At 64.5% G+C, this 52963-nt stretch carries 64 protein-coding genes and 2 tRNA genes; 28 read left to right on the top strand and 38 right to left on the bottom strand.

All coding sequences use genetic code 11. The features are described 5' to 3' along the window. Positions 1-80: 80 nt before the first annotated feature. From ACFPMG_RS24400 to ACFPMG_RS24380, 5 genes are all read right to left on the bottom strand, one after another. Entirely contained in the window at positions 81-338 is a 258-nt protein-coding gene (locus ACFPMG_RS24400) for a hypothetical protein (protein ID WP_376997829.1), read from the bottom strand. Between the two features lie 23 nt (positions 339-361). Continuing rightward, positions 362-649, bottom strand: a complete 288-nt coding sequence (locus ACFPMG_RS24395; protein WP_376997827.1) for a hypothetical protein — start codon at positions 647-649, stop codon at positions 362-364. 86 nt (positions 650-735) lie between these two features. Further along, a complete protein-coding gene (locus tag ACFPMG_RS24390; protein ID WP_376997826.1) occupies positions 736-972 on the bottom strand; it encodes a hypothetical protein in 237 nt (78 codons plus the stop codon). A 75-nt stretch (positions 973-1047) separates the two neighbouring features. Further along, positions 1048-1386, bottom strand: a complete 339-nt coding sequence (locus tag ACFPMG_RS24385) for a hypothetical protein (protein WP_376997825.1) — start codon at positions 1384-1386, stop codon at positions 1048-1050. 3 nt (positions 1387-1389) lie between these two features. Next, positions 1390-1578 carry a hypothetical protein gene (locus ACFPMG_RS24380; protein WP_376997824.1) on the bottom strand — a complete coding sequence of 63 codons (189 nt, stop codon included), beginning with the start codon at positions 1576-1578 and terminating at the stop codon, positions 1390-1392. Positions 1579-1773: 195 nt separating this feature from the next. Here ACFPMG_RS24380 and ACFPMG_RS24375 point away from each other — a divergent pair, with 195 nt between their 5' ends. Next, positions 1774-2067 carry a hypothetical protein gene (locus tag ACFPMG_RS24375; RefSeq protein WP_376997823.1) on the top strand — a complete coding sequence of 98 codons (294 nt, stop codon included), beginning with the start codon at positions 1774-1776 and terminating at the stop codon, positions 2065-2067. 5 nt (positions 2068-2072) lie between these two features. Then, positions 2073-2825 carry an alpha/beta hydrolase family protein gene (locus ACFPMG_RS24370; protein ID WP_376997822.1) on the top strand — a complete coding sequence of 251 codons (753 nt, stop codon included), beginning with the start codon at positions 2073-2075 and terminating at the stop codon, positions 2823-2825. Here the strand turns inward: ACFPMG_RS24370 and ACFPMG_RS24365 are convergent. From ACFPMG_RS24365 to ACFPMG_RS24305, 13 genes are read right to left on the bottom strand one after another with little or no spacing between them, the layout of a single operon-like run. Continuing rightward, on the bottom strand, positions 2737-3663 hold the full coding sequence (locus ACFPMG_RS24365; protein ID WP_376997821.1) for an Nmad3 family putative nucleotide modification protein: 927 nt from the start codon (positions 3661-3663) through the stop codon (positions 2737-2739). The genes ACFPMG_RS24370 and ACFPMG_RS24365 overlap by 89 nt on opposite strands. 11 nt (positions 3664-3674) lie before the next feature. Then, a complete protein-coding gene (locus ACFPMG_RS24360) occupies positions 3675-3869 on the bottom strand; it encodes a hypothetical protein (protein ID WP_376997820.1) in 195 nt (64 codons plus the stop codon). Positions 3870-3873: 4 nt separating this feature from the next. Next, positions 3874-4164, bottom strand: coding sequence for a hypothetical protein (locus ACFPMG_RS24355; RefSeq protein ID WP_376997819.1), 291 nt, complete (start codon positions 4162-4164; stop codon positions 3874-3876). Next, the gene (locus tag ACFPMG_RS24350; RefSeq protein ID WP_376997818.1) at positions 4157-4384 is read right to left on the bottom strand and encodes a hypothetical protein; all 228 of its coding nucleotides are present in this window, start codon (positions 4382-4384) and stop codon (positions 4157-4159) included. The genes ACFPMG_RS24355 and ACFPMG_RS24350 overlap by 8 nt, the downstream gene beginning before the upstream one ends. Further along, positions 4381-4881 carry an ASCH domain-containing protein gene (locus tag ACFPMG_RS24345; RefSeq protein ID WP_376997817.1) on the bottom strand — a complete coding sequence of 167 codons (501 nt, stop codon included), beginning with the start codon at positions 4879-4881 and terminating at the stop codon, positions 4381-4383. The genes ACFPMG_RS24350 and ACFPMG_RS24345 overlap by 4 nt, the downstream gene beginning before the upstream one ends. Beyond that, a complete protein-coding gene (locus ACFPMG_RS24340) occupies positions 4878-5690 on the bottom strand; it encodes a hypothetical protein (protein ID WP_376997816.1) in 813 nt (270 codons plus the stop codon). The genes ACFPMG_RS24345 and ACFPMG_RS24340 overlap by 4 nt, the downstream gene beginning before the upstream one ends. Positions 5691-5733: 43 nt before the next feature. Beyond that, the gene (locus tag ACFPMG_RS24335) at positions 5734-6564 is read right to left on the bottom strand and encodes a hypothetical protein (protein ID WP_376997815.1); all 831 of its coding nucleotides are present in this window, start codon (positions 6562-6564) and stop codon (positions 5734-5736) included. A gap of 10 nt (positions 6565-6574) precedes the next feature. Then, positions 6575-7102: a hypothetical protein gene (locus ACFPMG_RS24330; protein ID WP_376997814.1), complete on the bottom strand. Its 528-nt coding sequence runs from the start codon at positions 7100-7102 to the stop codon at positions 6575-6577. Positions 7103-7104: 2 nt separating this feature from the next. Beyond that, entirely contained in the window at positions 7105-7530 is a 426-nt protein-coding gene (locus tag ACFPMG_RS24325) for a hypothetical protein (RefSeq protein WP_376997813.1), read from the bottom strand. Beyond that, positions 7527-8447 (bottom strand): Mom family adenine methylcarbamoylation protein, encoded by a 921-nt coding sequence (locus ACFPMG_RS24320; RefSeq protein WP_376997812.1) that lies wholly within the window; start codon positions 8445-8447, stop codon positions 7527-7529. Before ACFPMG_RS24320 ends, ACFPMG_RS24325 begins: the two co-directional genes overlap by 4 nt. 6 nt (positions 8448-8453) lie before the next feature. Next, the gene (locus ACFPMG_RS24315) at positions 8454-9140 is read right to left on the bottom strand and encodes a hypothetical protein (RefSeq protein ID WP_376997811.1); all 687 of its coding nucleotides are present in this window, start codon (positions 9138-9140) and stop codon (positions 8454-8456) included. Then, positions 9137-9685 (bottom strand): VUT family protein, encoded by a 549-nt coding sequence (locus ACFPMG_RS24310; protein WP_376997810.1) that lies wholly within the window; start codon positions 9683-9685, stop codon positions 9137-9139. Before ACFPMG_RS24310 ends, ACFPMG_RS24315 begins: the two co-directional genes overlap by 4 nt. Further along, positions 9682-10410 carry a hypothetical protein gene (locus ACFPMG_RS24305; RefSeq protein WP_376997809.1) on the bottom strand — a complete coding sequence of 243 codons (729 nt, stop codon included), beginning with the start codon at positions 10408-10410 and terminating at the stop codon, positions 9682-9684. The genes ACFPMG_RS24310 and ACFPMG_RS24305 overlap by 4 nt, the downstream gene beginning before the upstream one ends. Before the next feature lie 236 nt (positions 10411-10646). On the opposite strand from ACFPMG_RS24305, the gene ACFPMG_RS24300 reads away from it, so the two are divergent. The 4 genes from ACFPMG_RS24300 to ACFPMG_RS24285 all read left to right on the top strand — a co-directional run bounded on the left by ACFPMG_RS24300 (position 10647) and on the right by ACFPMG_RS24285 (position 12137). Next, positions 10647-10829 (top strand): hypothetical protein, encoded by a 183-nt coding sequence (locus ACFPMG_RS24300; RefSeq protein WP_174450759.1) that lies wholly within the window; start codon positions 10647-10649, stop codon positions 10827-10829. 288 nt (positions 10830-11117) lie between these two features. Next, positions 11118-11189 (top strand) — tRNA-Met (locus ACFPMG_RS24295). A 46-nt stretch (positions 11190-11235) separates the two neighbouring features. After that, positions 11236-11619, top strand: coding sequence for an ISAs1 family transposase (locus ACFPMG_RS24290; protein WP_376997807.1), 384 nt, complete (start codon positions 11236-11238; stop codon positions 11617-11619). Next, positions 11559-12137 carry an ISAs1 family transposase gene (locus ACFPMG_RS24285; RefSeq protein WP_376997806.1) on the top strand — a complete coding sequence of 193 codons (579 nt, stop codon included), beginning with the start codon at positions 11559-11561 and terminating at the stop codon, positions 12135-12137. Before ACFPMG_RS24290 ends, ACFPMG_RS24285 begins: the two co-directional genes overlap by 61 nt. Positions 12138-12199: 62 nt before the next feature. Here the strand turns inward: ACFPMG_RS24285 and ACFPMG_RS24280 are convergent, their stop codons facing one another. Next, positions 12200-12793, bottom strand: coding sequence for a hypothetical protein (locus tag ACFPMG_RS24280; protein ID WP_376997804.1), 594 nt, complete (start codon positions 12791-12793; stop codon positions 12200-12202). Between the two features lie 74 nt (positions 12794-12867). Beyond that, on the bottom strand, positions 12868-13455 hold the full coding sequence (locus tag ACFPMG_RS24275) for a C39 family peptidase (protein WP_376997802.1): 588 nt from the start codon (positions 13453-13455) through the stop codon (positions 12868-12870). A 405-nt stretch (positions 13456-13860) separates the two neighbouring features. Between ACFPMG_RS24275 and ACFPMG_RS24270 the strand changes: the two genes are divergently transcribed. Continuing rightward, positions 13861-14157, top strand: coding sequence for a hypothetical protein (locus ACFPMG_RS24270; protein ID WP_376997801.1), 297 nt, complete (start codon positions 13861-13863; stop codon positions 14155-14157). A gap of 48 nt (positions 14158-14205) precedes the next feature. Here ACFPMG_RS24270 and ACFPMG_RS24265 read toward each other — a convergent pair whose 3' ends face one another. From ACFPMG_RS24265 to ACFPMG_RS24250, 4 genes are all read right to left on the bottom strand, one after another. Next, positions 14206-16344 (bottom strand): RNB domain-containing ribonuclease, encoded by a 2139-nt coding sequence (locus ACFPMG_RS24265; RefSeq protein WP_376997800.1) that lies wholly within the window; start codon positions 16342-16344, stop codon positions 14206-14208. Next, positions 16344-17417 (bottom strand): DUF5131 family protein, encoded by a 1074-nt coding sequence (locus tag ACFPMG_RS24260; protein ID WP_376997799.1) that lies wholly within the window; start codon positions 17415-17417, stop codon positions 16344-16346. The genes ACFPMG_RS24265 and ACFPMG_RS24260 overlap by 1 nt, the downstream gene beginning before the upstream one ends. Positions 17418-17425: 8 nt before the next feature. Further along, complete coding sequence (locus ACFPMG_RS24255; RefSeq protein WP_376997798.1) at positions 17426-17641, bottom strand: HNH endonuclease; 216 nt, start codon at positions 17639-17641, stop codon at positions 17426-17428. A 428-nt stretch (positions 17642-18069) separates the two neighbouring features. After that, positions 18070-18276 (bottom strand): hypothetical protein, encoded by a 207-nt coding sequence (locus tag ACFPMG_RS24250; protein WP_376997797.1) that lies wholly within the window; start codon positions 18274-18276, stop codon positions 18070-18072. A gap of 205 nt (positions 18277-18481) precedes the next feature. Between ACFPMG_RS24250 and ACFPMG_RS24245 the strand changes: the two genes are divergently transcribed. Next, complete coding sequence (locus tag ACFPMG_RS24245; RefSeq protein WP_376997796.1) at positions 18482-19276, top strand: hypothetical protein; 795 nt, start codon at positions 18482-18484, stop codon at positions 19274-19276. On the opposite strand, the gene ACFPMG_RS24240 is transcribed toward ACFPMG_RS24245, so the two are convergent. The 5 genes from ACFPMG_RS24240 to ACFPMG_RS24220 form a co-directional block, all read right to left on the bottom strand. Continuing rightward, on the bottom strand, positions 19224-20423 hold the full coding sequence (locus ACFPMG_RS24240; RefSeq protein ID WP_376997795.1) for a hypothetical protein: 1200 nt from the start codon (positions 20421-20423) through the stop codon (positions 19224-19226). The genes ACFPMG_RS24245 and ACFPMG_RS24240 overlap by 53 nt on opposite strands. Positions 20424-20493: 70 nt before the next feature. Beyond that, positions 20494-20997, bottom strand: a complete 504-nt coding sequence (locus ACFPMG_RS24235) for a hypothetical protein (RefSeq protein WP_376997794.1) — start codon at positions 20995-20997, stop codon at positions 20494-20496. A gap of 4 nt (positions 20998-21001) precedes the next feature. Continuing rightward, entirely contained in the window at positions 21002-21583 is a 582-nt protein-coding gene (locus ACFPMG_RS24230) for a hypothetical protein (protein WP_376997793.1), read from the bottom strand. Further along, positions 21583-22446: a hypothetical protein gene (locus ACFPMG_RS24225; protein WP_376997792.1), complete on the bottom strand. Its 864-nt coding sequence runs from the start codon at positions 22444-22446 to the stop codon at positions 21583-21585. Before ACFPMG_RS24225 ends, ACFPMG_RS24230 begins: the two co-directional genes overlap by 1 nt. A 4-nt stretch (positions 22447-22450) precedes the next feature. Next, the gene (locus ACFPMG_RS24220; protein ID WP_376997791.1) at positions 22451-22750 is read right to left on the bottom strand and encodes a hypothetical protein; all 300 of its coding nucleotides are present in this window, start codon (positions 22748-22750) and stop codon (positions 22451-22453) included. A gap of 206 nt (positions 22751-22956) precedes the next feature. On the opposite strand from ACFPMG_RS24220, the gene ACFPMG_RS24215 reads away from it, so the two are divergent. Together ACFPMG_RS24215 and ACFPMG_RS24210 are read left to right on the top strand one after the other, a co-directional pair. Continuing rightward, positions 22957-23310 carry a hypothetical protein gene (locus ACFPMG_RS24215; RefSeq protein ID WP_376997790.1) on the top strand — a complete coding sequence of 118 codons (354 nt, stop codon included), beginning with the start codon at positions 22957-22959 and terminating at the stop codon, positions 23308-23310. Further along, positions 23307-23555 carry a DUF4167 domain-containing protein gene (locus ACFPMG_RS24210; RefSeq protein WP_376997789.1) on the top strand — a complete coding sequence of 83 codons (249 nt, stop codon included), beginning with the start codon at positions 23307-23309 and terminating at the stop codon, positions 23553-23555. Before ACFPMG_RS24215 ends, ACFPMG_RS24210 begins: the two co-directional genes overlap by 4 nt. A gap of 69 nt (positions 23556-23624) precedes the next feature. Here the strand turns inward: ACFPMG_RS24210 and ACFPMG_RS24205 are convergent, their stop codons facing one another. After that, entirely contained in the window at positions 23625-24953 is a 1329-nt protein-coding gene (locus tag ACFPMG_RS24205) for a sensor histidine kinase (protein ID WP_376997788.1), read from the bottom strand. 9 nt (positions 24954-24962) lie between these two features. On the opposite strand from ACFPMG_RS24205, the gene ACFPMG_RS24200 reads away from it, so the two are divergent. From ACFPMG_RS24200 to ACFPMG_RS24190, 3 genes are all read left to right on the top strand, one after another. Beyond that, positions 24963-26354 (top strand): DUF7125 family protein, encoded by a 1392-nt coding sequence (locus ACFPMG_RS24200; protein WP_376997786.1) that lies wholly within the window; start codon positions 24963-24965, stop codon positions 26352-26354. 12 nt (positions 26355-26366) lie between these two features. Continuing rightward, positions 26367-26723 (top strand): response regulator, encoded by a 357-nt coding sequence (locus ACFPMG_RS24195; protein WP_376997785.1) that lies wholly within the window; start codon positions 26367-26369, stop codon positions 26721-26723. Positions 26724-27240: 517 nt separating this feature from the next. Beyond that, positions 27241-28812, top strand: coding sequence for a hypothetical protein (locus tag ACFPMG_RS24190; RefSeq protein WP_376997784.1), 1572 nt, complete (start codon positions 27241-27243; stop codon positions 28810-28812). 310 nt (positions 28813-29122) lie between these two features. Here ACFPMG_RS24190 and ACFPMG_RS24185 read toward each other — a convergent pair whose 3' ends face one another. From ACFPMG_RS24185 to ACFPMG_RS24165, 5 genes are all read right to left on the bottom strand, one after another. Beyond that, positions 29123-30196: an SAVED domain-containing protein gene (locus ACFPMG_RS24185; protein ID WP_376997783.1), complete on the bottom strand. Its 1074-nt coding sequence runs from the start codon at positions 30194-30196 to the stop codon at positions 29123-29125. A gap of 2 nt (positions 30197-30198) precedes the next feature. Then, complete coding sequence (locus tag ACFPMG_RS24180; RefSeq protein WP_376997782.1) at positions 30199-30657, bottom strand: Mov34/MPN/PAD-1 family protein; 459 nt, start codon at positions 30655-30657, stop codon at positions 30199-30201. Continuing rightward, a complete protein-coding gene (locus ACFPMG_RS24175) occupies positions 30647-32365 on the bottom strand; it encodes a ThiF family adenylyltransferase (RefSeq protein ID WP_376997781.1) in 1719 nt (572 codons plus the stop codon). Before ACFPMG_RS24175 ends, ACFPMG_RS24180 begins: the two co-directional genes overlap by 11 nt. Next, positions 32362-33567, bottom strand: a complete 1206-nt coding sequence (locus tag ACFPMG_RS24170; protein ID WP_376997780.1) for a nucleotidyltransferase domain-containing protein — start codon at positions 33565-33567, stop codon at positions 32362-32364. The genes ACFPMG_RS24175 and ACFPMG_RS24170 overlap by 4 nt, the downstream gene beginning before the upstream one ends. A gap of 519 nt (positions 33568-34086) precedes the next feature. Further along, complete coding sequence (locus tag ACFPMG_RS24165) at positions 34087-34605, bottom strand: hypothetical protein (RefSeq protein WP_376997778.1); 519 nt, start codon at positions 34603-34605, stop codon at positions 34087-34089. A gap of 230 nt (positions 34606-34835) precedes the next feature. Here ACFPMG_RS24165 and ACFPMG_RS24160 point away from each other — a divergent pair, with 230 nt between their 5' ends. The 3 genes from ACFPMG_RS24160 to ACFPMG_RS24150 all read left to right on the top strand — a co-directional run bounded on the left by ACFPMG_RS24160 (position 34836) and on the right by ACFPMG_RS24150 (position 37430). Beyond that, positions 34836-35060 carry a hypothetical protein gene (locus ACFPMG_RS24160; RefSeq protein WP_376997777.1) on the top strand — a complete coding sequence of 75 codons (225 nt, stop codon included), beginning with the start codon at positions 34836-34838 and terminating at the stop codon, positions 35058-35060. A 602-nt stretch (positions 35061-35662) separates the two neighbouring features. Continuing rightward, positions 35663-36256, top strand: coding sequence for a ParB N-terminal domain-containing protein (locus tag ACFPMG_RS24155; protein ID WP_376997775.1), 594 nt, complete (start codon positions 35663-35665; stop codon positions 36254-36256). Then, complete coding sequence (locus ACFPMG_RS24150; RefSeq protein WP_376997774.1) at positions 36240-37430, top strand: DNA cytosine methyltransferase; 1191 nt, start codon at positions 36240-36242, stop codon at positions 37428-37430. Before ACFPMG_RS24155 ends, ACFPMG_RS24150 begins: the two co-directional genes overlap by 17 nt. A gap of 22 nt (positions 37431-37452) precedes the next feature. Here ACFPMG_RS24150 and ACFPMG_RS24145 read toward each other — a convergent pair whose 3' ends face one another. Then, positions 37453-38046, bottom strand: coding sequence for a hypothetical protein (locus ACFPMG_RS24145; protein ID WP_376997773.1), 594 nt, complete (start codon positions 38044-38046; stop codon positions 37453-37455). 199 nt (positions 38047-38245) lie between these two features. Between ACFPMG_RS24145 and ACFPMG_RS24140 the strand changes: the two genes are divergently transcribed. The 4 genes from ACFPMG_RS24140 (at position 38246) to ACFPMG_RS24125 (ending at position 43741) form a co-directional block, all read left to right on the top strand. Further along, on the top strand, positions 38246-38974 hold the full coding sequence (locus tag ACFPMG_RS24140) for a class I SAM-dependent methyltransferase (RefSeq protein WP_376997772.1): 729 nt from the start codon (positions 38246-38248) through the stop codon (positions 38972-38974). Between the two features lie 157 nt (positions 38975-39131). Continuing rightward, positions 39132-40034 (top strand): MerR family transcriptional regulator, encoded by a 903-nt coding sequence (locus tag ACFPMG_RS24135; protein WP_376997770.1) that lies wholly within the window; start codon positions 39132-39134, stop codon positions 40032-40034. Further along, a complete protein-coding gene (locus ACFPMG_RS24130; RefSeq protein ID WP_376997768.1) occupies positions 40006-41535 on the top strand; it encodes a hypothetical protein in 1530 nt (509 codons plus the stop codon). Before ACFPMG_RS24135 ends, ACFPMG_RS24130 begins: the two co-directional genes overlap by 29 nt. A 31-nt stretch (positions 41536-41566) precedes the next feature. Next, positions 41567-43741 (top strand): phage portal protein family protein, encoded by a 2175-nt coding sequence (locus ACFPMG_RS24125; protein WP_376997767.1) that lies wholly within the window; start codon positions 41567-41569, stop codon positions 43739-43741. Between the two features lie 275 nt (positions 43742-44016). Here the strand turns inward: ACFPMG_RS24125 and ACFPMG_RS24120 are convergent, their stop codons facing one another. Next, on the bottom strand, positions 44017-44301 hold the full coding sequence (locus ACFPMG_RS24120; RefSeq protein WP_376997766.1) for a helix-turn-helix domain-containing protein: 285 nt from the start codon (positions 44299-44301) through the stop codon (positions 44017-44019). Positions 44302-45383: 1082 nt separating this feature from the next. Here ACFPMG_RS24120 and ACFPMG_RS24115 point away from each other — a divergent pair. The 3 genes from ACFPMG_RS24115 to ACFPMG_RS24105 all read left to right on the top strand — a co-directional run bounded on the left by ACFPMG_RS24115 (position 45384) and on the right by ACFPMG_RS24105 (position 47326). Then, positions 45384-45461 (top strand) — tRNA-Pro (locus tag ACFPMG_RS24115). Positions 45462-45912: 451 nt separating this feature from the next. Continuing rightward, the gene (locus tag ACFPMG_RS24110) at positions 45913-47007 is read left to right on the top strand and encodes a hypothetical protein (protein ID WP_376997765.1); all 1095 of its coding nucleotides are present in this window, start codon (positions 45913-45915) and stop codon (positions 47005-47007) included. A 73-nt stretch (positions 47008-47080) separates the two neighbouring features. Next, the gene (locus ACFPMG_RS24105) at positions 47081-47326 is read left to right on the top strand and encodes a hypothetical protein (RefSeq protein WP_376997764.1); all 246 of its coding nucleotides are present in this window, start codon (positions 47081-47083) and stop codon (positions 47324-47326) included. A gap of 29 nt (positions 47327-47355) precedes the next feature. Here ACFPMG_RS24105 and ACFPMG_RS24100 read toward each other — a convergent pair whose 3' ends face one another. Continuing rightward, positions 47356-47559: a hypothetical protein gene (locus ACFPMG_RS24100; RefSeq protein WP_376997763.1), complete on the bottom strand. Its 204-nt coding sequence runs from the start codon at positions 47557-47559 to the stop codon at positions 47356-47358. 223 nt (positions 47560-47782) lie between these two features. Here ACFPMG_RS24100 and ACFPMG_RS24095 point away from each other — a divergent pair, with 223 nt between their 5' ends. The 5 genes from ACFPMG_RS24095 to ACFPMG_RS24075 form a co-directional block, all read left to right on the top strand. After that, positions 47783-48337 carry a phage antirepressor N-terminal domain-containing protein gene (locus ACFPMG_RS24095; protein WP_376997762.1) on the top strand — a complete coding sequence of 185 codons (555 nt, stop codon included), beginning with the start codon at positions 47783-47785 and terminating at the stop codon, positions 48335-48337. Between the two features lie 50 nt (positions 48338-48387). Further along, positions 48388-49698, top strand: a complete 1311-nt coding sequence (locus ACFPMG_RS24090; protein WP_376997761.1) for a hypothetical protein — start codon at positions 48388-48390, stop codon at positions 49696-49698. Positions 49699-49715: 17 nt separating this feature from the next. Then, on the top strand, positions 49716-50237 hold the full coding sequence (locus ACFPMG_RS24085; RefSeq protein ID WP_376997760.1) for a DnaT-like ssDNA-binding protein: 522 nt from the start codon (positions 49716-49718) through the stop codon (positions 50235-50237). A 13-nt stretch (positions 50238-50250) separates the two neighbouring features. Next, positions 50251-52059 carry an XkdF-like putative serine protease domain-containing protein gene (locus tag ACFPMG_RS24080; RefSeq protein ID WP_376997758.1) on the top strand — a complete coding sequence of 603 codons (1809 nt, stop codon included), beginning with the start codon at positions 50251-50253 and terminating at the stop codon, positions 52057-52059. 103 nt (positions 52060-52162) lie between these two features. Beyond that, positions 52163-52963 (top strand): hypothetical protein (locus tag ACFPMG_RS24075; protein WP_376997757.1); only part of this gene is annotated, 801 nt, incomplete at its 3' end.

The following is a 52963-nucleotide window of genomic DNA, read 5'->3' as shown; positions in this document are numbered from 1 at the left end:
GGGCCGGGAAGTGTGGGGATCGCGTCGATCCGGTTTCCAAGGCGTCCGGCGAGGCGGGCACCGTGGGAACCGGTCCGGTGTTAACCGGCCCGGCTGAGCGGGCCATTCAGGAGGTTGCGAGCTGCGCGGCAGGCTGACCCCTTCGAGCGGTACTCGTGATTGAACTGGTGGAGGAAGCCCCGGCTGCTCGCGAGGCTGGAGACGCGGGCGGCGCTGACTTCGCCCCGCTTCGGCTCGATCAGCAGTCCGAACGTCCCGTCCTCGTCATCCTCGACGTGCACCATGAAGTGCGCGTTCTCATAGGTCTTGGTGGTAGGGCCGAGATCGAAGGCGGACATGGGATGGCTCCGGCGGATGGTGGTCAGAGGTTGAGTTCCTGCCGGAGGCGCTGGCCCCCACAGAAGTCGATGAGCCAGACGGTGGCATCGGCGGCGGAGCGGAAGAACATTTCCCGGCGGTGCGGCAGGACGTTCCGCCCATAGCAGAAGATCGCGTACCGCTTGGTCTGGTCGGGGATGGCGGTCTTGTAACGACCGATGGTCATGGTGTGCTTGCCGCCCTCGGCAGCGAGCTTGACCTTCGTCACCGTCAGCGGCTTCCGCGCGTTGCGGATCTTCTCGGCGACGATGAGGCGGATGTTGGTGGCCACGGTTGTTCTCCGAAGGGGAAAGGGTTGTTCGTCTCGTGATCCGCCCGGCGACTACTGGGCGTTCGGGAAGCCGGCCCGAAGGCTGTTTAGGCGCCACCTGCTATCCCGGCGATGGTGTCTCGCGCCTCCTCGATGGCGATATGGATGTCGTCGAGGTTGCTTATCGCCTCTTCCATCGTCTGGCCTCGCTCGCCCTGCTGGAAGGACTCTGGCAGGTTGTCGAATGCCTCTTGCTCCTCATCCTTCACTTCGCTGATGACAGCGAGAGCTTGTTCAAGAAGTTCAGCAGCTTCTGCGAGCCGCTTCCGCCTGTCTTTGTTCATCGCGCCCTCTGTTCTTGGGTTTGCAGTTTGATCGCCCGGTGTGTCCCGGATGTTCAGGAAGTGGCACGAAGGCCTTCAGAGGTTGGGCGCCTGGGCGATAGCGGCATCGGCGCGTTCGATGATCCCGGACAGGATCTCCCCCCTGACGGCTTCAGGGATGCGGTCGCCATTGTGTTTCAAGACAGCGAGGTTGCTCTTCACCCACTCAGCAAAATCCAGCAGGTCCGGCGCGAGAGTGGGCATGGCGGCGCGCTGCGCCGTTTGGAATACGGTGATGGCTTTGCGCAACTCCACTCCGCGCTCATGTTGGGCGGTGCCCTCGTGCGCCTCGCACATCCAGTCGGCCGCTTCGCCGGCAACGCTCAGCAGGGTGCGGAGCGCAGTGGCAGGGGCATGTTGGGGCGTTTGGGCCATTGTTCAGCCCTCCCCGCCAGCTTTGGCGATGACCGCCTTGAGCCGCTCCATGTGCGGGTCGCTCTCGTCATCATGGAAGCGGAGGTGATGCATGGCCTCCTCAGCTGCGGCCAGCATATCATCGTACGTGGGCAGGCCGACGTTGTTCAGGTGCGCGTTGGCGTTCGCGATAGCTTCGGTCTTGGCGGTCATGGTCGGCTCCGGTTGGCGGCAAGCGCGGCGTTGTTCGTTGATTAAATGTAGCGTGAAGCTACAAATAACGTCAACGAGGTTTGTAGCCATACGCGACAAAAAATTGACCGTGCCTGCAGGCCGGTATAGGGTTGATCCATGCCAAGACCGACACAGGCCGATACGCCCTTCGCCCGCCGGCTGAAGGGCCTGGGAATGGATCTCACCGACCTTCGCCGTGCGCTGCACCACGGCGAAGACCGGTCAACCGTGACGCATTGGGTTTACGAGCGCCGACCGATCGACCCGGTCGTGGACGCTCTGGTGGCGTGCCTGGAGCGCCTGCCGCCCGAGCAGCGGGCAGAGGTGCTTGCGCCGGAACCTGATGTCGGTAGAGACCGGATAGGGATTGCGCGGTTGCTCCGCGCCTATGCCCTGTTGCCGGATGATCTTAAAAGCGAGGTCAGGGCGGAGGTGGTTTCGCGCCTGTCCGGATCAGCAGTGAAGTAGGCGGCATGCAAGAACGAATTTTCCTCACCCCGACCGACATGGGCGGCGACAAGGCGGAACTCATCATCGAGCGCCCGTCCGGTGGCGGTTCTCGGCCAGCCGTCATGCTCATGCACGGGCATCAGAAAGACCCTCGCCCAGGCGCCGAAGTGATGGTCCGTGCCGGCATTTTTCGTTCGGTTCTCGTCATGGGCTATGTGGCGGCTGCTGTGTCCATGCCCGGTTATGGAGCTTCCGAGGGTCAACTGGATTTCTGCGGGCCGCGGTCTCAGGCAGCAGTTCGGGCAGGGCTGGCGCACCTTCGCGCCATGCCGGGCGTGGACTCCAGCCGGATCGCGCTGTGCGGTTGGAGCCGTGGAGCGGTCGTATCGGCCATGGTGGCCACCGCCGAGCCGTCCCTGCGGGCGCTTGTTCTGTCGGCGGGCTCCTATGACTTGGTTGATGAAAGCACCTTTCTGATAAAGGGAATTCACGCTGCATTCGTTGAAGAATCCGGCGGTACCGTAACGGCCGGGATAGAACGCTCAGCGCTGTATCACGTCGAGAAAATTAAAACGCCGTCCCTCATCCTGCACGGCGATATGGATGACCGAGCGAGCGTAAAGACAGCCATTGATTTGCACGAGAGGCTGTGTCAATGCGGTTGTCCTTCGAAACTGGTAATCTTTCCTAATACAGACCATTATCTGCCGAGATGGCAGGAAGGCGCTGAGATTGCGTCGTTCCTGATGGAGGCGCTTGGCGACCCACTTGGATGAGGGTTTCAAACCAATCTGCCGCCTCACGCGTGCTGGTCACGTCCATCACGAACTCCTGCCCCCGCCCAACCGTCCTCACCATGCACCGATCCCCATCCCGCGCCCACCGTGCCGGGTCCGTGTGATAGGACAGTACCGGCCCGCCCGCCGGCAGGAACCAGCCCGGCAGGGACCATGTTCCCCGGTTCTCCCCATGCTTGGTGAGCTGGAGGCCGGTGTGGAAGCGCGGGAACGTCCCGCCGCCCGGCACGCCCATGTCTTGTCCGTCGATCACCAGCCGCTCCGACGCGACGTAGACGGTGTTGGAGGCGTCCCAGCGCCCATTGAAATGCGGGTGCTCGGCAAATTCCGGACGGCCAGCGCGCAGCGCGGCGCTGTCGGGGCCAAGCCGTAGCAGCTCCCCGACCTGGAGCCAGCCGAAAAGGACGTGGACATCGGGCGCGCCACGGCGGCAGCGCCAGCCGCCGGCGCCGTCCTCCTCCACCTGCCTGAACCAGCCGAAGAACAGAAACATGTCGCTGACACCGACGCCCTGATTGGCGAGATGCGTTTGTGCGGCGCTGGTCTGGCCGAATGCGGGCCGCCAGCCGGGAAGGCGCGGGCGGGCGTCGAGCGCGAGGTCTGGATCGAGGTGGGCCGGGATGCGGCGGAACAGCGGGCGCCCGGTGAGCGCCGCGGCGATCTCGCCCAGGTTGGTGTCCTTCCACCGGATCTGGGAATAGGTCACCGGATCACGGCTCGGGATCGGCAGCGAGACCATCGAGCCGTCCGGGAAGATCGGGGAGGGAACGCCGCCTGCCGAGGAGTCGAAGCCCTTGCGGGAGAGGATCAGCTTCACGGGCTTCCTTCCTATACGCTGGGCGTGACGCCGGTCAGGTGCCGGAGCATGCAGTGGGCCTCGTTCAGCATCTCCTCGGTGGCCAAGCGCCAGGCATGATCCACTTCGGCCGGGCTGCTACCGGTCTTCCCGCTGGTCTGATGGAGGAAGTGGGTCATGCGCTCGCCGTGGCTGGCGTCGCTGATGTCGTCCAGGGTCAATGCCATGGTGTCAGATCCCCTTAAGGCGCAGTTGCTGCTCGTCTCGGACCCAGCGCCGGCCATCCCAGAAGATCGGCCCGCCGACCATGTCGCGCCACCGATGCGCCCAACCGCCCGGCGTGTAGTGCCACGCCTCGACCGTTGCGGTGAGGCCGTCTACCATCTCCAGGTCAGCGACAACGGTGCGCCGTCGCCCGGTACCGTCGAAGCTTGCGGCCAGGACGCGGCGGAAGGAAGGCGGGACGCCCGGCGGGAGCACGGCGCGCAGCACGGCGGTGATGGTGGTGACCGGGTCAGGCATCCTCGAACTCCTCCGGATCGCCGATGACCACGGAGATGCCGGCGCGCACCCGGCGGCAGACGCCGCCCTCCCGCGGGGTGAGCACGGCGGTGATGTCGAGGAACTGACCAGATAGGCCGGCCTCGGCCATAGCCTTGAGAAGCGCCAGGGCGGCGGCTTCAACGGCGGGATCGTGGCGACGCGCCTCGGCCTCTGTGATCGGAAGGCTGGGGCGGCTCATGCTGCGATTCCGACGGCGGTGACGAACGCCTCATCCGGCACCTCGAAAAGGCCCTGCGCGCCGCGCCAAGGAACCGGCGCCGGAAGGGCGCGGACATCGTCCAGTTCCCAGGCCCAGCGGCCCGGGGAGAAGTCGCCGAAGTGGCCCCATTCCTCCATGGATCGGGATTCCGTCCGGTGCGCGGCGACCAGCACGGCGGTGCCGAGCAAGCAGCCACGCGGAATGTCGACCAGCTTCTCGAACCGCTGGCGCAGCGCGACACGGAATGCTTCGTCACAGGCAAACTCAGGTCCCCCGGCGTCCCGGTCGCGAATGTAGGCCTGCAACCCTTCCAGGTCCGCCTTGTTCTTCGCGGCGTGGATGCCGATGCGCTGGCCGATCAGCCGGGCCGGCGGCGCCCAGTGGCGCGTCTCATGCAGCTTGAAGGGGCGCCCGGTGGCGGGGTTGAGGATGAACAGCAGGGAGCCGTGCGGCTGCCAGAGGGAGATCGTCTTCATGGCTGGTCCTCCGTCGGGACGGTGTCGGCGCTCCCGGCGGCCGTCAAAGGGGCCTGTCCGGTTGCGCCCCTGCTTACCCCCTCCTCGCAATGGCGTGGGCCGCCGACGAGAACCAATCTCGGCTTATGAACGCTGTCTACGACATTGCCCCCAACCCCGCCGGAAATGGCTGGATGGTCATCGACACCACGACCGGCGACGTCGCCCGCGTCGGGGACCGGGAGATGTCCTCGCTCAGCATTGAGGACGCCGACGACTTGGCCGACCTGCTCAACCACCTGGAGCGGATCAAGCGCGCCAGGATGCATTGACGCTTCCCTGAAGGCACCAACCTGAATGCTGCACTCCGCAGGGTCGTCCATCGCGGCTGCGACGATGGAGGCAGCGCGCGACAGGCCTGCGATTTTGCCGATCAGCATGTCGGTCACTCCGGGAAGCTGCGCAGCGTCTTCGCGGGCAGCACCGGCAAGCGTCATGATGTCCTTGAACGTCCGGAGCAGTTTTGCCTCTGCCGCGGCGACGGCATCGGCGCCCTTCCAGTTGTCCGCCTTTCCCGAAGTGGCGATGGCCAGCACACCGCTGGTCGGTACGTCGGCCGGCCGCCAGACGCAGCCGCAGTCGGCACAGAGATGGCTCCGGTGGGGCGGGTTGGTCCAGCCGGCCGTCTCGTCCGGCGCGTCGATATGCTGAAGGCCGCAGCGTGGACAGAACAGCAGCATGGGGAGTGGCGCAGGGCTCGCAAGGGCGGCGGGGCCATCGTCAGCGGCTGTGGCCGCCGGAAGCGCATCATCGGTGATGAACTGGGGCATGTCGTTTCCTGGTGCTGATTGGGGGCAGGGCTTGGAATGGCGGTCACTCCGCCGGCAGCAGGCCCATGCTCACGGCGTCACGGTGGAAAGAGGCGAGGTGGAGCCCGTCGAAGAAGCCGGTGATGCCGACGCCTTGCGCGTCAGCTTCGGCTTGGAGCCGCAGGCGCTCCTGCGCGTAGAAGCGGACCACTGCTTCACGGCAGGCCATGCGATAGACGTCGTCCTCGAACGGGTCGGCATCAGGTGCAAGCGCGTGTGCGGGGTAGTTCGGATCGGGCAGCTTCAGCCCGTGCAGTTTGGCGCGGAGCGCGAGGCGACGACGATACTTCGCCCAGCGCACCGGGTCGCGGCGCTCCCAGGGCTCTTGCCGAAGCCCGCCGTCCGCGATCGTCTCCAGCTCGGAGACAGAGAGCGGCGCCTTCCAGGCCCCTAGTTCCACCACCTCCGCCATCACCGTCGCGAAGGCGCCGCACTTCAGGCAGAAGCAGCCGCCGTTGGTGTAGGTGCTGACGCGAGCACCCCGCCGCCGACCGCGGCGACTGTGCGAGCCGGAACCGGCCCCGTCGTCACGCGGATCATCGCGTGGTTTCAGCCGGCGCGCCCGCGTCCACCGGTGGCCGCCGGTCGTGTGGCAGGCGTGCTGGCGCTGCCACTGGCTGAAGCAATCCGCTTCCGCCTCCTCGACGGTCTTCCCTTCACCGCGCAGGTAACCGCCGCTGCCGTCGTTGGGAAAGGCCTCGAAGAACGCGGTGCCGTAGGAACCGGTTTCGGAGAGGACGACGCCCTTGCCGCCCCATTGCACCAGGCAGTCATCGGGCCATGCGCGGAGAGGGCGCCAGGGGTCATTGGCGTGTTGGGGAGCGATGCGGGGCATGTTCGGGTCCTCAGCCATAGATGAAGCGGCGGCGCTTTCCGTCGCTGTCGGTGGCGGCGCACCAGCGCGATAGCGGGCCGAAGCTGTCCTGCTCGCCCATCGAGAAGCTGATGTCGGTGAACCCGCGCCGTTCAAGCGCCGGACGAAGGATCTGCTCTTCGCCCTCTTCCCATTCCTCGAACACGAAGGTCGCGGCATCGGCGCCGAGGAAGTCGAGCAGGTCGACAGCCTCAGCTTCCTCGCGCTCGCGCTGTTCACGGGCGGCGCGGGCGGCGGTACAGCGCTCAACCTCTCCCGGCTCAACGGGCAGCTTGGAGTCCTCAACGGGGATCTCGGCGAAGATGTCCAGGCCCATCTTCTTGAACCGTTCCGCATCCGACTTGCCGCCGTAGGCGGGGTTCGTGCTTGCTGGGTCTCCACCGTCGTAGGACAGAACCTCTCGTCCGGTTTTCCGGTCGGTCCACACCACGTCGCAGGTATATCGGTCAGGCTGGTCGTAGCGCTTCACGTAGCGGCGCACGAACTTGGGTTCGGTCATGGTCAGTTCCTCGCAGCCGAGGCCGGCTGCATGTTGGCGATGTCGGAGGGGTCGAATTCGCCGGCATGCACCCGCAGGATGATGTCGCGGAGATGCGCGGCGATGAGGTGGGGCGCCATGGTCTCCGCAAGCACTGCAACGGCCATTTCCAGGCAGGAGGCGGCGAATATGAACGAGGAGATGTCGCGCTCCGCCTCCATCACGGTGCGCATTACCGAAAGGCAGGACCACAGGGTTTCGGCGGCTTCCTGCGTCGGGAACTGGAGGTCATCGACCAAGTTGCCGGTGCCGGCCTCCTGCAGCGTGGCCTCGGCGAACTGGTAGGCCTGGATTGCCGCGACTACCGCGGCGCGCGTGCTGCCGGTTTCCGCCATCGTCTCTGTGAAGGCGGCTTCAGCGCATGCGATCGGGGAGACGGAAGGCTTCATGCTGCTCCTCCGAAGAGGTCGCCGGTGACGCCGCTGCTTGCCGCCGGCTGCTGACGGGCGACATGACGAAGGCGCGGAAAGGGCAGGGGAGTTGGGTTGGCGAGCTTGATGGTCGTCCTCGCTTCCCTGGTGAGGCCGAACACATAGGCGAAGTTGCCTGGGTGCTTTACGCGCCGAAATGTCGGCTCGCGTAGCACCCGCCGCAGCCAATCAGAGGGCTCTTCACCTGGGCGTCGTGCGTCGGCCCCGGTCGCTATGATCTGGCGCTCGGCATAGGCGTGCCCGCGTTCCTGCATGCGGATCTTCGACAATGCTCGCGGGCTCACCACCTGACCATTGCGGTCGATCCAGAGCCAACGCGCGGCGGCGCGGCCGGCGAAGGTGGCGTTGTGGGCCTGATATATCTGGCCGACATGGGCGGGCTTCGTGAGCTCGCCTCCAGCCGTGGTACGCTCCATTGGGTCGGCGTAGGAAAGCACCGCGGCGACACCCTTCTCGGCGCGCAGGATCGGCAATGCGCGCCGAAGGAACCACGTTTCGCCGTTGAAGGCCACCTCCGGCGTGCAAACGAACCGGCCCAGCTCGACGCCGTTCACAGGCGACAACCCGGTGTAGCGCGTGATCGCGGCCCCCTGCATCGGCACGCTGAAGACGGCAACCCCGACCAGTGCGGCCGGAGCGACGCCGGTCTTGCGATAGAGGCCGATCGAAAGCCGCGCAGCCGGGAAGCTGCCGCTGTAATGGTGCCGGCACACGAGATCGCGGGCGGCCCGTTCCTCGGCGATGTCCACTCCGAACTCGGCGGGCCGGAACAGATCACGGCTCTCCGGCGGCGCCCAGCGTTCGCGGCGGTTCTGCCAACGCTTGTCGAAGATGGTGGGCTGGGGAATGTCGCCGTGCGGCAGGCTGACTTTCATCACTGCCTACTCCGCCGCCTCGAAGATCGACCGCCGCACACCGACCCGTGGCACGAACCGCACACCCGCCGCGTCGATCTCCATGAGCTGCTTGTTGCAGGCCAGCCAGAGGACGGAGTCCACGGCGGCGATCCGGTCACCTGTTGCCGCCGCCAGCCCGGCGCACAGGGATTGACAGGCGGGGAACAGCCGGGCAGCGGGCGTCTTCTCCGGCAGCCCGGCCAGCCGGGCCAGCCAGATATCTGGTTTGCAGACGTCGAAGCCGACGTTCTTGGCGAGCTGGTACTTCGTGATGGCGCCGACGAAGGGAATGGCGCCGCACCATTCCAGCATCGCGTCGACATCGCCCGTGGTATGGACCGCCTGGAACGCGGCGAAGTCCGCATCGCGCTCCATCCACGCCCGGTCGATGGCGGCGGCTTTGGCGCGATAGCCGAAAGCGGTCACCGCGGGCTGGCCGGCGCGGAGAGCGGCGAACACCCGCTTCTCCAGCGTCCGCGCCGCCTGGGCGGAGCGCCCCGCGCAGAGGATGATCCAGATGATGTCGCTGCCAAGGTGCTCCGCCGTTTCCGGTGGCACGATGGTCTGCGCCCATTCGTAGTTCTCGGGCCCGTCCGGATCGTTGGCCAGCAGCCAGTCGCGGATCTCGATGTACAGGGCACGGGAGACGCGGACGGTCTCTGCCGGGGTCATCGGACTACGCCTCCTACCAAGTTCGCCCGCTGGCGGAACGCCACCAGCACTGCGCCGGCAGCGAGCGTCATCCACAGCTTGCCCACCACCTGTCCGCCGATGAAGTCGAGCGAACCGAAGGCCAGGCAAAGAAAGACGGCGCTGTCGATCACGGAACCGGCCAGCCCAGACAAGGTGACAGCCAGAGCCAGACCGCGCCGTCGCAGCGGGGTGTAGACGGCGAGGTCGGCCATCTCGGAAAGCATGAAGGCCATGGCACTGGCGAGAACCAGCGGTCCCGGCGCGAATAGGCCGGCCAGGAGGGTGCCGACAGCTATCGCGGTAATGGTCCAGCGGCGCCCCAGGCACTCCTGCACCATGTCCCGTAGCACCAGCGCGGCGCCGATCATCAGAACGCCCGATGGCGCGGCGAGACCGGGAGCTACCGGGATCAAGCACGGCCCGTGCGGAACGCAGGTCGTACCGACGTTGCCAATGAGCCAGTTGGCCGCAGGAATGGTGGTGGCAAAAGCGGCGAGCGCCGCGAAACCGATGGGGCGGTTCATGCTGCGAAACCTTGTGGGTGGGCGCCGCCGAGTTGGAGCGACGGTTCGCGGTTGAGTTCGTCCAGCCAACTGACGAGGCGCGGAACGTTGAAATCGGGGGCTGGGGCGAGGAAGGTGCCGTCAACGCTGGTGCAGCCCCACATGGACCCGGTGCGCAGTCGCTTCCTGCTGTTCACGCGGCCCATGTGCACGGGCTTGCCTCGGCGCCGGGCTTCGGCGGTGATGATCCGGGAGGCGTCGGAGAGCTTCCACCGGGTGCAGCCGCCGAGGAACAGCACGTCGAAGGCGTCCCACTCGACCTCCATGTCCTCGATCCCGTTCTGCGCGACGAGTGCAGCCGGGTAGCCGGCCGCGCGGATCAGCGGCAGCACCGGCGCTGAACGCTCCCAAGTAGCCACGGCGTCGGCGACAACGTCGGGCGCCACCGCGAATAGGCAGGTCGGAAGGAACACCGACATGCTGGCGAGCCATCGCAGGTAACGCTCCAGCCGGAAGCCAGCAGGATCGGTGAAGCAGGCATTGTCCGCCGCCCATGGTGTCGTGGTCAGCTCCGGCCGGTTGCCCATGGCTGGAGTGAGGATCACGCCAAGATCAGGACGCGGCTCCCGAAGCAGGTCTGTTCGTTGCCCGAAAATTGCTGGATGCACGACGCCGCTCAGATAGACCGTCCTCGGTGCGGAGGAGGCCGCCGGAAACGCGCAGGCGATCCCATCGGAACGGAGCATTGGCGGATTCTGGGCTGTGATTGAGTGCCAAAGAATACCGGCGTGTATCTCGGCCTAACAACACATCATCGGCCTCAAATTTTAAAATATCCGCGCGAATTTCATTTTCAGAAATTGGAATTCTGCGAAATGACCGGGTTGACGATGTTGCTTACGCGATTTCATATCTCCGCTCACGAGACATCGATATCCGCGCCCTCTAGGGCGCCGAACCATTCAGCGTACAGGAGAGCGGCATGGCCGACTTCAAGAAGGGCGACCGCGTGTCGTTCAAGCCCGGCCCGAAGGCCAAGGACAACGTGACCGCCACCGTCAGCGCCATCGAGGGCGCCTTCCTGGTCACCATGGGCGACGACGGCAAGGAACGCCGGGTCCGTCCCGGCGCCTGCACCGCGGCGCCGGCCAAGCAGGCGGCCTGAACGGGAACAGGTTCGCCCCACCACGGGGCAACAAGTCGAGGTCGCGGGTTCGACTCCCGCCGCCGCCCTGAGCGCAGGCAACGCGATGATGGGATCAACGGCGTAGCTCAGATGCCGGGAGAACCGGACGCCGATCGCAGGATCGGGACGGCCCGGCAGCGGGAGAGCGTGGTACCCGGCCCGTGAGGGTGTGCCCCGGGGAGCCAACGGGCAAGAGGAGGTCGGTCGAGATTCAACGGGCTGCTGTGCCCGTGCCGACAGCCCAAGCCGGAGGGAGCCGGCACCTGATGCGGGGTAGAGCAGAGGTAGCTCGGGAGTCTCATAATCTCCAGGTCGGCGGTTCAAGTCCGTCCCCCGTGAGCGCCTGAATTCCACCTTCGGCGCCCGCTTGCGCCGTGCTCCGGCGGTGAACACGCTGCGCCACCTGTTCGTGACCCTTGATCCCGATGCCCTGGAAGCCGCCTTCCGCCACCACGCCCGGCACTTGGATAAAGCGACAGCGCCGACGGGCAAGCGCACGATTGCACTGGACGGCAAGACGCTGCGCGGCAGCTTCGACCATCTGCACGACCGCACCACCGCGCACGTGCTCAGCGCGTTCGCCAGTGACGCGGCGCTGATCCTAGCGCACCGCGATGTCGCCGCCGCACCGGAGGAGATTGGCGGCGTGCAGGCGCTGATCGCTGACCTCGGGGTCAATGGCGTGCTCTTCACCGCCGATGCCCTCCATTGTCAAAAAGCACCTTTACCCATGCCGCCGCGAGCGGCAACGCCCTGCTGGTCCGGGTGAAGGGGAACCAGCCCAGCCTGCATGAGGCGCTGAGCACCCTGTGCCGCTCCCAGCCCCCCATTGATGTCCTGGAGACGACGGATCGCCGCCGTCATGGCCGTCAGGAGCACCGGCGGGTCGAGGTGTTCGCGGCGGGCGACGCCCTCGTTGCGGAGTGGAAGCCGCACGTCGCCTGCGTGGTGCGGGTGTCGCGCCTGACCTACCTGAAGGACACGCGCTCGGGGCTGTGGCCGACCCGCGAGGAGATCGGCCTCTACGCTTGTCAGATCCTCCTCGATGCCCCAACCACCGCCCGGAGCATCCGCTCTCATTGGGGCATCGAAAACCGGGCGCATCACGTCCGTGACGTCACGATGGGGGAGGATGCCAGCCGCATCCGCCAGCAGCCCGGCATCATCGCTCGCTTCCGCTCCTTCGCCCTCAACATCCTGCGTGCCAACGGTGTCAAGAACGTCCGCCAGACCCTCTACGCCAATGCCCTCAGCCTCGAGCGCCTGCTCGCCCTCGGAACCTCATGAGCAGAACTGCAATAGCCATGCCTTCCAGGGCGCCTCAGCGGGAAGAGCCGCCCACGGACCGATCACGTAAAGTTCATATCGGCCCAGTAGGTTTCACCGATTCTGCAACGATACATTCCCCGCGACAAAACCACCGCATACAGGGTCGTTTTGATGAAATGCTCACAGTGGAAGGAACTTGTCAGATCCCATATTGTACATAAGCGCGTCGAGTCGATAATGGCGAGGTCAGGCCTTAAATTGCCTACGAGCCTCCGCTTTCCTGTCTTCTTGTTATTATAGAGATTGGACGCCTCCTCTGCATAATACCGCATATTGTTGTAAACAAAATCCTCAATGGTCTGACCCAAAATATCCTCGGATATGACCCCGTACGACTTCATTGGGCGATTCACAAAAATTAGCCAGTCATTGTTTTGCCCTACCTTGCGTAACTCTTCAGTTACAAGCTTATCAAGCTTTCTTCCGGCTTCGGTGCGGTCCGCCACATCGTCTGACTGACTGCCAATCAGTTGGTGTCGGTCAGATGCAGTAAGCTGAGAGGCCGCCGCACGCACCACGGATTCTATATCGACACGCAGTCCCGCGGATGCGGGGACGCTGCCTGGAATGACAGGACGCGCCCCTTTCTTGAAGCTCAGACTTTCTGAACTCATGCTCACCTCCTGCACGTTCGGCTTTCCAGTCCATAGCTTGACTGCGCGGATACGTTTTCCAAGTTATCCGGATTTTAGTGGGTCGGCCTCGTCAGTTCACAGCGCCCGCCTCCCGATCCAGTAATGAGCCCGGTCGGAAGCCCGTAGGCGGGCGCACTCGAATGCGAGTAGACGGCGCCGTTCTCAGGCAATGCCCATTGAACAGAGTCAACGAAAAGCGATCTGGCAACCCCAATATTGCCGTCCTGCTCTGGATCGTTCAAGAAAACGACGTCAATATCATCGTCCACCCCCGTCAGGACGACGGCATGACCATAGCTGTCCTGCTTTGCCTCAGGGATGTTTTGCCACCCCACTCTTGGCTTATTCACCCAGAACAGCACCGGACCATACCCTTTCAGGAGCGTGGTAAAATCGGTCGGTCTTTTTTGATTGGGACGAGCCAAATCAACAGGGGTCAAAGCCCATTCCCAGCAAAAGCTTCGTATCTCCTCCCTTCCCCACATTCCGAAATTGTCGCTGTAGGCACGCTGCCCGACCCGCCCAAGGTTCCAACCAGGATCTTTTCCGTAATAGGCGAGAACCATACGCGCACTCGCGTGCCAGCAATTGTAACGAAGTTCCTGCCCAATGAACGGGATACTAAGCGTGACGAGCGCCATCTCGCCCCCCTCCTGCCGCTGAAGCACACACGAATACTGGCAGAGGATTTAACATCAGCCAACAAGCTGATTGGAAATGTCCGCTTTCCCTAAGGACATACTTTCTATCGGGCTAGGGCCGGCGGCTATCGGCGGTATTGGTGACCTCCAGGGAAAGGGCCTTATGCATTCAGCAGCATGGCCGGAAATGGCGACTTCGAAATTGTTTCTGTTGGCGGACATGGCCACGTTCACGCTGTCTGGAGAACTGCATGGCCCTGCAGTTGGGAGAGCGCCCGCTTTGCAAGCAGGAGGTCGTCGGTTCGATCCCGACAGGCTCCACTTGTGCCATCTCGCATTGCGATCCATATCGATGGATACTGTAGCGCCAATATTGGCGAACAGCTTCAATGCAGGAGATATGTCATGTCAAAGGGGGAATTACTCATTGGCATTTTTGTCGATGAAGGAGATCGATACGAATATGCACGAAAATCCTACGAGATCAAAGACATTGGGGTGGTTCCGGCCGTTGGCGACATAATCGTCGAACCCGGCGTGATGCAAGGCCTTAATAGAGAAGAACCAACCAACCGGTTGGTGTATGAAGTACAATCCCGATACTTCTTGCCCGCTGAAGCCGATGGGTCGCCTCCTAAAATTTGTTTGGTGGTAAAGGAAAGAAAAGGCCGCGACAAAGAAATTAACGTTCTTGGGGATTGACCTTGCTTATGAGGGCTGCCCAGCACTGATTGGGCGGCCCTTTGGCGATCAGCCGCCATACGCCTCTTCCCGCAAATGTGCCGGCAGTCGCACCAGCAACGCTCGCGCCGCCTCCGTCTTCGCTGTGGCCTTTGTGCTGCCCGTGCCCGCCGTTTCCCGCACGTCACCGTCCGTCTTGGTGACATGCACCGTGCACCGATGCTGCGGCTTGGTCAGATCCCCAAACGTGGCGAACTCGTAGACGGGCAGTGGAATCCGGTGCTTCTGGCACCACTCTTGAAGCTGGCTGATCGGATTCGGTCCCGCCGGTGATGGCCCTGCGGTCTGGACACGCACGGCCACCGCCTCGTCCGCGGGCAACAGCGGCAGCACCGCGAGCGCAGCGGCCTTCTCCGCCACCTTCTTGCTCCCGCCTGCTCCGGTGCCGCGGGCGATCAGCCCCTCGGGACCCCTCACCTCCACCACGGAGGTGAAGTTTGGCGCATGAGACGGGCCAGTCGGCGGAAGCTCGGTGAACGCCACCTCCCAGCGGCGCTTGACCGCGACCTCGTTGAGCAAGAACCCCTTCGGATCGGAGGGGAGAGGGGCCGATCCGGAACCTGTCGGTATTGCCTCCAACGTGGCTGCGGCGACCGGCTGTTCCGGCTTTCCCAGCATCGACGCGCTGACGCCGCCAGCGGGCGCCTCATGGCCGAGAATGCGCCGGATCAGCGAGAACATGACGAGTTGCACGGCGACACGACGTTCCGGCCCTTCCCGCTGGCTGATGAAGGTCTCGCCTTCGATCTCGACGGTCCCCTCGGCAACGTGCCGGATGGCATGCAGCGGTCCGGCCTGCCGATGCCTGAAGGTGACCGCTGGCCAACCCTCTACCGTGATGAAGCGATTCCACATGGCTGCTGCAGCGGCGGGGTTCTCCTCCAGCCAAAGATAGATTCGCTCCACCGTTGCCGCCCCGAGCACATGACCGGCATCCACCAGCGCGACGGTGATGTCTTGGGGCGAGAGATGGCCGCCTTCCAGCCGGCGCTGAAGGGCCGCCCTGATGGCGTTCAGCGGTACGGTGCCATCATCACCTCGCTCGGCAGCGATGCGCAGCAGCTGGCGGAACTCCGCGGCCGCCAGCGTGTCGAAGCGGCGGCGGGTGAGGGAGCGCTGCGCGGCCCGGTAGACCGATGCCTTGAAACCCTCTCGCTTTGCCGCCCGCGCTTCCTCCTCGATGCTGTTGCAGGTGCTGGCGATCTCCGTGAGCTTCTCGTGACTGTAGGGTGCCCCGGCTCGATCCATGGCCGCCAGGAGCGCCCGCTGGTTCACGAGGTCGGCATAGCGGCGCAGCGGTGACGTGACGTGGCAGTAGGCCGCCGCAGCCAGCCCGAAGTGCCCAAGGCATTCCGAACCGATGCTGGCCCGCCCCAACGGGCCTGCCAGTGTTCTGAACGCAAGCGCCGAATGGCGGCTGCCACTCGCGGCGGCCAGCAGCTCACTGAGCTTGGAACGGTCCCCGGTCGGAAGCTCCCGAGGGGCGTGGTTGCGGAACAGGATAGGGACGCTATGGGCGCGCGCATGCTCCGCCGCCGCGGTGTTCGTCAGGATCATCATCTCCTGGACGATGATCTGGCCGAGGTGTGCCCGGTCGCCCTCGATGCGCTGAAGCTGCCCTTCCTCGGTGGTCATCCAGCCGGATCGGAGGTCGAACAGCGCCAGAGCGCCGGCACGCCTCCGGGCATCTAGTAGCGCTTCCGCGACCTCCCATGCCAGGGCCAGCATCTGGTGATGGGCAGCCCCCTTGGTGCGGACAGCGGTTTCAGCATCAGCGTAGGTCAGGCGACCGGAGGACACAAAGGTGACCCGCCGGATTTCGAAACCGGTCACCGTCAGTTTGCTGTCGAGCGCCATGTCGAAGGCGATGCCCGGTAGCGGGCCGTCTGGCAACAAGCTGGCTCGTTCCGTCACGTCGTCGGGCAGCATCGCCTCCCTGACGCGCTCCCCCGCATAGCGCGTGAAGGCGCGCTCCGCTGCGCCGTGATCGGCTGGGCCGCCAATCGGCACGGCGAAGGACAGATCCGGGACCGTGACGGTGAGGCGCAGCCCGTGGGCATGCTCCTCAAGGTGAATCGCATCGTCCAGGTCCAGAGAGGTTGGCCCGTCGATGGTGATGCCGCGCTGGATCGACAGATCAGTGTTCATCACGCGGCCTCCGGAACCCGCTCTCTTACCATGCACGGCACACAAGGATGCTCATCATGGACCCGCCCGTCCAGTTCCCGCCGACGGGCATCTCTGGTGCCATGATCCTCGAACCACCATGACCCGACGGCCGGCGGCGGCTGAACCTCGCCGCTGTGGATTGGATGCCAGGAGAAACCGCCGTCCCTGTCCATGGCGCAGAGCCGTTCCCGCTTCAGCGTCAGTTCCACGGCGTCGGACGCGTCCACCACCCACTCGTCCGGGTCGGCGTTCAGGCCGTGCTTCTGGGCGACGTAGAGCCGTTTCCACGCCGTGTCTTCGTCCGGATAGACCGGCGCCGCCGGCCACCACCGCCCCCACTGCTTGAAATGGAACGGCACCGGGCCGTTCGCTCCGCCGACCGCGCACTGGTCTCGGACGCCCCGCACCCAATCCGGGTGAAGCGGGCGTTCCCGCCCGATGCTCTCCCCACCGACAATGGCCCAGGCCCGCCGGCCCAGGTCGAGGAACTCCCGCGGCAGGACGATCGGCCCCAGCATCGGCTCCATCGAGATGCCCCAGGCGCCGGCATCCACCGCCAGCAGCTTGTGCATGTCGCGGTTCACCTCATCCTGGTTGACCATCGTCGCCATGATGACGCAGCGGTCCTTAATCTCGTCCCAGAACGGTGGAAGCATCCCCGGCGCGTTGCCGATGCGCTTGGACAGCAGGAGCCAGATCAGCCAGGGCGTCGCGCGGATCAGCTCGAACAGGCGCTCCCGCGCGCCCGGCGGCGCCTTCTTGTCCCAGACGTCGGCCCAGGATGCGCAGAAGACGAAACGGTGGATGCCGTCCTTTTCCGCCAGCCGGTTCCAGCGGAGCGGGTTCGCCCAGGTGGCATCGCTGACCGTCTGCCGGACGGCGTGCGGCCCCCAGAGGTCGCGCTTCAAGCGCTGGTCATTGAACGCCTCGGCGTAACAGTTTGCGCATCCCGGCCCGACCTTCTCGCAGCCGATCCATGGATTCATCGTGTAGCCGGGGATGATGCGGTCACCGACGCGACGGTGCGTCCAGGAGATTTCGGTTTCGGCCATGGTGGCACCTATGCGGTGGTGAGGTTGAACAAGATGGGAAGCTGCGGGTCTGGCCCACGCTTCAGCGCGGCGCGCTCGGCAGCCTCGCGGGCGGACTTGGCCTTGTGACAGGGGCGGCAGAGAGTCTGAAGGTTGTCGATCGACCAGAAGCGGATCTGCTCATCCCAAGGCAGGGAGCGGTCCACCTTCCAGAGCGGAACGATGTGATCGGCCTCCCATTCCACCCAGGCCGGTAGCCGTTCAAGAATCCCCTGTGACGCCGGCGCGCGTCGAAACCACGTCGAGTTGGCGATGCACCGGTATCCGGGTCGATCCAGCGCTTCATGACACGGACGACCTCCCAGCCGTAGAAAGGGGGAGTCGGGTCGTCCTGCATGGCCCAGAACATGGCACGCTCGGCGTTCGCGCCGCAGCCGGCGCAAAGCCCGTAGTCCCGCTTTCCCACAAAGAGCCGCTGCGCCTTGCTGCTGACGGCGATGGCGTAGGCCGTTAAGCAGTCCTCATGCCACCAGCCCCCGACGCTGTATTCGCTGTGGGCTGGGGGGATCACTGTCCCGTTGGTTCCCCCGCACCATCGGCAGGCCGGCTCGACGGCGTCCAAGTGAGGAAGCGGAGGGAGGCGAACGGCATTTGCTTTGCTGGTCATCGGCGATCAGCGGGGAACGAACAGGTGCTTGCCGAGCCCCACGGCCATCAGCGCTGTTCCGGTGGCGTCCGGAGCGACCTGCCAGGGCAGCCAGCCGAAGACGAGGAACGCGCACCACAGCAGGGAGGCATTGGTGGCCTTGATCCACAGGCCGGCATACAGGATGCCGATGGTGAAGTAGGCGACCGCCGCCCAACGCATGAACCTCTTCATCCTCCAGGTGCTCCGAGCTGCTATCCGTTCGCAATGAAGCCTACAATTACTGGCTTGTTGGTCGAAGAGATGGCGCAAATCGAAATCCAATTTGCTTGGCGTGATTTCGACAATAAAAAAGAATTGCCGCATACCGACGTACTTTGAGCGAAATCAAGCATGCGTATATTCTGCGCATCATTAACCCGCCATCTAAGAGGCTCCTATGTCGCTCGGCACCCCCGCGGTGAGCGCCGCCGCGCGCCCGCATGATCCGCTTTCGTCTCCACGCCTCCCCGATCAGGTCACCCTTCAGCATGGCCCCCGTGACCTTCTGTTCGCCTTCTTCCTGGTCGCCGACCGGTTGGCGCGGGAACGGGGCGTGCGCCTCTCGGTCAGCACCGACTTCGACGAGCTGCTGGCCGTGAACCGGGAGAACCGGGCATCATGGGAATCCCTGCTCCCCGCTGTGGACCCCCGCTATCACCGCTTCGGCCCCGACGAGGCATTCTGGCTCCGCGGCGTCGATGCCGCCGGGCGGGTGGTTCTCACCAGGGCTTGCCGGCGCGTGGATCTCGGAAGCGGGAACCTGCACGACGAAATGACCTCGCTGCGCCTGTTCTATGACCCGCGCATCGGTGGCGGGGCCCCCGACGAGCTGCTGTTCTGCGACTGCCCGTCGGCACACCAGCTTCACGGCCTGATCTCTTTCCAGGCCGGCGGCTGGCACCATCCGGACTATCGCAGCAAGGGTCTTTCCGCGATCTCGTCTCGCATCGTGAAGGCGCTGGCGCTGACCATGTGGGACGTCCGGGAGTGGATCAGCCTGGTCGACGACCCGCTGGTCCCGCACCTCCTCCCGGCCTACGGCGTCACCACCGCGGAGCCGGGCATCGAGTGGCGCCGGTACGGGGAGACCGTCCGCATGCACATGCTCCGGATGACCGTGGCTGAGCTTCTCCCGAACCTCACGCTGTTCCTGGAACGGCATGGTGAAAACCAACCGCATGGCGCTGCGTGACGCTGGTGATGATGGTCCGGCGCTTGGCGCCGTCACGCACCGTCCATGGCAGCAGAAGCTGCCGGTAGCGGAGCCGTGACGGTGCCAAGCGCCTGTCCAGGCGCAGGCTGGCGTTGATCCAGTTCACCGCAGGCATCTCGCCCTCGATGCTCCGGCGGTACAGGTCGGAGACGAAGGCGGCATAGTCGGGGTCCGGCTGGCCGTCATCGATCTTGCCGATCATCTCATGGCGCCAACGCTCCCCGAAGGCCGTGATCCCGTCGCCGATGTGGATGAAGGCGAAACCGGTCCCCTGGCCGCCTGCTGGGCACAGGGCGACGGCCCGGGCCCAGGCTCCGGTTTCGCGCAGCCGTTCAATGCTGCCGACGTTCAGTTCGCCGGCGGAATCTCTCCAGGTCTGGAATGCGGCGCGCATGTGGCCCTCGGCGGCGTGCATCCCCTCCGACACCGCCTCGAACATCGAGGACATATGGGCGCCGGTCAGGTCGAGCAGGCCGTCGATTGCTGCCATGGGCGACCCGTAACTCGCGAACCGCCATGCGCCATCGGTGAAGGTGGACAGGGTGACGGGGCCGTCCTCCATGTTGGCGATGATGCCGCAGGCAACCTCGATGGCGGCTGACGAGGCCCCATCCGGCCGCAGGCGGATCGTTCGGGCCCGAAGCTGGATGGCGCCGCGATTTCGAACCGCGTACCCGGCCAGATCGAAATCCGGGTTCTCGTAGCCCATGTGGCGGGGCAAGTCGGAGGTTCGGACTTGGCGCCCGGTCTCCAGGATCACGACATCGCGGGCAGGCGCCGGCGGCGTTTGCAATGAGGCTGTGGAGGATGCCGTGGGAGCGCCGCGCTCCGTCGAAGGTAGTCCAGGCCCGTCACCCTGGGGGAATGCCCGCTGCGCCAGCGGTGCCACCGCGAACAGCAGGATTGCCGCGGCGGCCTGCTGGTCGAGCCCGACCTGACCAGCCGCAATGGTCAGCCCCGCCGCGGCGCCGAGCGTGCTGGTCAGCAAGGCGTAGGAGCGGGCCGCCCTGGCCTTCTCCCCGGCCAGCAGGTCGCGGCTCGGCCATCTGAACGACAGGGTTCTGCGTTCCCGTGCGACGGGCTTTCGAGCTTCCTTGCGGAGAACTGGAAGGCGGGGAGCGGGCATCGGTGACTCCGTTGCTTCTTCGATCGTTGGTCCAAGGCGTTCTCCTGCCGCCCAGTGCCGGGCGTACTGGTCAGGCTCGGCGCACAGGTGCACGCCGGTTGTCGTGCTTGGCGCCGTCGCCAGTCAGGCTGCTGAACTTGCTGTTCCGCCAGCAGCCGGAATCCGCCTTGTCCAGGGTGTCCCAGAGCCCCTTGTTGATCGGGCGCTCGGAGGCGCGGGCGTAGGCCCCGCCGACCTTCACCATCTCCGCGGCGAAAGAGGTATTGGCCTTAAGGCGCCCCACCCACTCCGCCTTGGTCGGGGCCGGGACCGGAGCGGGGGAGATTGCAGGGGTTGGGGGCGGGGCAGTCGGAGCGGTGATCTCGGGCGTCCGGAGGAGGATGGCCTTGACCGCGGCGGAGCTTGCCCGCTTCAGCCCGCGCTCTTCCATCATGTCGCAAATATCGACGTACAGCCGGTCCAGTTCGCGGTCGTCCAGGCCCTCGGCATACGCGACGGCTTCTTGGTAATCCTCCGTTCCTTCCACGCAGTAGCCGCAGGGCGGGGCGCCGAGATGGCAGGTGCATTCGCCCATGGCTTCAGCCCTCCACCGGTTCGGGAGATGCCACCACGGGAAGCGCCACGATGCCGAGACGCAGCCCGCTGCCCAGAGAGGTCTTCCAGGTGCCGGCCTGTGCCGGTTTGTCGGAACCGACGACGGTCATCCTCCCGTCTTCCGACCAGTCCAGTTCCACGGCCTTTCCGGTGGGCTGCGGGCCGCACGGATACAGCATGAAGGAATCGCCAGGGACCGAATGCCACCGGGTGCCCAGCAGGATCGCCGCCTCTTCGCTGCAGCACATCCACCGCTGGGTGGCGATGAAGCAGAGCGTGCCGTCAGGGCAGTGGAACTCCGGTGTCCAGACGCGGCCATGCCCGCAGCCGCCGGGGAGGAAGCCGGCACTGAGGTCCGCCAGATCGACGATCCGGCGGCTGTCGTCGGCATAGGTCAGCAGCACGTGGCCGATGAACTCGTCGAGCTGCGGCTCATGATCGGAATCCTCCCACTCGTCCCAGACGGTCCGGATGCCGTCAAGCGAGGGAAGGGGCTCGGTGATCAGCGCCGCTGTGACGACCCGGCCCGATTGGGATTCGACGTAGAGGGAGAAGGGGGCAGGCATCAATCGTCCTCCTGCATGGCGCGCTGGACATCGGCGACGAGCTGCTCATCGCCGACCAGCGGCCAGAGTGCGCCGTAGCTCCAGGTCGTGTCCCGGAATATCCGGCCGTCACCGTCCCAATGGGCGAGGCTATCCGCCACGTCGGCGGCGATGTTCTTGTCCCGGTCGTTCTCGATGGTGAAGCGCTCCAGGGCGTTGCGCACGGCGCGCGGCCCGTCGCTCCAGTCGCAGCGGGTCTGGTACATCGCCACGGCGAGGTCGAGGTACTTGTTCCGCCCCCGGAGCTGGGACACCACCTCGCTCCAATCGGATTCCTCGGGCAGGCCGTAGCGCACGATGATCCTGGCGAGGTCGAGGTTCGCCTTGCGGGCCTGCGCTTCCCGTTCCTTGGCGGCAAGCACCTGCTGCTGTTCCTGCTCAGCCTTGACCCGATACTCCGCGTGCTGGCGCTTGGCGGTTTCGTAGAGGGTGACCTGATGCGCGAACCCATCGGCGACCGGTATCCACCGCTCCAGGTCGGTCAGGTATCCGGCGCGCTTGGAAATCCGCTTTTTGTAGCGGGAGCGCGACGACGGGAACTCCAGGTCCGACCAGCTTACCGGAACGCCGACCGCCTTCATCATGGTGGTGATGGTTTCGCGCAGCGCCTTGTTGTGCGCGACCGCCGGGGCGTTCGCTTCATGGATCGCCTTGTCCTTCGCGAAGGCGTCCTCCAGGGCAGCATCGGCCCTGGCGAGAAGCTGGAGCATGGTCGGGCTGTCGACACGGTAGTTGTGTCGGTAGCTCTCCGGGCTGGTGGGGAGCTTGCCGACATGGCCGCAGGGCTCGATGGGCAGCGCCGCGGTGAGAGTGGGGTCGGTCATGTCGTCACGTCCCCTTCACGGCGGCCATGAGGCGCTTGCCGGCCGCGATGCGTTGCGCGGTGATCCCGTCCAGCGTCGTGTAATCGTTCTTGATCGGATCGTAATAGCGGCCCTGGAAGGTGCCACCATCCGGCACGGCCTTGCCGCTGTAGGTCAGCAGGGCACGGACATCCCGCTCAATGGGGTAGAGCCGACGCAGTTCATCAGCCAGATCGTGGAAAAGGGAACGGGCGCCGGGGCCGTGGGTGGCCTCATGGCCACGGGCCGCTTCATCGCAGCGGGTGAGCAGGTCCTTGCCGGACATGGTTTGCCCTCTCAAAGGGAGGCGGAAAATTCGCGTTTCTGCCGGGACATCGCGAAGGGCCTCCAAGCCATCCGCGGCACACAACAGGGTGGTTCAAACGATAAAGTAGGTAGTTTAATGCGTCAATGTCAAAGTGGGAACTTTTTTGGAAAAACAGCCCTCTTCGTGCGTTGACGGAAATTCGACCCGCGGCTATCGTCCCGGTCATGGCAAAGACGACCGTCGAATTTCCCGAAGACATCAAGGTGCAATTCCCCGAGGGCGTCCTCGATCGGATCGAGCGGCTTGTCGGCAGCAAGTACAAGCGCGCGGGCTTCATCCGCGATGCGGCGGTTCACAGGCTTCTAGAGGAGGAAAGTGCGCGCGCGGATCGTCCATCGGTTCCGCCCGAGGTCGAGGCCGCAGCGCGTTTGTTCGCCCGAGCCGTTCACCAGCGCGATGTCGGAGAGCCTGGGTTTGACCTGGAACAGGCGGTCGAGAATGACTGGCCCCGGTTCGTGAACGAGGCGGAAGAGGTGGTTGAAGTGGTTGAGAAGACAAAGAACGGAGCGGCGAAGTGAGCCGACCTGGGCAGCCACCCGGATTCCGGCCCCCGCGTCCGCAGTTCAGCAAGCCACGCCAGAATGCTGGCCAACCTCACGGGACCGCACGACAGCCCCCACGCGTCAACGGCTCCGCCCAGCAGAAGCACGCTCAATGGCTCACCCGCGCCGATGAGGCGGAGCGTGCCGGCGACAGCGTGCAGGCCGAGCTTTGCCGGCAGTACGCCGAACACTGGTTCCGGGTGTCCCGTGGACAGGAGTGAATCGGGGCCGGAGCGCTCGGTCACTGCCGGTGTCGCCCGGACGGATGAATAGACCTGCTACCACTGGGATCAGACCACAAGCGGGAAGGTGATATTGAACACCGTGCCATGGCCTGGGCTGTTCTGCTGGACCGTGCCGCCGACCTGCGCTGCTAGGCTTTGAACCAACCGCAACCCTGCACTTCCTGAGCGGGGCGGCCCCATGCCCACCCCGTCGTCAGCGATAGTCAGGCATCCCTGCTTGGTGTCGTGGTCAACCGTGAGCTCCACCCGTACCGTGCCTGGACCGCTTGGAAAGGCGTGTTTGATGGCGTTGGTCACGAGTTCATTGGTGATCAGGCCGAGCGGTACGGCCCGCTCACGCACCAGTTCGGCGTGCTCGCACCGTGCCTCGACCTGAACGTCCTCACGGCGGCGAGTGAAGTTGCCGCACAGCGCTTGCAGATAATCACCCATGTCGATGGTGCCGGTCTCCGGACGCATGGAGAGCTGGTCGTGGGCCACGCTGATAGCCGCCACCCGGTCCGTGACATGGCGGAACGCCTGCTTGGCGTCGGGGTCCAACTGCTTGCTCATCTGCGTGACCAGGAGCGACATGATCAGCTGGAAATCGTTCTTGTCCCGGTGCAGCAGTTCGCGCGTGAGCGTCTTCTGCTGCTCCACCTCGGCAATCGCTTTCTTGGCGATCGCCTCGACATGCCGGTCCTGAAGCATGCTCCGCACGGCCATGCCCAGGATGTTACCCATCGCGGTCAGGAACTGGACGTCGATCTCACTGAAGTGCCGCGGTGTCTCGCTGTCCACCTCCAACGTTCCCCAGACCACGCCATCGACGGCAATCGGCACGTTGAGGGCCGAGATGATGCCGTGTTCCGCAAGGACCGGGTGATAGCGGATCTCGGGGTCGTTCGGCAGGTCCTCGGTGACGACGGGCTGGCGGGTCTGGAAGGCACGGCCCGGCGCCTCCCCGACATCGGTGGCCGCCTTCACGTGTCCGACGACGCCCGGTCGCCAACCCACCCCAGCTTCAACGAGCATGTCGCCCATCGTCGGTCGGTACCGCATGATCTTGGCGTGCTTGATGCCGATGCCGCGGGCCGCCTGCACGCAGGTCAGATGGAGCAAGCGCCCCAATTCCTTTGCCTCGGCGGCGAGGCGGCTGTAGTCGGTCAGGATGGCCTGGTAGCGCAGCACGCGCGCCAGAACGGCACCATCATCCTGGGTGCTTTTGGGGTCCTCTGCCATGGCGTCGTAAACTTGAACCGGAGCCGGAGGTTCCGTGGCAATGCGGATGACGGGGCTCTCGAACGGTGGATCCATGTCGCTGGCCGGACAGGTGCTTTCAATGGGTTGGAAAAATGAAATAATGTATGGAACACCGAGGCTGTTGTCAGGCATGGTTGGCAAATGACGCCAACGCTCAAGCGCCTTTCCACGGGCATAGCCAACCTCGACCGTGTCCTTGGTGGTGGGCTGCTGTACGGTGGTGCCTACATCATCCAAGGCCCGCCAGGGGCAGGGAAGACCGTGCTGGCCAACCAGATCGCCAGCCACCATGCTCACGAGGGCGGCAAAGTCGTCTATCTGACGCTGCTTTCGGAGGGCCATGACCGCATGATGGCCCACCTCAGTTCCATGGTGTTCTTCAACCCCGAGGATGTCGCGGGAAAGCTTACCTACATCAGCGGCTATCCCGTCCTCGAGCAGGAGGGCTTGGCAGGACTGGCGCGGCTGGTCCGACAGGAAGCCGCGCGGCACAAAGCCGAGCTGATTATCCTCGATGGTCTGTTCGTGATCGAGGAAACTGCGGTCTCCCAACACGCCTTCCGCCGGGTCGTACACGAACTTCAATCCGCCGCCCACTTGGCGCAGCACACCCTCTTGCTGCTCACCAACGCGCGCCGTGACCCGGGCAGCCCGGAATACACCATGGTCGATGGCTGGGTCGAACTCGCCGATGAACGCGACCAAGGCCGGGCTGTCCGTGAACTTGAGGTTCACAAGTTCCGGGGTGGTGCAACCATCCGCGGCCGGCACCGGTTCCGCATTTCCGACACGGGTATCGAGGTGTATCCACGCCTGGAAGCGGTTGCGGGTCATCGGCCCAGTCCGGCTCCGCAGTCGGCGTTGGTATCTTCCGGTATTCCCAAGTTGGACGCCATGCTGCGCGGCGGCGTAGCGGCTGCGTCGACCACTCTGCTGGTTGGACCATCCGGCACCGGCAAGACGATGGCCGGGCTTCAGTTTGCCGGCGCGTCCACCGCCGCGGCGCCGGGCCTGTTTCTGGGTTTCTACGAGAGCCCCGCGCGGCTGGTCCACAAAGCGCGAGGCATAGGCATAGACGTGCCGACACTGGAGGCTGCCGGGGCTCTTCACCTCCACTGGCGCTCGCCCTCGGAGATGCTCGTGGACGAGGTGGCCGATTGGCTGCTGTGCGAACTCCAACGAACCGGATCACGGCGCTTGGTTATCGATGGCATCGCCGGTTTCCAGCAGAATCTCATATGGAACGAGCGTTCCGGGCGCTTTTTGACCGCGTTGGGCAACGAGTTGCGGGCACTGGGGGTCACCGCACTGTACACCTCGGCCATGACCGGCGAGGGCCAGTCGCCCGCACCGGCCAGCCAGGGCGTAGCGGAGTTGTCGCCGTTGGTGGATAACCTGTTCACGATGCGCCTGATCGAGCGCAACGAGACGCTGCATAAGGTGTTTGCCATCATTAAGGTACCGGACCGCGATTTCGACGCGCGGCTCACGACCTACACCATCGGACCGGGCGGCCTCGCCCTGGCCGGCTGAGAAGGAGTGGTCGTGGCCAAGATCCTGCTGGCCGAGGATGAGTTCATGGTCCGCCTCACGCTGAGCGAACTGCTCATCGATGTAGGGCACCAAGTGATTGAAGCGTCTGACGGGACGCAGGCACTCGAGCTTGTTGAACCGGATGTGGCGATAATCGTAAGCGACCTGATGATGCCCCGCATGGGGGGAGCGGAGTGGGTGGCTGCGGTGCGGAAGAAACCGGGCATGGAGGAAATCCCGGTGATCTTCATGAGCGCGCTGCCTCCATCCCCTGAGGCTAGGGCTCTTGCTTCGGTCTTCCTGGCCAAGCCGTTCCGTCTCGACACTCTGGTCGAGACGGTGCACCAACTCCTGAAGGGCATAGAGTGAAGCATGGTGAGGATTGCATCTTGGTCTCGAACTGTTCTGGACACCAAAGAAGCCTTCGCCTGAGCAAAGCAGGCCCGACCCTGGGGCCGTTTTGGTGCCACACAAATCGGAATGGAAGCCAACAGGGGAGGCGCGCCAGCTTTCCTGATGCAGTACCGAATGACCGGTTTCCGCAGCTCATCCTTTCCTGCATCCGGCGGCGTTTCAGTTCCGTGCTGATATTCCATAGACAAAATTGAATTTCACAGAGCGCTCAAAGTTGTTGCCCATTCTGGGGTAATCCCGAGCCCGGTATAGTGTCCAAGCCATAGGACACACACCAGATGCTGGGCAGGCCAGGAATGCAAAGCGACCAGACGCACGCGGACGTGCAGGAATCCAAGAGCGCCGATTCATCGCGCGATCCTCGTCCCGCCGATGTTTCCATCCCAAGCGACCAGCCTCGCAATCCTCCCTGGATCGGGACCGGGATCTACATCGGCCTTCGTCGCGGGCAGGAGCGGATTGCATCGTGACGATGGCGGTTCTCGACGTTCAGGTTGAGCCCGCCGGCGACGCGACCACGCTTCAAGTCCTGACCGGTGACCAGCTCGTCCCGGCTGAACCAGACGCGCTGCAGTGGTGCCTCACGTTCTGGAAGAGCATGCAGGACCGGCTTCGCCGGAAGGCGCGGGAGATGGAACTGGAAGCTGAGCGACGGGACGGCATCGCGGCGAGCCTGAACGTCTGGGTGGCGCGCGACTTCCCCTGGGTGCACGGCGCCCGCAATGCCGCCCGCCTCGATGCGATCAGCTTCCGCGATGCCGCAGCGGTCTGCCGGGATGGTGCCGCCTATGCCCGCTCCATGTCGGTCGAGCTGAGCGCCGATCCCGCAGGTCCGTTCATGGTGCCGGCGAACATCCTGGAACGCGCCGAGGCCGCCACCGAACGGGACGGGGAGTGGACCGGCGGCGACCGGCTGGCCGCCGACACGTTGTCCGCGATCCGCATCCCCGACGCCGACCGGCTGGCGCATCGCCGCGCCGACTTCGGCTTCCCGCCGACCTTTGAACTGACCGACCCGGAACACGAAGGTGATGCCGATGCCCGGCGCTGGAACCGTTTCTTCCGCCTCAATGTCTCCGGCGACTGGCCGCGGGTCGTCGAGGTGACGACTGAGGTTCAGGAGGCGCTGGGCGACCGCGCCGAAGCCCGGCGAACGGACGCCGAGCTTGCGACCGCGCGCGACCTGAAACGGCTCACCGACGCCGCGGCGACAAGCCCGCTCGATCTTCTGAAGGCAATGGAGGTCGGAGGGCAGAAGGTTATCGTCACCTACCAGCGCGAGGGCAAAAGCGGCGACCTCCACCGGACCGTCATTGACGAGAACGGCGATATCGGGGCACCGGCTGGGGAGGCGCGAAGCCCACTCCAGATTCTGCGGGCGACCTACCGGATCGATGGTCTGCTCGCCGCGGCCGGCGACCTCTTCGCCGCGCATTTCGCCGCTGCTCACTTCGATCTCGGGAAGGGGACGGACTACAGCCAAGTCAGGGGCACCGCCGCCGCGTCGAATGGCGAGAAGCTCCCCGGCACCGAGGCAGAGGAGGCCCGGCACTGGATCTTCGCCGCGATGGCAGCGCTGGGCGGCGGTGCCTCGCCGGCAGCGATGGCGGTGTGGTCGGTGGTCGGTGCGCAAACCGCGCTCGACAGGTTCGCGACGTCCCGACACTTCCGGATGCCCGGCGGTCAGCGTTGGCTATCGGTGGAGGAGGCCGAGGGTGTTCTTCGCCAGGGGCTGGCCGCGCTCGCTGCTTATCTTGCCGCGCCGACGGTCGAGCACCAGCACCGCCGCCGCGGGCTGAAGGTCCGGGTGGCCGGGACGGTGGAACTGTCCTTCCTGGTCGGCAGCCGCCGGTTCAAGGTGGCGGCGACGTATGAGCCGGCCTTGAAAGCTTGGGTGGGGAACAGGATGGCGCCGCGGAAGCTTCGCGAGGGGGAGAAGACTCCCACGGAGTTTCGGCACTGGTCGGTGAAGGCGGCGAATGTCGCTCAGTTGATTGAAGCGGCTATCGGTGCCGCGGTGATGTACTGCAAAACATTAATGTGAAGTACGGAGCAAGTGGTCGCGAGACATGTAGTGAATTTACCGAGCATTTGCGCGACATAACTATAGCAGGCAGCGCAGCCTCTTACTCGTCAGAGATCGGTAATTAACTTCTGACCTAAAGCGAATTATCGTGTATGATACTGTTAACGCTTTTTCTCGACGTCTGCTTAATAGTGCGGATCAGAGATAATCTGATGATTAGGAGAACTAAGGGATTCAGTGCACCAATTCAGGCCTTTTTAGGCGCTCTTAGCCGCGATTGCTTTGATGCGAGCGGTTTTCATTTAGGCAATCGCGCATGTGTGATAGGTCAGCGTTGCTCCACCGCGGGCTGCGCTAAACCTGCGACGGGCATTCGGATTGCCCAGGGGAATTTTATCGGATTGGCCTGCTCGTACTGATTCACCGTGACGCTTGGCAGGTTACGCTTGTCGTAAACCGTGCCGAAACGGAGTGAAATACTAGCTGGAGCCGCTAGGAACAATGCGATGTCAGTAACGCCTTGACGAGCAAGCTCCATGACTACGTTGAGAAATTGCTGAGCGAGCTGCTGCTGCTTATGCTCAGACCAGTTTGACGTCGTTGTTCGATCCTCAAGGTCCATCCTAATGATTGGAGCAGTAGGTTCGATAATCCGCACGTCCGCATCGAGTACATCGTAAGAGGCTGATACGCAGAGGGCCACGCGCGTTGTGCCCGCAGCAATGGCATTAAGGCCGGAGATGATGAACCTCTTACCGTCATCCACCTCGTCCAGAGGGCGCCAAATTTTCCGTTCCCGATCCCAATCCATGATGAGCGTATGGGATTCGTCGTCGACGATCACGCCGAGAAGGAAGAGGAACGGCACTGGAGCGAGGCCTCCGACGACGAATGACACATCTGCGCGGTTAAGGCCATTGCAGCGTCTTGCGATGTCGTCCGGCAACCCAGAGAGGCGTCGGATGGCGACGCTGGGGTCAATGATCTGGCCATCGACCAGGCCCTGCCTGATATCGATCATGAGCGGGTCACGGCGCCCCGTGATTGATGTCGGCACCGCCTTATCTAGCGGTTCACCCTGCCAATCTCGCAATCCACGTACCTCGATGACAATGACCTTTTCACGGCTCTCCCGAAGGATGTCGCGAATGATGAGCAAAATGCCTAGAAGGACGATGGAGGCGGCGACGATGAAGGTGCCCCAGCTCAGTACGGCGGAGCTGCCGCTAGACGTGTCCCAGCTGAAGATGATGGGCCCGTTGGCGGTAGGGATAGTCAGGCCGAATGTTAAGCTCAGCAAAACCAGACCGAAAAGCGGAACGCCAAGTCTGATAAGTGTAACGCCAGCGGATTGGCGTCTGAAGATCCAGTCAATAAACGATCGTAGGAAGTAGTTTGTCAACTTTATGCCTCCAATATTTCGACGGGCGAAGGGTTGTAACCACGGCGGAATAGTGTGCAGGAACTGGCGATAGTTCGCCACCAGTTCAGTCTGACAATCAAGAGGACAGCGAACTCAATATTCTGTTCGCCATGAACGAGTTCACGCATTGACGCGATGTCCTGTATGCTCGGCATTACTGGGAAACGCGGATGAGAATGCCACTCGCCCAGATAATTAAAACGATCGTATCTATTGCCAGTGCGCTGGAAAAACGCGTTCAGCGCCTCAACATGTGCCAGGGGGCTGCGGACGAAGTGAGCGCGGCCACCCATTTCCTTATCGATCGAGAGGTCGACCACGCGGAAGTGGCCAGGTTCTATTTGCTCGCCCATTAGTACACCACCAATTTCGCGGCGGCCGGCGACACGCAATGCTTGACGCAGGTTCGCCCGCACGTCCTGTGTGATTTCAACCTGCATCGGCCTTACCTGGAAGCAGTTCACCCAGCAGCTGTTTGAGCGCATCGACGTCGCTTGGCTCGGGCTCCATGTGCCACGCATCGCTTTCACCGAGATCAATCGGGCGCACGTCGAAGGGAGCTGTGAAAATCCATCTCTCGGCGAGTCCTATGAGATAAGCCGAGTATGGAAAGATCGTGTTTCTCCGGCGAGCAAGGAGATCAATGACAAGGCGCGATAAATGCGAGGCGATGACCGAGACGTCGGCGTCATCCGCAATGAGCGGGTTTTCACCGCCGTTGGTCTCGGTATAGGGCTGTGAGGACCCATCGTTAGGCCACTCCACTCCCTGCGCAGCATACCAGCGCTCAATACGCCGCCGCGCGGTGAGCGGGGTGGGGTCGATCTTAGGCCTCAGCCGGACAACAATGCCACCAGCACCCCCGCCGAAAACCTGCGCCCAGCACATTGGCTTTTCCGCCCTTCGTGCGATGGCTGCGCAAAGGTTGAATACGGCGGCGTCTGCAGTTGCATCAATGATAAGATCGCACTCCTCAATGTCACTCATGGTTGCCGCAATCGTCCCTCCGCTCTCCTGACCTCCCATGACCGTTGTGCGAGTAATAACGGCGCAGTCCGCGCTGATTTCCTTCAGCCGTGCTCCGAGCGCCGGAGCCTTGTGGATTCCGACCGCTCGCCAATCGAGTTCGTTACGTACCAAATTACCTGAGGTGAGCGCATCGCCATCGATCAGCACAAACCAACCCACACCGGATCGGGCGAGTTGGGCAGCTACTTTCGAGCCGACTGAGCCACATCCGACCACCGCAACCTTAGCCCCACTGAGCCGTTCATATTCAGGGTCCAGACGGTCGCCGTCATGTTCTGTAAACACGGGGTCGTAGTTGATAACCGACCGTGAACCGCTTTCACCGAAAACCATCGGAACATGAAGGCTGACGCCATCGAATAGGATGATGCCAACCCAGTCCGATGCGTTCGACAGAGCCACGGCGAGAGTGCCGAAGCCATGCATCCCGAGCAGCGTCTTGAGCTCGTCAAAGTCCCTGCATTTGCGGCTACTCCCCGCTGGAACGCGGACGACCATCGCCCTGATCGTGTGTGGGTTACCGCCCCGCTTCCTCGGTTCCGACCAGATGGGTGAGTCAGCAGGCCCGATATGCGACAACTGCGCAACAAAGATGCCTGCAGCGTTATGTTCCTGGAGTTCGGCTTCGGCACTCTGCCCTGCCTCGACCATGGACATACCCGTCAAGGACTCCCTGGAGAAGAGAAACCGCAGGGTGGTGGCGCGAGTCCACTGTGCCGGCAAGGTTCGATGGTCGGACGGCGCTGCCTGACCGGTTTCCTCCTCGGACGAGAGTAAGCGGTATGTGCTTTCAATCATCATCGCGCCCGTTATGTCGGGCGTCCAGTTATCTGAGCGATGCTCCAAGCACAACTCACCTGACGCGCCATACTGGTGACCAGATAGGCGCACTTCATCACGCGGAAGGACTGAGGGCGGCGCGTCAGGAAAAAAGTCCGGATAGATAATCGTGAGAGGGATCGTTCGCTCGCCGATCCTAAGGTCGAAGTCGGCGGCGAGCTGTAGGTTTTTCGCTAAGCGCCACGTGACGTTCAGGAGCCATGTGCTGCGGTCAGCGATATCTCCAACCGCTTTGCGCTCAGCTTGCGCCCTGGTGGGCTGTTCCGCCCACCAGATCACGCGAAGCCCTTAGGCGATGTCGGTTCACGTCGGGCGTTTGGAAAGGCGGGTGCGCTCGATCCGGCAGCGCCTACCACTGCTGCCGCTGAGGCGGGACTCAACATGCTCCCAGGCGGCGGCCCGAGGCGGGCCGCAGCCCTCTCCGCCACGGCGCCCATGCGGAGCTGAACACTCTCGACGAGCCGGCGGCGTTCGATTTGTCGAGCAAGCTCGCCGAAGTCGCGACGGGCCTCGGCCAGCCATTCGAAGAACGCCTCTTCCCGTTCAGGGTGCTGGGGCCACTTGTCCGCAAAGTTCTCAAGGGGGTCGGATGGGTTACGAATGACGCGTTTCTGTCCATCATGCTCTATAAATTGGTCCATTCGGCTGAGAATTGAATAAAGTGTATCTGCTATCTTCTCCTCTCCATTGTATGCGTGCCCAGCGAGGGTGGTAATGATGATTGATATCGGGCGTTCGTCGTACCGGTTCACAAACATTCCGTCGCGGTGCCGCTTTAGAATCATGATTGCGGACTGAAGCGGGGTTCTGACGCGATAGTCTGGGATTTCTTCAACGTTAGCCTTGATGGACTCAGCGAGAGCCCGTCTGCGCTGCTCGAATACCGTGCCCATCCGCAGCTTAAACCATTCAGCATAACCCTTTGGATTCGACCGCTGCCAGTTGTCCGAAATGTACTCATATACTGGCGAACGTATGTCGGTGATAACGATGGCCGTTTCCGACCACTGGAGATCAAGCCCACGTGCTTCAAGCATCTGGCGTTGCCGCGTCGCGTTTGGAACAGCTGGGACAATGTCCATGTGGAACTGGGCTCCATCGGCATATGAGAGCACCCAGCATCGACGACCCTCGCGCACGGGCTTTACCATGTTCTGTGCGCGTCGGTATGCCTTGATTTCGTCGCCTAGGAGCGTCTTCAACTGCTTCTGACTCATGTTGCTCGTGCTGAGTGTGCGAAGCACACAGACGGAATCGACGTCGTACTCCTCTTCGTCGCTAATGGGGCGGATGGCAGTACCTAAGCGAAAAGACCCCTGAACGTAGACTTGGGGGTCATATTTGAGGACCGTTGACTCGGGTCGATGGAGCCATGCGCCAAGCGATGCGTAGCTGCGGCACGCCTGATCGTAACGCACATCGCTGACGGCGAGCTCGTCGGCAAGTGCTGCAAGATAGTCTTCAGCGGTCTTGGTCGGCATGATTAAGCCCGTTACTTTCACTGTTTTATCAACTAGGTCGCGTCTGTCAGTCAGCTACCATTAAAATTCTGCAGAAGAGCGCTGCGGCAGCAGCGCGCTTGGTGGACAACCAGCGTTAGAGTAAATTTGGTATCGGATGATCGCACGCCAACAACTAGATAATCAAGCTCTATTGTCGCTCAAAGCCTAACCATCCATCTTTGATTTCCCTCTTTAAGACGTGACTGATCCAGACGCGCAATCCTTGGCCGTGCAAGGCGTTGCGTGTATCGGAGCTAACGACTCGAGATTATTAAAAAGAGGTCGTCTGCTTCTGGCAAAACCAAGTCATTATACGTCAGCAGAAAAATAACAATTCCTGGAGCTTTGCTGAATTCGGAAGCAGCAGGCTAAGCTAGCAGGTCCTACACAGAAGATAGGCAATCGATATTGAGAAATTGTACTGGAGTGTTCCCTCGATGGTCTCTTGAAGGTGTCCAAGAGCGAACGATTCCGGCTCGGGAGGGGCGTTGTTACAGGTTACCACCGCTGATACGCCCCCTCGAACAGATCCCCCATCGCCCGCCTCAGCAGAATCGTGAGGCGGAACTGCCGGCGGTGATGCTCCCGGTCATTGAGGATGTGGCACCGCTGGCACCAGGCAGCGAGGTTCTTCGGCTTCACGTTGGGTGGATCGTGATCCCGGTGGCAGGCCGCCAGGATCACCCTGGTCTTCCTCATCCGGCAGGCATCGACCATGTCCGGCCAAGCCGCTTCTTTGCCGCGGGCATCCCTCCAGGTGTGCAGCTCCGCATCGAACCAGCGCCCGTCCGGGAGCACCCGCAGTTCGTGTCCATGCGGGCGCCCGCACTTCCAGCACCGTCCCGCACCATGGGGGCCGGCGACCTCGAAGCGGATGTGCTTGGAGATCAGCGGCCAGTCGATCGGGTACAGCCAGCGGGTTTCACGGCGGATCGGCATCCCGGAATCGTAGCACAACGCGAGGAAAGGCTCATGCCCACAATTAGCGGCAAATCGTCGTTTGGTGGAAAAAGGCATTCCGGATTTCCGAACGACACACTTTGAGTCGAGTGTAATTTGAATTGGACTCGGAAAGCGTGTTGACGCGATCCGGCGGAAATGACATATCGATTCCCGACGGGCGTAGTGTGCCTGCCCAAAATTCATCCCCTCCGGATTCCAACTCGGTTTCGCCCCGCTGGCCTTCACAGGCCGCCGGCTGAAACAGCGCTGTCCGCGCCGGACCATTTCCGCCAGGGACAACACGAATGCCTGATCATCACGGCGCCGAAACCGGCGTCGCTGCAACGCCGCTCGACCTCATGACCGAGGGCGAGGCCAAGGCGTTGGCCACCCGCATCGAAGGCCACTGGCACCGCCTCGGCCAGACCACGGTGAAGGTCTGGGCGGAGGCCGTCGATCCCAGCAGCCGCCCCGTGGTTTGGGTGATCCAAAGCAATCTGGTCAACGGCCTGCCGCCGGCTCGCCAGTAGGGCAGGGCTGGGGGCGTCCGGCCGGTTCCCTCACTCCAACAGGAGGCGTGCCATGCTGTAGTCCGAGCGGGTAGCGCCCGCACCACCGATCCCATTTCCCAGGTCAGCAGGCGTGCGCGTTGCGTCTGCCGCGATCATCGCCGAAAGCACCCCGCCGGAGCGTCGCATCCGTGTCGGCACCAGCGGGGAACCAGCAAAGCCGGAAGGTCCACGAAGCAGGGGCGGCAGTCCCGCCAACAACCACAGCCACAGAGCCGGTGCACAGGCGCCGGGGATGGCGTGGTGCGGATCGGGCGGCCCCGGCTTCAATCCTGACCAGCAGCTATGGAATTCGTGTCGGGTCGCTTCATGGCGGCCCGGCCTTCAGCTCCCGTCGCCTCTTCGAAGGTTAGGAGACGGGGGCTACCGCGGGGTAGCAGCCCCGTTTCGCCGCGTGAGGTAAGCACGCACAGCCAGACCAGAGCCGGTTGACCCGGCCATCCCGTCATCGCCTGCAGAGCGACGGGGTATAGTCGCAGAGCTGTGTACGAATGTCACACGAAAGTAGTACCACAAATAGCAATGGCGCCCCTTGGCGCATCCGCATCGTTGCATATCGGCTCATGCCGGTATCGGAGATTCTCGACAATCCAAAGGCTTGGCGCAAGCATCCGGAGAAGCAGCGCAACGCGCTCCGGGCGGCCCTGGATCACGTCGGCTTGGTGAAGCCGCTGATTTTCAACGAGCGGACCAGCCGACTCGTTGACGGTGCGGCACGTCTCGATCTCGCCCGCCGCGATGGTCAGGAAATGCTGCCGGTCATCATCGTCGATCTCAGCGAGGAAGAGGAGGCCCTGGTCCTTGCGACCCTGGACCCGCTCTCGGAACTGGCGGAGGTCGACACCGAAGCGCTGCAGCGGCTGCTCCAGGAGGTGTCCGTCGATGACGTTACGCTGATGGAGCTGCTGACGGATATCGGCGCCGATGCTGGGATGGCGGCCCTGGATGACTTGGCGGGCGATGATCCTTCCTCGACGCCTGAGGATGGCGCCGGTCAGGATGGGAAGCCTCCCGAGGATTTCCCGTCCTATGGGGAGGACATCCCGACGCAGTTCTGCTGCCCGAAATGCGGCTACCGCTGGTCCGGAAAGCCGGATGCTGGTGGAGCCGATGGGGACCGTCATGCTGAGGGAGGCGTGGATGGCGGTCACCAGTAAGCCGCCCTACCGCGTCCCGAGCATGGAGGAGATCGCTGCGCTCCCCTGGAACGGCTTCACGGCCGCTTCGACGTTCAGTGGCGGCGGCGGCTCCTCGCTGGGTTACCGCATGGCCGGCTTCCGGGTGGCCTGGGCGTCGGAATTCATCGAGGCGGCGCGGGACACCTACCGGGCCAACGCCGCACCCTACACCGTCTTGGACCCGCGCGACATCCGTCAGGTCAAGCCCGAGGACATCCTGTCCGCGATCGGCATGAAGCCGGGGGAACTGGATCTGTTCGACGGCTCTCCGCCGTGCGCTTCCTTCTCGACGGCAGGGAAGCGGGAAAAGGGCTGGGGTCGGGCGAAGGCCTACAGCGACACCGTGCAGCGCACGGATGACCTCTTCTTCGAGTACATCCGTCTCCGAGACGGCATCCAGTCGAAAACCTTCGTCGCGGAAAACGTCTCCGGCTTGGTCAAGGGAACGGCCAAAGGCTATTTCCTGGAAATCCTGAAGGAGCTGAAGCGCGGCTACCGCGTCACGGCCAAGGTGCTCGACGGCCAATGGCTCGGCATTCCGCAGGCCCGCCAGCGGTTGATCTTCATCGGCGTCCGGGAGGATCTCGGCCTGGAGCCGGTCTTTCCACGACCGCTGCCGTTCCGCTACACGATCCGGGATGCCATCCCCTGGATCAACAGGGTGGTGCACGACACTAGCGGCGACCGCAGCCTGGGCGACGTCACCGACCGGCCGTCACCAACCATCACCGTCGGCGTCCGGAGCGTGAACAGCCTCCATTTTAAGGTCGAGGCGGAAGCGGATATTTCCCGGTTCGACATCGGGAAAAAATGGGACGAGCTTCAGCCAGGTGGGCAGCATCCGGAACGCTTCAATCTCGTGAAGGTCGATCCGGACCGGCCGTGTCCGACGATTCTCCAGACCGGCGGAAATCCGTCCGCCGCCTCCGTCGTCCATCCCTATGAGAAACGGAAATTCAGCATCGCGGAATTGAAGCGGATCTGCGGATTCCCGGATGACTTCGAGGTCGCTGGAACCTACCAGCAGCAATGGGAGCGGATGGGTCGAGCCGTTCCGCCGGTGATGATGATGCACATCGCCGCCGCGGTTCGTGACGGCGTCCTCCGGAAGCTGCCGAAGGGGAAGAGGAGGCCAGCGGAACGGGGCGCGTGAGCGCCCCGGCACCGGGGGAAGGTCAGGGGGACGGCAGGGAGAACGTCTGACCATCCTTCTTTATCTTCCCACTCTCCTCCAGCCGGCGGACGGCGCGGCGCATGACGCCCTTCTGCTGGGTCGGAGCGAGGGTGCGGAAATTCGCGTCTTCCGCCTTCCAGCGCTCCCGCATCGCTCCGATCTTGCAGGGACCCAGCGCCTTGAGCATGTCGAGGATGCGGCGATCCACGAGGTCTTGCCCCTCCTTGGTCTTCGGCGTCTCGCTGACCGTGACGCTGCCCTCAGCCGCGTCCGGCGCCGCGCTGTCAACGGGAGCGCCCTCAATGATGGTCGCTTCCGTCGCGGGCGTCGAGCCATCGCTGGAGACCCCGGTCTCCGGAGTGCTCTCGGTCCCCGTCTCCTGATCCGAACCGCAGTTCGGCATCGGAGGCGTTTCGATCCCGCAGGCCGTCATCGCCGCGTAGACATCGGACTGCATAAGTTGAAGTTGGGAAATCTTCCGGCCGACCCGCTCGACGCCAATGGCATGGCTCTCGAAGCGCTGGGTGGTGCCGGAGGTGATCTGATTGTAGAGGGCAACGAGTTCACGGGTGGAGAGCTTTGTCAGGTCGATCATCGCTTGGTTCCTTTCGGTGCAAATCCTCTTGATGATGCGACTTTGAGGTGTGTCCCGCTGCGCTGTACAGAGGAATGCAGCGGTCTCCGCTGAAAATCGCGAGCCTCCTGGAAATTGAGTTCGGACGTAGCAGCGTCCTTTGAAAACCGCGCGAGGTAAGCGCGCACGATCAAATCCGCTACGGAAAACGGATCGTGCCATGAGCCATCAACAACATGCCGGAGCATTCAGCGCCGGTTCACCGTCTCCTATCGACATTCCCCGGAACTGGACCTTTGAGAAGGCGGAGATTGCCGCCGCCTTTGATCGTCATGTCCGGGAACAGCTTCCCTGGTATGATCTCGCCACGGGGGCGATCGCGCACATCGCCCGCCACTACATCCCGACCGGCGGGCTGGTCTACGACATCGGGGCCAGCACCGGAAACATCGGACGAGCGCTTTCCGAAACGCTGAAGGACCGCAGAGCCCGGCTGGTCGCCATCGAGGCGGCTGCGGAAATGGTCGTCCGATATGACGGGCCTGGGGAAGTCATGCAGGCCGATGCCATGGCGTTCGATTTCGAGCCCTTCGACCTCGGTGTCTGCTTCCTCCTGCTGATGTTCCTGCCGGTGTCCCGCCGGGCTGCATTCGTCCAGAAACTGCGGCAGCGGATCAAGCCCGGAGGTGCCCTCATCGTTTTCGACAAGTGCGAGGCGGCGACAGGCTACCCCGCCACCGTGCTGTGGAGGCTGACGCTCGCCGGGAAGGTTTCCGCCGGCGTCGATCCTGCCGAGATCGTGGCGAAGGAACTCAGCCTCGGCGGCGTCCAGCGCCCGATCACCGCGGATATCGTGGGTGGTGACGCCATCGAATGGTTCCGGTTCGGGGAATTCGCCGGATGGCTCCTGGAGGGCGTCACAGCGGATCACGGTGCTGCGCCGGGGTAAGGGGAAAAGGGGCGGGGATCACACGACGATCACGCGGCGGCGAAATTCACAACGCACTGATATCGCTGAATTATGGGGCGATGAGGGTGGGGACCTGTCACAAGCGGTGTGATCGTGTGACCGCCGCAGTCATCACAGCAAGTCACAGGTGAGTCACATGGGGCGGGCCAAGCGTGAGGTACCGAAGGCCGCGGTGAAGAAGGCCTATGTCGAGGGCATCCTGTTGCCGGACGGCGGCCTCGTCTACCCGACCACGATCCAGCTCGCGGAGCAGTTCGGCGTCGCCCGGGAAACGGTGTCGCGCTGGATCAACCGCGAGCGTTGGGAGACGGATCGGGCCTTCCACCAGCAGCGGATGCAGGAGGCGACGGACGCCGAGAAGGCGCGCCAGCTTTCCAAGGCGCCGGGCCTGGACCAGCGCACCGCGGAACTGGCTGAGGAACTGAAGGAGCATGGCGTCGAGGTCCGCCCGGCTCCAGCGACACCCGCTGAGCCAGCGCCGGAGCGGGCCGCCTCGATGCCGGAACCGGATGAAGAGGTCCCGCAACCGGCGGTGCCCGAACCGCCTCCTGGTGAACCGGCCGCCACACAGCAGCCCGGACCGACCCCTGATTTCCGCACCCACGTCATCGTCGGGGAGCGGGCGAAGTTCGACACGACGAGCCTCACCCTGGCCAAGGCTCTCCAGGCGGAGGTCGCGGTGACGATCCAGCGGTCCCAGCGGTCACGGAAGCCGGCCGCCGGGAACAAGGAGGCGAACAAGGACGCGCAGCCGCTGGCGCCGAAGGAACTGCTGAGCCTCGCCGGCACGCTGGAGCGGGCGCAGCGCATCGGGCGGCTGGCGCTGGGCCAGACCACGGAGAACCAGGGACTCAGCTCGCCGGACGGAACACCGATGAAGGTTGAAGCGGAGATGAGCGTCGATGTCCGAAACTCCGGTTACGACAAGCTCCCTCCGGCTGAGCTTGCACGCCTCTATGCTGAGGCGCTTAGAGCTTGCCCAGCGGACGGCGCGGGACAGGAAGCTCCAGGTGCTCACAAAGGCGCACCTCGCTCATAACGTCGTCGATTTCGTCAACGATTGGTGCTGGACCTACGACCCTCGCGAGATCGGGAAGGACAAATCGCCCTTCATGCCGTTCGACCTGTTCCCGAAGCAGGTCGAGTTCCTGTGGTGGCTCCAGGAATGCGTCGAGAATGGGGATGAATGGCTCGTCGAGAAGTGCCGTGACGCCGGGGCGTCCTATCTGACGGTTGCGTTCTGCGTGCACCGCTGGCTGTTCCATGATGCCTTCAAGGCGACGTTCGGCAGCCGTGTCGAGGATGCCGTCGACAAGGCCGGCGACCCGGACTCGATCTTCGAAAAGGCCCGGATCATCCTGAAGCGGCTCCCGCTGTGGATGCTGCCGCCCGGCTTCGATGAGCGTCGGCACAGTCTGTACATGCGCCTGATCAACCCGGCAAACGGGAGCGTCATTAGCGGGCAGGGCGGCAAGAACATGGGCCGTGGCGGCCGCAGCTCCATCTACATCGTGGATGAGGGCGCCCACATCGATCAGGCCGAGAAGGTCGAGGCGGCCATTATCGGCAACGCCGACTGCCGTGGCTGGGTCTCCTCCGTCAACGGCATGGGCAACCTGTTCTATCGGAAGCGCCAGAACGACAGCGTGAAGGTCTTCACCTTCCGGCTGGAGGACGATCCCCGCAAGACGCCGGAGTGGATCGCACGCAAGAAGGCGTCCACCGATCCGGTGACCTGGGCGCAGGAATACGAATTGGATTACGGCGCCTCGGCGGAGGGTGTCTGCATCCCCGGCCCGTGGGTGCAGGCCGCCGTCAAGCTCGGGAAGCTGCTGGGCGACCGGCTGGAGCGCTGGACGTCCCCGACCGCGCCGGGCGTGGCCGGGATGGACGTCGGCGGCGGCGGCAAAGGCAAGACGGTGCTGGTGATCCGCAAGGGGCCGGTGGTCCGGGTGCCGAAATCCTGGAACACACCGGACAACATCACGACGACGCACGCCGCGCTCGACGAGACGCGACAGGCCGGCGCCGGGGTGATGAACTACGACCCCATCGGTGTCGGCAACACCGTCACCAGCACGCTGAAGCACGCCAACACGGACGGGCTGAAGGTCTACCCGATCAATGTCGGCGATTCGCCGAGCGACGCGGAGTGGCCGGACGGACGGAAGGCGAAGGAGATGTTCGCCAACCTGAAGGCGGAACTCTGGTGGACGGTCCGCTGTGCCTTCCAGCGCTCCTATGAGCTGCTGCTGTTCCTGGAAGGGCAGGAGGGCGGCTGCGACCACCCGCTGGAGGACATCATCGTCCTGCCGGACAGCAAGGAACTCACCGGCCAGCTTCCGGTCCCGAAGTGGCTGAAGAACGAGAAGGGCCGGATCGGCATCGAGTCCAAGCTGTCGCTGGCCCGGCGCGGCATCCCGTCGCCCGACTTCGCGGAAGCGCTGGTGCTGACCTATGCGCCGGAGCCGATCGAGGACTTCGTGATGCCGTCCATCACGCCCGTGTTCGGCGGCCGTGGCGCCGGCCTGCTGTCGTAACACCACCCCTCGCATCAGATAGAGCCTGCCGATGTCCGATGACCAGATCACCAAGGCCGCGGGCTCGAACGCGGGAAGCGGTTCCGGCCAGAGCCTGCTGACAGAGGTTGGCCGCGGCGGTCTCCGTCAGTGGGGCGGTTACATCTACGACGACGAAGATCCGCAGCTCCGCGGTCTCCAGGCCATCCGGAAATACCGGGAGATGACCAAGGACCCGACCATCGCGGCGATGCTGTTCGCGTTGACTGCGCTGTTCCGGTCGGTGTCCTGGCGCATCGAGGCGAGCGGCGACACGCCGGCGCACCGCGAAGCTCGGGACTTCGTGGATGGGGTGCTGTTCGAAGACATGGAGCACACCTGGGAGGACTTCGTCGCGGACGCCGTGACGATGTTCCCCTACGGATTCGCCCCATTCGAGATGGTGTATCGGAAGCGTACCGGAACGCCGAAGGGCGCGGACCCGCTGGCCGGCAGCCAGTACAAGGACGGCAAGATCGGGCTGCGGAAGATCGCGCTGCGCTCCCAGGACACCGTGCAGCGGTGGTGGTTCGATCCGGAATCCGACGGCCTGCTCGGCCTCTACCAGCTCGACCCGGTGCGCGGTCGAGAGGTGCAGATCCCCATGGAGCGCCTGGTGCTGATCCGCACCACCGCGAACCGCGGCAACCCGGAAGGCAAGTCGATCCTGGAGCCTGCGGTGCGGCCCTACACGGCGCTGCGCATGTTCGAGAACGCCGAGGCGTCCGTTGCCGTTCGGGCCGGCGGCATCGTGACGCTGGAGATCCCGGTCGGCGACTACAACGACCCGACCAAGCGGGCCTCCTGGGAGCAGCTTGCCAAGGAGATGGCGGACGACCGCGCCGGCTTCATCCTCCTGCCGACGATCGTCGATAAGGAAGGCAAGAAGGTCGACGCCTACAAGGTCGACTACACCGTGGCGGACGGGCGGCGCAGCGGCGACTTCTCCATCATCATCGGGCGAAAGAAGCAGGAGATGGCGTCGGTGGCGCTGGCGGATTTCATCCTCCTCGGCCACAACAACAAGGGCGCGCTGAACCTCTCCACCGACAAGACGAACCTGCTGCGTGAAGCGGTGATGAGCTATCTCCGCGGCATCGCGGCGCAGGTGAACCGGGTGGTAATCCCCAGGCTCTGGGCGGTCAACGGACTGCCGCGCGACACCATGCCGAAGGCGGTGCCGGGAGACCTCGACAAGGCGAACCTGCAGGTGCTCGGCACCTTCCTGACGGCCATGACCGGCGCCGGGATGGTGATGGACGACGCGCTGGAGGATGCCCTGCGGGCGGCGGCCAATCTGCCGCTGAAGCCGAAGGAGTTGGAGGGGCAGGGGGACGAGGGCGGTTCGGCGGTCAGCCGGCCCGGGAAGAGATCGGTGCCAACGCAGAGGCCGAAGAAGCCCGCCGAGGCCCCGGCCGATGACGATGGGTTGGTTGATGCGGCACCGGACGCTCCCACGGGCGGCAGGCCGTCACGGTCCGCCAGCACCAGGGCAGCCGTTAGCAAAGCGGCGCCGGAGGACATCGTCGCCCTCGCCGCGCTGGGGGCCGACGATCCGGTCTACCGCGAGGCGCTGGCGGTGCTGGCCGGTGGCGAGATCCCGGAGGGCGTCGAGAAGGCGGAAGGGGGCCTGCCCGGCGGCGGGCTAAGCCCTTTCGTCCTTGACGTTTTGAAGGCTTGGAATCCAGCACAACCACGTGATCATCTCGGCCGTTTCGCCCGGATGGCGGACCGAGGCAGTGGAGCCGGCGGCGGCCATGCGGGGAAAGCGAAACCCCTTTTCTTCGGAGCCCTGCCTGCTGACCTTCTGACGGCCCATTTCCATGGGAAGCGGCGGTTCTCCCCCGGTGGGGTCCAGATGAACCCGGCAGCCGTGCAGCACCATCTCGAAAAGCATCCCGAGGATAGCAAGAAGATGATTGCTGCGCTTCGCGGCGGACTCGCGAAACCAGCGCTCGTCAGTGACCCTGAGTCCGGAGAGAACGGCCTGAATGTGGCACTGTATTATCCGGTGCCGAACACAGATGGGGAAATGTTCGTGTTGCCCGTCAGTGTTGACAGGGATGGCGCGGGGTTCTATTGGGCGCGTTCCGGTTTCGTTACCCGAAAACACCAAGTTGAACAGCGGGTTAAGAAGGGGCGAATCCATTACATCGGAAAGCGGCCCAAGGACAAGCCGCTGAAATGAAAAGCCCCGCCGAAGCGGGGTCTTCATAGTCGCGGCTCGGGACCTCACGACACCGAGCATCTACTTCCCCACCGAGGCGGGTACATAAGCCACTCCGAAGAGTGGCGCGTGAGCCGAGGATTTTCCCACCACACGACAGGGTCAGGATAACGCGGAACGGCGACGGGAATCAAGCAGAAGGCGGCGCCATGCAGAGCCGACCGCGCAGAGCCGACCGCACCAGTCTTCGGTTACGCCGAACGTTCCCGCGCACGACCATTCGGAAATCCCGAAGGTCACGCCGCCTTGCGGACCCGCTCCACGGCGGAACCGACCGCAGCCCGGATCGCCAGCAGCTCGGCGAACAGGTCCAGGTAGGCGATGGCGTAGGCCGGCACCATCGCCGCGGCGGTCGCCCAGGAGGAGACGGTGGACGGCTGGATGCCCAGCGCGGCGGCCAGCTTCGCTTGGGAGAGGCCGGACGCCTTCAGCTTGCGGCGGAACTCCACAGCGGCGCGGCGCCGGGCTGGAGCATCAGCATCACGATCGCGCTTCGGTCGGGTGGCGGGCAGCTTCGGCATGGGTAGGATGGTATTCGGTTCCTCCGAAGGCCGGCACGGCGAAACATTCGGGAAATCGGAATTCCTGCCGGTGCGTTTCGGTGCGCCGGGAAATCGAATTCGGAGCGGCGGGCCGGTTGATGAAGCCACGCTCCAGGGATAGGGTTCCGGTGCTGCGGCGGCGCAAGCCGGTGACTCGATAGGGCGGTGATCCGGACCCGACCCAGGCCCCGAGCCGGCCCGCAGCACAGGTTTCGCCCATTGGGCTGACGGTTGTTGGATCGCTATAGGCTGGCAGGCGCCGCTGGCCTTGTGTGTGCCAACCGAGGGGTGGAGCGTCCTCGACAAAACGCACCGGTCATTCGCCAGCTTCGGCCCATCAGCCGCAGCCAGCGCGCAATCCGGGACGCCGCTCTCCCGGTCCCTGCCGACGGTCAGGGTCAGCACCGTAGACGCCCGGCAACGGGCTTACCGGCGATGCCTCCTGCCGAAGCTGGGGTCGTGGATCGCAGCCGACGTTACCGGCGCCGAGATGGCGAAGCTGCGCCGCTCCGGGAGCGCCTGGGGATGGAATGGAGATGCCGGGGTCGCGCCCCGGACGCGATTTGCCCTTCGGGGCCATGAATATCTTGGCGACGCGGAATGTCCTGGACCTCTTGCCGCGGGACCCGAGAGACGCCACGGCGGGAGGCTCGTATCCCGCCACCTATTCGCCCCTCTGGGGGCACAGGGTTCCAGGCGCTGTACGCCGAGAGGCGCAGACAGTCCTTACCCCGGTGGAAGGCCGGGCGCCTGGAGAGAGTTCGGTGTGGCGGCGGGGAAGGACCCGCGAGTTGGCGAGGGGAACCCGTTAGGGAACTCTCCGGTGAAAGGCCGGGGCTTTGGCGGTAGGAAAATACACGCCTCGCGATAACCGCAAGCCGGTATCAAGCCCGGCCCACACCGAGACAGTTGCGGCGCCCGCCGGCATAGCCATGGGGATAACCAAAGGTCACCGACAGGGTGGCTCGCCGCAAGCAGAAGGTCCTGCCGTGTGTAGGATTTACCACGGGGCCGCTCTCCTGATAAAGGAAGCGGCCCCAGCAGCTTCGCCCAGCGGGCAACGGCGTGTAGCGCAGTCTGGTCAGCGCGCCAGTTTTGGGTACTGGAGGCCGCGGGTTCGAATCCCGCCACACCGACCATACATATGTGCGAAAATGCGGCCCTGCCCCGTCATGGAACGGCGACGAGGCGCGGACGGGAGCAAATGTCCCTCTTCCGTCCGTGCGGAAACCGGGTGGTGAGCGCGGCCTGGAACCGCCACCTGGACCAGTCGAGGCGCCGCTGCTGAACCGAACTGTGACGGGGCAGGCACGGCTTTCGTTCCCAGGGTAGGAACGGCGAGGACGGCAGAACAGCCGAAACCGGCCAAAACGACCCACTAGATGTAGCGTAGGAATGGGGGTGTCGCGGTGACCCTGCGGGAAGCCGTTGGAAAACCTCGTTCCGGTATTTTTCATAATGGGACTTATGGGATTTTAACCGGACTCTTCTCCGGTTCCCTCCTGACCAAAGTCTCCCACCCGAATCCTTCTGCTATCCAACGAAAGGGCGTCCGTCTGGGGCGCCCTTCCGCATTCCAGGAACCTGCCGATGCCGCTCCCCCAAAGCTACCTGGAGGACATCGCCGCGCGCCTGGAGCCGGGCATGCGCGAGGCGTTCCTGCAGGCTGTGCGTGCGCTCCGGGCCCAGGCTGACCCGGCCCACATCGCGGGGCTGCTGGAGAATGGCGACGTCGACGGGGTGCTCGACGCGATCGGGCTGAACGATCCGGCTTGGCTGAACAGCTTCCGCGCCGCCATGGCCGAAGGGTTTGTTGCCGGTGGCCAGGAGACCCACGCCGGGGTCCGCGACCTCATCATCGACGCCATCTCCCAGGACATCCTGCCGCCCGGCTCCGACGCGCGACTCCTCGCCACTTTCGGCATCCGGAACCTGCCGGCGGAGAAGGCCCTGCGCGACTACGACATGGGGCTGATCCGGGAGATCAACGACAACACCCGCGACGGGGTGCGGACGTTCCTCGAGGATGGAATGGAGGCCGGGCGCAACCCGGTGCAGTCCGCCCTCGACCTCTGCGGCCGCATCGGGGAGAGCGGGGAGCGGGAAGGCGGCATCCTCGGCCTGACCGAGACCCAAGCCCGCAGCGTCCAGCGGGCGCGGGACGAGCTGGCGTCAACCGATGCCCCTACCCTGCGCCGCTATCTCGGGCGTGAACTCCGTGACCGCCGGTACGACGCCGCGGTGCTGCGGGCTATCCGGTCGGGCGAACCGATTCCGGAAGCAATCCAGGAGAAGGCCGGAACCGCCTACAGCAACCGGTACCTGCGCTACCGGGCAGAGGTGGTGAGCCGCACGGAAAGTCTCCGCAGCGCCAGTGTCGGCCAGCACGCCGCCCTGCTGAACGCCGTGGCGACGGGCGCCCTGCCCTACGATAGCATCCGCCGGTTCTGGATGGACACCGACGATGAGCGGACCCGGATCTGGCACAAGGAAATCCCGGACCTGAACCCTGATGGTGTGGGTTTGGAAGAACCCTTCGCGACGCCGCTGGGACCGCTGCTCTACCCGCGTGACCCGGAGGGGGAAGCGGAGAACATCATTCAATGCCGGTGCTGGATGCAGATCCGGCTCACAGGCTCAGGGAACCGGTGGCTGGACATGCTGGCCTTTCCGGTTCCCGGCTGACCCGGCGATTAGACCTTCAGGCCGCCGGCATCCCGCCCGCGGCCATTTCTCTGCCCTGAAGGAGGGGCGCTCCATGAACATCCGTGCCAAGTTCCGCTGCTACGGCGTCACCGAGACGCGTGACGACGCCACGAAGGACAAGGTGTCCGAGATGGTCAATCTCCAAGCCGTTCATTCCGACGACCCGACCAGCGAGAACGCCAAGTGGTCGAAGGCGACGCCGGCCGGCAGCATGATCATGACCATCAGCAACCCGGAGGCGTTTGGGGCATTCGAGCCCGGCAAGGATTACTTCCTCGACTCCACGCCGGTCACCTGATCACCCAACATCGGGCCACGCCGCCCTGGTCACCGGGGCGGCGCCTTTCCTTTTCCCACTACCGCGATCCCAATCCGCAGCAGTTCCGCCACCCGGTAGAGCGCCTCACCGCCCGCCTGAAGCGCGGTGCGGGCACGTTGGTTTTCGCACCGGGCGGCGTCGGCGGATAGCTCGTCCGCGAGCCGCACCAGGCGCTCGTGCGCGTCATCATCAGAGAGCGGGGCGTCGTCCATCAGGCCCCGACCGTAACACGGCGCCTTCTCGGCGCCACGTCCAATCCGGCCTACCAATTTTCGACATTCCTTCCTGAATTCCCTGGCTCCCGCCGATGGCTTGGCGGCAAGCAGCGTGATATGCGGTTTCCCCCTTCTCCAGGGCGGTGCCGGTGTCGCGTGTGCGATTCCCCGAACGCGCTGCCGGGTGAGCCAGCCGGCACCGCCTTGGAGATCCTGAGAAATGAAGCACGAACTGACGACCGTGGAGTTCCACGGCGCAACCCTGATCGCTGTCCGCGGCGAGACCCCGGCAGAGACGCTGGTGGCAATGAAGCCCGTTGTCGAAGGCATGGGGCTGGATTGGGAGGAGCAGCGCCGAAAGCTGCACCGTCATCCGGTCCTGGCATCTGCCCTCACGTTTGCCACGGTCCAGATGCCAGGGGACGGCCAGCGCCGTGAATGGGCGTTCCTGCCGCTCACCCGCGTGAACTTTTGGCTTGCCACCGTTCAGCCGGGTCGCGTTACGAATCCCGCCACCAAGGCCAAGGTCATCGAATACCAGACCGAATGCGCCGACGTGCTGTTCACGCACTTCTTCGGCAAGGCGGCCGGCGTTCCGGTGTCCCTTACCCAGAAGCTGGTGTTGGTCCGTGAAGCCCGACTCTCCGGCTTCAGCAAGGCGGAACTCCAGGAGATGTGGATCGACCTCGGTCTTCCAGCGACGGAAGGCATGAAGGCCCGCGTCTTGCGCCGTCAGCCCGACCTGTTCGGCAGTCGCCCGCACGGACAGGCGTAACTGTACCGCCTTTTTCGCTCTTTCTCCTTACCGACATGAGGCTTTCAGCCATGACCGACACGCCCACCGCGGCGCGGACGCTTCCGCGCGTCTTCACCATCACCGGCCCCGCCGGCACGCACGCCCTGTCCTCCACCCTGATCCACATCTGCAACGGTCTGGTGCACGACGGCGGGAGCCCAGCGTTTATCCTCGACCACGCTGAAATGCCCAATGCGATTCAGCGGCTCGGCCTGCTGGTGTCGGATCGCGTCACATTCCTCGCCGGTTATGCGGCTGAACACCTGTTGACCGAAACCGAACTCACCTTCGACGCACTGCTGATCGGCAACGCCGAGCGCCTGACCACGGACCAGTTCGACGCCCTCCTGTCCTGGGCGACGGAGCGCGGCGCCTCGCGCGTCTTCGCCGTCAACCCTCCGGCGGCGCGCACAGGGGAGTCCACCTATGGCGACACGATTCACGATCTGCTGGGCCTGCTCGACCCCGCCGACCCGGAGCGCTACTCCGCGGTCATGCGGGAGATCGGCGCCGTCGCGCTGAAGGCCGCCGGCGAGCCGGAGGACCGGAACGTCACCATGACGCTGAAGCTGGACTTCGAGCCCCGGAGCATGCTGCAGGCCGTCGCGAAGAGCCTGTTCGGCGACGACGTGCCGGCGCCCGGCGAGGACGTGACCACCGAGGAGATGATCGAGGCCATCGCCTTCCATCTGCGGCTGAAAGCCACGCAGATTCCGGCGGAGCTGGCCGCTGGGCTTGCCATGGAGCCGCTGACCGGGCTGGACGGCCAGCCGGTGGAGGTGAAGCCGCTCAGCTTCTGGACCGCGCTGCGCCCGGCGCGCATCGAGGGCGCCGACCTGGATGCCACGGTGGCGGGGCTGGAACGGGGCTGGGCGACCGGCGAAACGGCGGCGCTGGCGGGCGGGCCGGATGTGGAGATCCACGTCGCGGCGCTGGCGGATGGTCGTTTCCATCTCGCGTTGGGCCGGCACTCGCAGTTCGGCCATATCGACAGCATCATGAGCGCCGCTGAGGCGATGTTGGCCGATCCGCGGGGCGGCCGTTTCCCGGAGCCAAGGGCCGATCACCTGTTCGATGGCTCGCGGATGCTGCGCTACGTCACCCTCCGCCGCACCGGCACCAGCTACACCGCCATCACCAACATGAGTGCGAACCGCACGCGCTCCGGCCTTCTTCCCACCACCATGGCCGAGGCACTGGCATTCGCCCGCGAATACCTGACCACCGGGCAGATTTCCGGGGATGAGGCGGTGTTCCCGGATGGCGCTGCCACTGGCACCGACACGGACCTCGCCCTGACGCTCCGCCGGGAGCCCAACGGCGTCACCACCGCCGTCTGAACCAGGAGCCCGGCACCATGCCCTTGATCGTTGAAGACGGCACCCTCCCTGCCGGCGCCAACGCCGCCGTGTCGGTGGTGGAGGTGGACCAGTTCGCCGCGGACAACCCGCTGACGGAGGGCGTTGCCGCATGGGTCCTCGCCGCCACGGGCACGAAGGAGGCCAGCATCCGCACGGCGACCCGGTACCTCGCCGGTCTGCCGTTCAAGGGCGCGGCGCGGGGGCGGCTCCCGTTCCCCCGCACCGGCTGCGCCGAAACCGGCGGCCCGACCATCGGTGATTCCGAGATCCCGTGGCGGTACCAGGAAGCAGCTTGCATGCTGGCGCTGAAGGCGCAGGCCGGTCCCCTGTTGGAAGACAGCGACACCGGCATCCGCTCAGTGAAGGCCGGGCCGGTGTCCGTGGAGTTCGAGCCGGGCCAGACGCTGACCACCAGCTACACCGAGGCGGAGGCGCTGCTGGCGCCGCTGCTGCGCGCCGACAACGCGCTCGACGTCGCGCCGATCTTCATCCCCTCCGCCAAGCCCCCCGCCGTCTGAGGGAACCAACCCCATGCCCGCTCCGCTCTCCTTCCTCGATGCCCTGAAGGCGCAGGCGGAAGGCTCTGCCGCTCCTGTGACCACCACGGCAAATACCCCGCTCACCTTCGGCAAGGCCCTGGCACAGACTGTTGAAAAGGGCCACTTCCGCCACGCCGATGGCAAGTTCCGCGTCGGTACCCCCGTCGCGCTGGCGGACCTGGAAGACATCGCCGCCGATGTGCCGGACGACGATGCCGGGCTGCTCGATGCCGTCGCGAAGTTCCAGGCCGGCGAGGTGCCGCCCCCGATCGACATCGCTGTGGACCCGGAAGGAAACCGGGCGTTGGTCCGCGGTAAGAAGCGGCTGGCTGCGGCGCGCAAGACCGGGCAGACCTCGATTCCGGTTCGGTTCACGCAGGTGAAGGAGGTGTTCGGGAAGGCGGCCAGCGGCGCCGCACAGGACGCGCCGGTCCCGGCCCGCACGCTCCAGCCCATCGACGACAAGACCAGCTATCCGCCCTTCCCTTACGACCAGACGGTGTTCGCCCGGCTCCGCCCCGATCAGGTGCCGCGCTTCCTCGGCGTCCTGACCGACCGGGAGCGCTGGCCGCTCCAGCCCGTGAAGCTAGACCAGCTCCTCGCCATGCAAAACCGGGTGGACACCGGGAAGGTGATGGCGAAGGTGGAGAACGGCGGTGGTGGCCACGAGCCCATCGTGGTCATGTTGGAGCCCGGTCGGCTGCACATCGCGGACGGGCATCATGACCTCGCCGCCGCGTGGCTGCGCGGAGAGGTCGAGAAGGCGGTTCGCTTCGCCGACCTGACGCCGGTCACCAACGTGCTGAAGGCGGACTTGCCGGTGGCGCCCGGCACGCTGGTCAAGGTGAAGGAGGAGCACCGGGCCGACAACTGGTTCTTGGAACAGGTCGGTGATGCACTGGGCGAAGTCATCGCCTCCTGGATCGTTCAGGAGGGCGAGAACACCGGGAAGGTCGCGCTGGCTGTCGAGTGGCTGACGCCGAGCATCTGCGGCATGTACCGGGGCCTGGATGCGGCGAAGGTGGAGGTGGTGACCACGCCCACGTCGGATATCACCAAGGCCGCCGCCACGATCCCCGCGGTCGGCGACCTGATCGACTTCGATGATGACCGCTTCACCGACAAGGGGCCGGCATCCGGCACAGTCGCCTTCGTGGTGCCGAAGAGCAAGACCATCATCGTGAACTTCGGAGACGGCTACCCGGAGGACCTGGAGACGATCTACTGGCCCGCCGTCACCAAGAAGGCCAAGGCGGAGCGCCGGACAAAACCCAGCGGCAAGGTGGTCTGGTCCGTCCATGGCAAGCCGGATGACCAGCAGGAACAGCCCGGCGCCGACGGCGTGTCGAAGGGGGCCGGCGCGGGCACCGCTGACCGGTTCATCCTGTCGGCCAACATCTGCAAGGTCGATGACGACCAGCGCCTCGTCTTCGGCTGGTTCAGCATCGTGGAGATCGACGGCCAGCCGGTCACCGACCGGGAGGGCGACCGCATCGCGCCGGACGAGTTGGAGCCCGCCGCCTATGGGCACGTTCTGAACGCCCGCGTCGCCTCCGACACCCACGTCCTGATCGGCGTCGGCAAGCTCGTGGAGTCCTGCGTCTTCACGCTGGAGAAGCAGCAGGCGATGGTGGCCAGCCTGATCGCCATGGGAATCCCCGCCGTGATGGACCTCCACTGCGTCGGCTGGTGGGGCGGCTATTACATCACCGACGACAAGGTGTGGGCCGAGATCAAGGCCGGGAATTACGTCTCCTTCAGCATCGGCGGCACCGGCACCAGGACGCCCGCCGCGGGCTGATCCGCTCCGCATCACCGCTCCACCGACAGGCCGCCGGGCACCCCGCCCGAGCGGCCTTTCTGCGTTCCGCCTCCCCTGCCCTTCTCCCCAATGAGGCTAGCCCATGCCGGACAAGCCCGTCGCCAACCTCTCGAACATGACCATCGGCGAAGTCGCTGTCTGTCGGCGCGGGATGAACCCCGGCGCCACGGTCGCCCTCCACAAGGCGGACACCGGCGCCGGTCCGCCCTCCCCCTCCCCATCCACCACCAGCGAGGCCAACCCCATGAGCACCCCCGCCCCAGGTGGGGCGTCGCCCGGTAGCACGGGCGATCCCGTCAACAAGGCCGGCACGCCGCCCGCCTTCACCACCTGCCCCGACTGCACCACCAAAGACGCCTGCACCAAGTCCGGGTCCTGCGCGTCCCAGAAGCCGCCCGTCGCGAAGGCTGCGCCGCTCGCCATCCCCCAGACCGTGCCCGTCGCCGATCCGCTGGCGAAGTCGGTCACCGACATCATGGCCGACCTGTTCAAGGGCGTCGCCAATCCGCCGGTCGGGCTCTATGCCGGCATCGCCAAGGCCGTCGCAGACGCCAAGTCCATCGGCGCCACGGAGGTCAAGAAGGCTACCGACGCCTTCGCCGCCGGCGCCGGCGCCCTGGCGAAGTCCGATGAAGACGACGCCAAGACCTTCGGTCAGGTGCTGCCCGCCGAACTCGCCATGCAGGACTGGTGGCGTTTCAACGACGCCCTCTACACCGCCCTGCGCTCCATCCTCGAATCGTCCGAGCCCGACGACACGAAGCTCCAGATGGTCGTGACCAGCCTGGAGGAGTTCAAGAACGCCATCGCCCGGCGCATGGCCGCTGCCATCGCCGCCGCGAACGCCGCCACCAACGCCCTGCTGAAGACCGGCCCGACCGGC

It is taken from the genome of Azospirillum himalayense (assembly GCF_042657465.1).
Taxonomy (GTDB): Bacteria; Pseudomonadota; Alphaproteobacteria; order Azospirillales; family Azospirillaceae; genus Azospirillum; species Azospirillum himalayense.
Note: the sequence above shows the minus strand (reverse complement) of the source record. Positions and strands in the feature narration are given on the sequence as shown.

Bases quoted from the DNA above. Each gene is read 5' to 3' on its own strand.
- ACFPMG_RS24400 (WP_376997829.1), bottom strand. From the start codon at position 338: ATGTCCGCCTTCGATCTCGGCCCTACCACCAAGACCTATGAGAACGCG.
- ACFPMG_RS24390 (WP_376997826.1), bottom strand. From the start codon at position 972: ATGAACAAAGACAGGCGGAAGCGGCTCGCAGAAGCTGCTGAACTTCTT.
- ACFPMG_RS24385 (WP_376997825.1), bottom strand. From the start codon at position 1,386: ATGGCCCAAACGCCCCAACATGCCCCTGCCACTGCGCTCCGCACCCTG.
- ACFPMG_RS24380 (WP_376997824.1), bottom strand. From the start codon at position 1,578: ATGACCGCCAAGACCGAAGCTATCGCGAACGCCAACGCGCACCTGAAC.
- ACFPMG_RS24375 (WP_376997823.1), top strand. From the start codon at position 1,774: ATGGATCTCACCGACCTTCGCCGTGCGCTGCACCACGGCGAAGACCGG.
- ACFPMG_RS24370 (WP_376997822.1), top strand. From the start codon at position 2,073: ATGCAAGAACGAATTTTCCTCACCCCGACCGACATGGGCGGCGACAAG.
- ACFPMG_RS24360 (WP_376997820.1), bottom strand. From the start codon at position 3,869: ATGGCATTGACCCTGGACGACATCAGCGACGCCAGCCACGGCGAGCGC.
- ACFPMG_RS24355 (WP_376997819.1), bottom strand. From the start codon at position 4,164: ATGCCTGACCCGGTCACCACCATCACCGCCGTGCTGCGCGCCGTGCTC.
- ACFPMG_RS24350 (WP_376997818.1), bottom strand. From the start codon at position 4,384: ATGAGCCGCCCCAGCCTTCCGATCACAGAGGCCGAGGCGCGTCGCCAC.
- ACFPMG_RS24345 (WP_376997817.1), bottom strand. From the start codon at position 4,881: ATGAAGACGATCTCCCTCTGGCAGCCGCACGGCTCCCTGCTGTTCATC.
- ACFPMG_RS24340 (WP_376997816.1), bottom strand. From the start codon at position 5,690: ATGCCCCAGTTCATCACCGATGATGCGCTTCCGGCGGCCACAGCCGCT.
- ACFPMG_RS24335 (WP_376997815.1), bottom strand. From the start codon at position 6,564: ATGCCCCGCATCGCTCCCCAACACGCCAATGACCCCTGGCGCCCTCTC.
- ACFPMG_RS24330 (WP_376997814.1), bottom strand. From the start codon at position 7,102: ATGACCGAACCCAAGTTCGTGCGCCGCTACGTGAAGCGCTACGACCAG.
- ACFPMG_RS24325 (WP_376997813.1), bottom strand. From the start codon at position 7,530: ATGAAGCCTTCCGTCTCCCCGATCGCATGCGCTGAAGCCGCCTTCACA.
- ACFPMG_RS24320 (WP_376997812.1), bottom strand. From the start codon at position 8,447: ATGAAAGTCAGCCTGCCGCACGGCGACATTCCCCAGCCCACCATCTTC.
- ACFPMG_RS24315 (WP_376997811.1), bottom strand. From the start codon at position 9,140: ATGACCCCGGCAGAGACCGTCCGCGTCTCCCGTGCCCTGTACATCGAG.
- ACFPMG_RS24310 (WP_376997810.1), bottom strand. From the start codon at position 9,685: ATGAACCGCCCCATCGGTTTCGCGGCGCTCGCCGCTTTTGCCACCACC.
- ACFPMG_RS24305 (WP_376997809.1), bottom strand. From the start codon at position 10,410: ATGCTCCGTTCCGATGGGATCGCCTGCGCGTTTCCGGCGGCCTCCTCC.
- ACFPMG_RS24300 (WP_174450759.1), top strand. From the start codon at position 10,647: ATGGCCGACTTCAAGAAGGGCGACCGCGTGTCGTTCAAGCCCGGCCCG.
- ACFPMG_RS24280 (WP_376997804.1), bottom strand. From the start codon at position 12,793: ATGAGTTCAGAAAGTCTGAGCTTCAAGAAAGGGGCGCGTCCTGTCATT.
- ACFPMG_RS24275 (WP_376997802.1), bottom strand. From the start codon at position 13,455: ATGGCGCTCGTCACGCTTAGTATCCCGTTCATTGGGCAGGAACTTCGT.
- ACFPMG_RS24270 (WP_376997801.1), top strand. From the start codon at position 13,861: ATGTCAAAGGGGGAATTACTCATTGGCATTTTTGTCGATGAAGGAGAT.
- ACFPMG_RS24265 (WP_376997800.1), bottom strand. From the start codon at position 16,344: ATGAACACTGATCTGTCGATCCAGCGCGGCATCACCATCGACGGGCCA.
- ACFPMG_RS24260 (WP_376997799.1), bottom strand. From the start codon at position 17,417: ATGGCCGAAACCGAAATCTCCTGGACGCACCGTCGCGTCGGTGACCGC.
- ACFPMG_RS24250 (WP_376997797.1), bottom strand. From the start codon at position 18,276: ATGAAGAGGTTCATGCGTTGGGCGGCGGTCGCCTACTTCACCATCGGC.
- ACFPMG_RS24245 (WP_376997796.1), top strand. From the start codon at position 18,482: ATGTCGCTCGGCACCCCCGCGGTGAGCGCCGCCGCGCGCCCGCATGAT.
- ACFPMG_RS24240 (WP_376997795.1), bottom strand. From the start codon at position 20,423: ATGCCCGCTCCCCGCCTTCCAGTTCTCCGCAAGGAAGCTCGAAAGCCC.
- ACFPMG_RS24235 (WP_376997794.1), bottom strand. From the start codon at position 20,997: ATGGGCGAATGCACCTGCCATCTCGGCGCCCCGCCCTGCGGCTACTGC.
- ACFPMG_RS24230 (WP_376997793.1), bottom strand. From the start codon at position 21,583: ATGCCTGCCCCCTTCTCCCTCTACGTCGAATCCCAATCGGGCCGGGTC.
- ACFPMG_RS24225 (WP_376997792.1), bottom strand. From the start codon at position 22,446: ATGACCGACCCCACTCTCACCGCGGCGCTGCCCATCGAGCCCTGCGGC.
- ACFPMG_RS24220 (WP_376997791.1), bottom strand. From the start codon at position 22,750: ATGTCCGGCAAGGACCTGCTCACCCGCTGCGATGAAGCGGCCCGTGGC.
- ACFPMG_RS24215 (WP_376997790.1), top strand. From the start codon at position 22,957: ATGGCAAAGACGACCGTCGAATTTCCCGAAGACATCAAGGTGCAATTC.
- ACFPMG_RS24205 (WP_376997788.1), bottom strand. From the start codon at position 24,953: ATGCCTGACAACAGCCTCGGTGTTCCATACATTATTTCATTTTTCCAA.
- ACFPMG_RS24200 (WP_376997786.1), top strand. From the start codon at position 24,963: ATGACGCCAACGCTCAAGCGCCTTTCCACGGGCATAGCCAACCTCGAC.
- ACFPMG_RS24190 (WP_376997784.1), top strand. From the start codon at position 27,241: ATGGCGGTTCTCGACGTTCAGGTTGAGCCCGCCGGCGACGCGACCACG.
- ACFPMG_RS24180 (WP_376997782.1), bottom strand. From the start codon at position 30,657: ATGCAGGTTGAAATCACACAGGACGTGCGGGCGAACCTGCGTCAAGCA.
- ACFPMG_RS24170 (WP_376997780.1), bottom strand. From the start codon at position 33,567: ATGCCGACCAAGACCGCTGAAGACTATCTTGCAGCACTTGCCGACGAG.
- ACFPMG_RS24165 (WP_376997778.1), bottom strand. From the start codon at position 34,605: ATGCCTTTTTCCACCAAACGACGATTTGCCGCTAATTGTGGGCATGAG.
- ACFPMG_RS24160 (WP_376997777.1), top strand. From the start codon at position 34,836: ATGCCTGATCATCACGGCGCCGAAACCGGCGTCGCTGCAACGCCGCTC.
- ACFPMG_RS24155 (WP_376997775.1), top strand. From the start codon at position 35,663: ATGCCGGTATCGGAGATTCTCGACAATCCAAAGGCTTGGCGCAAGCAT.
- ACFPMG_RS24150 (WP_376997774.1), top strand. From the start codon at position 36,240: ATGGCGGTCACCAGTAAGCCGCCCTACCGCGTCCCGAGCATGGAGGAG.
- ACFPMG_RS24145 (WP_376997773.1), bottom strand. From the start codon at position 38,046: ATGATCGACCTGACAAAGCTCTCCACCCGTGAACTCGTTGCCCTCTAC.
- ACFPMG_RS24140 (WP_376997772.1), top strand. From the start codon at position 38,246: ATGAGCCATCAACAACATGCCGGAGCATTCAGCGCCGGTTCACCGTCT.
- ACFPMG_RS24135 (WP_376997770.1), top strand. From the start codon at position 39,132: ATGGGGCGGGCCAAGCGTGAGGTACCGAAGGCCGCGGTGAAGAAGGCC.
- ACFPMG_RS24125 (WP_376997767.1), top strand. From the start codon at position 41,567: ATGTCCGATGACCAGATCACCAAGGCCGCGGGCTCGAACGCGGGAAGC.
- ACFPMG_RS24120 (WP_376997766.1), bottom strand. From the start codon at position 44,301: ATGCCGAAGCTGCCCGCCACCCGACCGAAGCGCGATCGTGATGCTGAT.
- ACFPMG_RS24110 (WP_376997765.1), top strand. From the start codon at position 45,913: ATGCCGCTCCCCCAAAGCTACCTGGAGGACATCGCCGCGCGCCTGGAG.
- ACFPMG_RS24105 (WP_376997764.1), top strand. From the start codon at position 47,081: ATGAACATCCGTGCCAAGTTCCGCTGCTACGGCGTCACCGAGACGCGT.
- ACFPMG_RS24100 (WP_376997763.1), bottom strand. From the start codon at position 47,559: ATGGACGACGCCCCGCTCTCTGATGATGACGCGCACGAGCGCCTGGTG.
- ACFPMG_RS24095 (WP_376997762.1), top strand. From the start codon at position 47,783: ATGAAGCACGAACTGACGACCGTGGAGTTCCACGGCGCAACCCTGATC.
- ACFPMG_RS24090 (WP_376997761.1), top strand. From the start codon at position 48,388: ATGACCGACACGCCCACCGCGGCGCGGACGCTTCCGCGCGTCTTCACC.
- ACFPMG_RS24085 (WP_376997760.1), top strand. From the start codon at position 49,716: ATGCCCTTGATCGTTGAAGACGGCACCCTCCCTGCCGGCGCCAACGCC.
- ACFPMG_RS24080 (WP_376997758.1), top strand. From the start codon at position 50,251: ATGCCCGCTCCGCTCTCCTTCCTCGATGCCCTGAAGGCGCAGGCGGAA.